Source organism: uncultured Paracoccus sp., assembly GCF_937873615.1.
GTDB lineage: Bacteria > Pseudomonadota > Alphaproteobacteria > Rhodobacterales > Rhodobacteraceae > Paracoccus.
In genome coordinates, this window is record NZ_CALMYP010000008.1 from 1 (window position 1) to 49804 (window position 49804).

Annotated in this window: 48 protein-coding genes; 26 read left to right on the plus strand and 22 right to left on the minus strand. The window is 65.3% G+C overall.

Annotation, left to right across the window (positions count from 1 at the left end):
* The first annotated feature begins 193 nt into the window (after window positions 1–193).
* The 11 genes from Q0330_RS02225 to Q0330_RS02275 all read left to right on the plus strand — a co-directional run bounded on the left by Q0330_RS02225 (window position 194) and on the right by Q0330_RS02275 (window position 9683).
* A complete protein-coding gene (locus tag Q0330_RS02225; protein ID WP_299473768.1) occupies window positions 194–787 on the plus strand; it encodes a hypothetical protein in 594 nt (197 codons plus the stop codon).
* 13 nt (window positions 788–800) lie between these two features.
* Window positions 801–1841 (plus strand): LacI family DNA-binding transcriptional regulator, encoded by a 1041-nt coding sequence (locus tag Q0330_RS02230; protein ID WP_299473771.1) that lies wholly within the window; start codon window positions 801–803, stop codon window positions 1839–1841.
* A gap of 73 nt (window positions 1842–1914) precedes the next feature.
* Window positions 1915–2853, plus strand: a complete 939-nt coding sequence (locus tag Q0330_RS02235) for a sugar-binding domain-containing protein (protein WP_299473774.1) — start codon at window positions 1915–1917, stop codon at window positions 2851–2853.
* A gap of 113 nt (window positions 2854–2966) precedes the next feature.
* The gene (locus tag Q0330_RS02240) at window positions 2967–3872 is read left to right on the plus strand and encodes a tagatose-bisphosphate aldolase (protein ID WP_299473777.1); all 906 of its coding nucleotides are present in this window, start codon (window positions 2967–2969) and stop codon (window positions 3870–3872) included.
* Entirely contained in the window at window positions 3856–4752 is an 897-nt protein-coding gene (locus Q0330_RS02245; RefSeq protein ID WP_299473780.1) for an ROK family protein, read from the plus strand. Before Q0330_RS02240 ends, Q0330_RS02245 begins: the two co-directional genes overlap by 17 nt.
* Window positions 4749–5291: an AAA family ATPase gene (locus Q0330_RS02250; protein WP_299473783.1), complete on the plus strand. Its 543-nt coding sequence runs from the start codon at window positions 4749–4751 to the stop codon at window positions 5289–5291. The genes Q0330_RS02245 and Q0330_RS02250 overlap by 4 nt, the downstream gene beginning before the upstream one ends.
* 27 nt (window positions 5292–5318) lie before the next feature.
* Complete coding sequence (locus Q0330_RS02255) at window positions 5319–6047, plus strand: SDR family oxidoreductase (protein WP_299473786.1); 729 nt, start codon at window positions 5319–5321, stop codon at window positions 6045–6047.
* Window positions 6048–6063: 16 nt separating this feature from the next.
* Entirely contained in the window at window positions 6064–6888 is an 825-nt protein-coding gene (locus tag Q0330_RS02260; RefSeq protein WP_299473789.1) for an aldolase, read from the plus strand.
* Window positions 6857–8038 (plus strand): Gfo/Idh/MocA family oxidoreductase, encoded by a 1182-nt coding sequence (locus Q0330_RS02265; RefSeq protein ID WP_299473792.1) that lies wholly within the window; start codon window positions 6857–6859, stop codon window positions 8036–8038. Before Q0330_RS02260 ends, Q0330_RS02265 begins: the two co-directional genes overlap by 32 nt.
* Complete coding sequence (locus Q0330_RS02270; RefSeq protein ID WP_299473795.1) at window positions 8035–8706, plus strand: D-lyxose/D-mannose family sugar isomerase; 672 nt, start codon at window positions 8035–8037, stop codon at window positions 8704–8706. The genes Q0330_RS02265 and Q0330_RS02270 overlap by 4 nt, the downstream gene beginning before the upstream one ends.
* Complete coding sequence (locus tag Q0330_RS02275) at window positions 8703–9683, plus strand: carbohydrate kinase family protein (RefSeq protein ID WP_299473798.1); 981 nt, start codon at window positions 8703–8705, stop codon at window positions 9681–9683. The genes Q0330_RS02270 and Q0330_RS02275 overlap by 4 nt, the downstream gene beginning before the upstream one ends.
* Here Q0330_RS02275 and Q0330_RS02280 read toward each other — a convergent pair.
* From Q0330_RS02280 to Q0330_RS02310, 7 genes are all read right to left on the minus strand, one after another.
* Complete coding sequence (locus Q0330_RS02280; RefSeq protein WP_299473801.1) at window positions 9670–10401, minus strand: SDR family oxidoreductase; 732 nt, start codon at window positions 10399–10401, stop codon at window positions 9670–9672. The two genes, Q0330_RS02275 and Q0330_RS02280, sit on opposite strands and share 14 nt — an antisense overlap.
* A 10-nt stretch (window positions 10402–10411) precedes the next feature.
* Window positions 10412–11140: an SDR family oxidoreductase gene (locus Q0330_RS02285; RefSeq protein ID WP_299473804.1), complete on the minus strand. Its 729-nt coding sequence runs from the start codon at window positions 11138–11140 to the stop codon at window positions 10412–10414.
* A gap of 9 nt (window positions 11141–11149) precedes the next feature.
* Window positions 11150–11920, minus strand: a complete 771-nt coding sequence (locus Q0330_RS02290; RefSeq protein WP_299473807.1) for a glucose 1-dehydrogenase — start codon at window positions 11918–11920, stop codon at window positions 11150–11152.
* Window positions 11917–13215, minus strand: coding sequence for a D-tagatose-bisphosphate aldolase, class II, non-catalytic subunit (locus Q0330_RS02295; protein ID WP_299473810.1), 1299 nt, complete (start codon window positions 13213–13215; stop codon window positions 11917–11919). The genes Q0330_RS02290 and Q0330_RS02295 overlap by 4 nt, the downstream gene beginning before the upstream one ends.
* Entirely contained in the window at window positions 13212–14207 is a 996-nt protein-coding gene (locus tag Q0330_RS02300; RefSeq protein ID WP_299473813.1) for a sugar kinase, read from the minus strand. The genes Q0330_RS02295 and Q0330_RS02300 overlap by 4 nt, the downstream gene beginning before the upstream one ends.
* Entirely contained in the window at window positions 14194–15078 is an 885-nt protein-coding gene (locus Q0330_RS02305) for a sugar phosphate isomerase/epimerase (protein WP_299473816.1), read from the minus strand. Before Q0330_RS02305 ends, Q0330_RS02300 begins: the two co-directional genes overlap by 14 nt.
* A 102-nt stretch (window positions 15079–15180) precedes the next feature.
* Window positions 15181–16137: a sugar-binding domain-containing protein gene (locus tag Q0330_RS02310; RefSeq protein WP_299473819.1), complete on the minus strand. Its 957-nt coding sequence runs from the start codon at window positions 16135–16137 to the stop codon at window positions 15181–15183.
* 224 nt (window positions 16138–16361) lie between these two features.
* Here Q0330_RS02310 and Q0330_RS02315 point away from each other — a divergent pair, with 224 nt between their 5' ends.
* The 6 genes from Q0330_RS02315 to ugpC all read left to right on the plus strand — a co-directional run bounded on the left by Q0330_RS02315 (window position 16362) and on the right by ugpC (window position 22026).
* Window positions 16362–17801: an extracellular solute-binding protein gene (locus tag Q0330_RS02315; RefSeq protein WP_299473822.1), complete on the plus strand. Its 1440-nt coding sequence runs from the start codon at window positions 16362–16364 to the stop codon at window positions 17799–17801.
* A 100-nt stretch (window positions 17802–17901) separates the two neighbouring features.
* A complete protein-coding gene (locus tag Q0330_RS02320) occupies window positions 17902–18780 on the plus strand; it encodes a sugar ABC transporter permease (protein WP_299473825.1) in 879 nt (292 codons plus the stop codon).
* 3 nt (window positions 18781–18783) lie between these two features.
* Window positions 18784–19620 (plus strand): carbohydrate ABC transporter permease, encoded by an 837-nt coding sequence (locus Q0330_RS02325; protein WP_299473828.1) that lies wholly within the window; start codon window positions 18784–18786, stop codon window positions 19618–19620.
* Between the two features lie 3 nt (window positions 19621–19623).
* Window positions 19624–19896, plus strand: coding sequence for a DUF2160 family membrane protein (locus Q0330_RS02330; protein ID WP_299473831.1), 273 nt, complete (start codon window positions 19624–19626; stop codon window positions 19894–19896).
* Between the two features lie 2 nt (window positions 19897–19898).
* Window positions 19899–20951: an NAD(P)-dependent alcohol dehydrogenase gene (locus tag Q0330_RS02335; RefSeq protein ID WP_299473834.1), complete on the plus strand. Its 1053-nt coding sequence runs from the start codon at window positions 19899–19901 to the stop codon at window positions 20949–20951.
* A 13-nt stretch (window positions 20952–20964) separates the two neighbouring features.
* Entirely contained in the window at window positions 20965–22026 is a 1062-nt protein-coding gene (gene ugpC / locus Q0330_RS02340) for a sn-glycerol-3-phosphate ABC transporter ATP-binding protein UgpC (RefSeq protein ID WP_299473837.1), read from the plus strand.
* Window positions 22027–22145: 119 nt separating this feature from the next.
* Here ugpC and Q0330_RS02345 read toward each other — a convergent pair whose 3' ends face one another.
* Genes Q0330_RS02345 through rph form a run of 5 tightly spaced genes read right to left on the minus strand, consistent with a single transcriptional unit; the run spans window position 22146 to window position 25335 of the window.
* Window positions 22146–22502 carry a YbaN family protein gene (locus Q0330_RS02345; protein ID WP_299473840.1) on the minus strand — a complete coding sequence of 119 codons (357 nt, stop codon included), beginning with the start codon at window positions 22500–22502 and terminating at the stop codon, window positions 22146–22148.
* On the minus strand, window positions 22499–23650 hold the full coding sequence (hemW, locus tag Q0330_RS02350) for a radical SAM family heme chaperone HemW (protein ID WP_299473906.1): 1152 nt from the start codon (window positions 23648–23650) through the stop codon (window positions 22499–22501). The genes Q0330_RS02345 and hemW overlap by 4 nt, the downstream gene beginning before the upstream one ends.
* On the minus strand, window positions 23650–24024 hold the full coding sequence (locus tag Q0330_RS02355; RefSeq protein WP_299473843.1) for a RidA family protein: 375 nt from the start codon (window positions 24022–24024) through the stop codon (window positions 23650–23652). Before Q0330_RS02355 ends, hemW begins: the two co-directional genes overlap by 1 nt.
* A complete protein-coding gene (locus tag Q0330_RS02360; protein WP_299473846.1) occupies window positions 24017–24625 on the minus strand; it encodes a non-canonical purine NTP pyrophosphatase in 609 nt (202 codons plus the stop codon). The genes Q0330_RS02355 and Q0330_RS02360 overlap by 8 nt, the downstream gene beginning before the upstream one ends.
* Window positions 24625–25335, minus strand: a complete 711-nt coding sequence (rph, locus tag Q0330_RS02365; protein WP_299473849.1) for a ribonuclease PH — start codon at window positions 25333–25335, stop codon at window positions 24625–24627. Before rph ends, Q0330_RS02360 begins: the two co-directional genes overlap by 1 nt.
* Window positions 25336–25397: 62 nt before the next feature.
* On the opposite strand from rph, the gene hrcA reads away from it, so the two are divergent.
* The 3 genes from hrcA to Q0330_RS02380 all read left to right on the plus strand — a co-directional run bounded on the left by hrcA (window position 25398) and on the right by Q0330_RS02380 (window position 27669).
* Entirely contained in the window at window positions 25398–26453 is a 1056-nt protein-coding gene (hrcA, locus tag Q0330_RS02370; protein WP_299473852.1) for a heat-inducible transcriptional repressor HrcA, read from the plus strand.
* Between the two features lie 65 nt (window positions 26454–26518).
* A complete protein-coding gene (locus Q0330_RS02375) occupies window positions 26519–27010 on the plus strand; it encodes a nucleotide exchange factor GrpE (RefSeq protein ID WP_299473909.1) in 492 nt (163 codons plus the stop codon).
* A 32-nt stretch (window positions 27011–27042) separates the two neighbouring features.
* On the plus strand, window positions 27043–27669 hold the full coding sequence (locus Q0330_RS02380; RefSeq protein ID WP_299473855.1) for an ATP-dependent Clp protease proteolytic subunit: 627 nt from the start codon (window positions 27043–27045) through the stop codon (window positions 27667–27669).
* A 66-nt stretch (window positions 27670–27735) separates the two neighbouring features.
* Here Q0330_RS02380 and mtgA read toward each other — a convergent pair whose 3' ends face one another.
* Both mtgA and Q0330_RS02390 read right to left on the minus strand, forming a co-directional pair.
* Window positions 27736–28458, minus strand: a complete 723-nt coding sequence (gene mtgA, locus Q0330_RS02385) for a monofunctional biosynthetic peptidoglycan transglycosylase (protein WP_299473858.1) — start codon at window positions 28456–28458, stop codon at window positions 27736–27738.
* A 46-nt stretch (window positions 28459–28504) separates the two neighbouring features.
* Window positions 28505–29044, minus strand: a complete 540-nt coding sequence (locus tag Q0330_RS02390; protein WP_299473861.1) for a DUF1269 domain-containing protein — start codon at window positions 29042–29044, stop codon at window positions 28505–28507.
* 163 nt (window positions 29045–29207) lie between these two features.
* Here Q0330_RS02390 and Q0330_RS02395 point away from each other — a divergent pair, with 163 nt between their 5' ends.
* Window positions 29208–29987, plus strand: coding sequence for an SDR family oxidoreductase (locus Q0330_RS02395; RefSeq protein ID WP_299473864.1), 780 nt, complete (start codon window positions 29208–29210; stop codon window positions 29985–29987).
* A 69-nt stretch (window positions 29988–30056) separates the two neighbouring features.
* Here Q0330_RS02395 and Q0330_RS02400 read toward each other — a convergent pair whose 3' ends face one another.
* Window positions 30057–31649 (minus strand): GMC family oxidoreductase N-terminal domain-containing protein, encoded by a 1593-nt coding sequence (locus Q0330_RS02400; protein WP_299473867.1) that lies wholly within the window; start codon window positions 31647–31649, stop codon window positions 30057–30059.
* Window positions 31650–31796: 147 nt separating this feature from the next.
* On the opposite strand from Q0330_RS02400, the gene Q0330_RS02405 reads away from it, so the two are divergent.
* From Q0330_RS02405 to Q0330_RS02420, 4 genes are read left to right on the plus strand one after another with little or no spacing between them, the layout of a single operon-like run.
* On the plus strand, window positions 31797–32471 hold the full coding sequence (locus Q0330_RS02405) for a paraquat-inducible protein A (RefSeq protein ID WP_299473870.1): 675 nt from the start codon (window positions 31797–31799) through the stop codon (window positions 32469–32471).
* On the plus strand, window positions 32468–33178 hold the full coding sequence (locus tag Q0330_RS02410) for a paraquat-inducible protein A (RefSeq protein ID WP_299473873.1): 711 nt from the start codon (window positions 32468–32470) through the stop codon (window positions 33176–33178). The genes Q0330_RS02405 and Q0330_RS02410 overlap by 4 nt, the downstream gene beginning before the upstream one ends.
* Window positions 33171–35216, plus strand: a complete 2046-nt coding sequence (locus tag Q0330_RS02415; RefSeq protein ID WP_299473876.1) for an MlaD family protein — start codon at window positions 33171–33173, stop codon at window positions 35214–35216. The genes Q0330_RS02410 and Q0330_RS02415 overlap by 8 nt, the downstream gene beginning before the upstream one ends.
* Before the next feature lie 4 nt (window positions 35217–35220).
* Window positions 35221–35865: an ABC-type transport auxiliary lipoprotein family protein gene (locus Q0330_RS02420; protein ID WP_299473879.1), complete on the plus strand. Its 645-nt coding sequence runs from the start codon at window positions 35221–35223 to the stop codon at window positions 35863–35865.
* Between the two features lie 5 nt (window positions 35866–35870).
* On the opposite strand, the gene Q0330_RS02425 is transcribed toward Q0330_RS02420, so the two are convergent.
* From Q0330_RS02425 to Q0330_RS02455, 7 genes are all read right to left on the minus strand, one after another.
* Complete coding sequence (locus Q0330_RS02425; protein ID WP_299473882.1) at window positions 35871–36656, minus strand: 3'(2'),5'-bisphosphate nucleotidase CysQ; 786 nt, start codon at window positions 36654–36656, stop codon at window positions 35871–35873.
* Complete coding sequence (locus Q0330_RS02430; protein WP_299473885.1) at window positions 36643–37980, minus strand: metallopeptidase TldD-related protein; 1338 nt, start codon at window positions 37978–37980, stop codon at window positions 36643–36645. The genes Q0330_RS02425 and Q0330_RS02430 overlap by 14 nt, the downstream gene beginning before the upstream one ends.
* A gap of 133 nt (window positions 37981–38113) precedes the next feature.
* Complete coding sequence (locus Q0330_RS02435) at window positions 38114–39667, minus strand: DUF2125 domain-containing protein (protein ID WP_299473888.1); 1554 nt, start codon at window positions 39665–39667, stop codon at window positions 38114–38116.
* Window positions 39668–39894: 227 nt separating this feature from the next.
* Window positions 39895–40236 (minus strand): DUF2853 family protein, encoded by a 342-nt coding sequence (locus Q0330_RS02440; RefSeq protein ID WP_299473891.1) that lies wholly within the window; start codon window positions 40234–40236, stop codon window positions 39895–39897.
* A 100-nt stretch (window positions 40237–40336) separates the two neighbouring features.
* Complete coding sequence (locus Q0330_RS02445) at window positions 40337–46051, minus strand: translocation/assembly module TamB domain-containing protein (protein WP_299473894.1); 5715 nt, start codon at window positions 46049–46051, stop codon at window positions 40337–40339.
* The gene (locus Q0330_RS02450) at window positions 46051–47970 is read right to left on the minus strand and encodes a BamA/TamA family outer membrane protein (RefSeq protein ID WP_299473897.1); all 1920 of its coding nucleotides are present in this window, start codon (window positions 47968–47970) and stop codon (window positions 46051–46053) included. Before Q0330_RS02450 ends, Q0330_RS02445 begins: the two co-directional genes overlap by 1 nt.
* 82 nt (window positions 47971–48052) lie before the next feature.
* Entirely contained in the window at window positions 48053–48979 is a 927-nt protein-coding gene (locus tag Q0330_RS02455) for a glucokinase (protein WP_299473900.1), read from the minus strand.
* A gap of 125 nt (window positions 48980–49104) precedes the next feature.
* On the opposite strand from Q0330_RS02455, the gene Q0330_RS02460 reads away from it, so the two are divergent.
* Window positions 49105–49804: adenosylhomocysteinase (locus Q0330_RS02460; protein ID WP_299473903.1), on the plus strand; the 700-nt coding region annotated here is incomplete at its 3' end.

Here is a 49804-nt window from a genome sequence, read left to right on the forward strand (position 1 = left end):
GCGGCCCCGCAGCGGTTTTTCCTGCCCCCCCACCCACGCCGTTCGGTGGCGGCGGGCGGGAAGGGCCCGGGGGGGCGGGGGGAGGACCAAAACCCCCGCGGGGCTGTCCCCGCCGCTGGCACCGGCAGGCGCGCTTGCCGGAACGATCCGGCCCGAACTGGCCGCCCGATACGGCCTGCCTGCCGGGCTTCAGGTGCTTGTCGGCGCGCATGACAGCAGTCTCGCGCTTGTGCCCCATGCCGGGCCGGGCGCGCGCGCGCCTTCGGTCGTCATGTCTACGGGCACATGGCTTGCCGCCTTCGCCATCGGGGCCGAGGCCATGCCGCCCGCGCCCGGGCCGGGGATCATGGCCAGTCTCGATATCTTCGGGCGGCTGGTGCCGAATTTCCGCGTCATGGCCGGCAAGGCCCGTGCCGATCTGCTGGCGCAAGGCGACGATACGTTGCCCACACTGCCGGCCAGGGCGCTGCGGCTGCATCAGGATGCCGAAGGCCGCTTCGGCCTGACAGGCCCGGAAGGCCAGTCCGCCCGTCTGGCCGCGGAACCGGGCGAAAGCCTGCCCGATGCCATCGACCGGCTGCTGGCCCGCGACGCGATTGCCGGGCTCAACGCCATCGGGGCAAGCGGGCCGCTGCATGTCACCGGCCCCTTCGCCAAGAATGCCGTGTTCATGGAATCGCTCTATCGGGACTGGCCTTTCCCGGTTCTGCCAAGCAGTTATGAACAGAGCATCGTCGATCAGGTGGCAACCCTGCTCGACCAGCCGGTGACGGGTGTGAATGGGTAAGAGTGGAGCCGGAATGAGCAGGAAGACCATCCGCACGATGGAGGAGCTGGCCTCGGAAATCGAGGTCTCACGCCCGACCCTGTCGCGCTATTTCCACGATCCCGAAAGCGTCCGCCAGGGCACCCGCAGCAAGATCGAGGAACGCTTGCGCAGCGTCGATTACGTGCCGAACTTCTTCGCCCGCAACCTGAACCGAAAGCGCACGCGGCTGATCGGCGTGGTCGTGCCGCATCTGAACGACATCTTCCAGACCAGCCTGATCAACGCCATCGACGCCGCTGCCGCGCAGAACGATTGCAAGATCATCATCCAGAACTCGAAGAACGACCCGAGGCGAGAGGCTGCGGCGATCGAGACGCTGCGCTCGATGAATGCCGACGGCATCCTGATCGCGCCGCTCGGGCTGGCCTCGGACAGCGACATGCTGCGCCGGACCGAGGCGCATCTGCCGTTGGTGCTGATCGATTCGCGCGCCTCGGGCAGCCCGGATGCCTTCGACTTCGTCGGCAATGACAATGCGCAAAGCGTCGGTCTGATGGTCGACTATCTGGTCCGCTCGGGTCATGATCCGGTCTTTCTGTCGATGCCGCAGGTCAATATCAACGCCGTCGAGCGGACCGAGGCCTATCGCGCCGCCATGGCCCGTCATGGCCGCCCCGCCGTGGTGATATCCCCCGACCTCGCCGGCAATAGCTGGGATTTCGAGGCGCATGGCCTGGCCGTGATGCGCGCCGAATTCGCCGCCGGTCGCCTGACCCGCGCCTGTGTGCTGTGTGCCAATGACCGGGTCGCCCTTGGTGCCCTGAAGGCCGCGCATGAATTCGGGCTGTTCCCGCAAGGCAAGGCCGGAGAGTTCCGTCTGGCCGGGCATGACAATGACGCGCTGACGCGCTTCCTGCATCCGGGCCTGACCACCGTGGAACAGGATGTCCCCCGCATCGCCCATGAGGCGGTCGAGATCCTGCTGCGCCGGATCGAGACCCCGCGCCGCCCGGGAGAGCCGCATGATTCCCGCCAGATCCCGGCCCGGTTGGTCCTGCGCGATTCCGCATGAGCCGCCGCCCGCATTGCCCGCCTGCCGCATTTCGGCCAAGAATGATGGGCAGACCTGATTGCGGCGGACAGACATGACCAGGCGACCCCGGGGCAAAAAGCTTCTCACCCGCTCGATGATGCATATGGCCGCGCGCCTGCATTATCTGGACGGGCATTCGCAGATCGAGGTGGCAAAGCGGATGGAGGTCTCGACCGCCACCGTCTCGCGCCTGCTCGGCCTCGCGAGAGAGGAGGGGATCGTTCATATCCATGTGACCGACCCCGGCGAGGCGGACAGCCTGGGCGAGGATCTGGCCGCGACCCTTGGGCTGAAGGCTGTGCGGGTGGTCGAAAGCGACCGCGCGGCGGCGCTTGGCATCCATGTCGCGGCCCTGCTGAAAGAGGCGCGGCTACCACGGCGCCCGGTTATGGCGCTCGGCTGGGGGCGCATGGTGCAGGCGGTGATCGCGGCGGGCCTGCCGCCTTTGCCCGGCGGCACGATCATCCCGGTCATCGGCGGCATGGAGGAGACCGCAACGCATTTCCAGATCAACGAATTCGTGCGCCTCGCCGCCGAACAGAGCGGGGCCGAGGCGCGCTTTCTGCACGCGCCCTCGACCGTTTCGGCGGAACTGCGAGAGGTGCTGGACCGAGATCCCGGCATTGCCGCGCTGACCGGGCTTTGGGACCGCGCCGACGTGGCACTTCTGGGCGTCGGGCAGTTTCAGGCCGGCTCGGGGGCCACCGGTCCGCGCTTCGCCCCGGGCGATGCCGGCCGCGTCATCGGCGATGTCGCCCGCCATTATTTCGATGCCGAGGGTCACGAGATCGCCTGGCAGGGCCAGCAGGGCCAGATGTCGATTTCCAGCGCTCAGCTGCGCCGCATCCCGGTCTCGATCGGTACTGCCACCGGGCGGGAAAAGGCGCTGCCGATCATCGGCGCCGTGCGCGCCGGGCTGATCAACATGCTGGTCACCGATATCCGCGCTGCCGTCGACATGGCCGAGATCATGCGCACGCGATCAATCTGAAATATCTTTCTGTAAAATATTGTTGAAATTGGGCGGGCGCGTGCCCTAACTGGTGCCGGGCTGGCCGCTTGCGGTTCGCCGGGGGAATTCATCACAACGGAAGAAGGTGGCTGATGACTTCAGGCATGACCACGGCAGAGCGGCGCGGCTATCAGCAGATCTGCGGCAAGAACGGGCTGATGATGGTCGTCGCCTGCGATCAGCGCGGCGGGATGCGCAAGGTGCTGGCCGACACGCCCGAGGCGCAGGCGGCCATCGATGAGGCGGCGCTTGGCGTGGTCAAGGCGGGGATCGTGCAGCATCTGGCCAACAAGGCCTCCTGCGTGCTGCTGGATGCGGTCTGCGCGGTGCCGGATGTCGTCGATCAGGGCGTTCTGGGCCGCGATACCGGGCTACTGATTGGGCTCGATGCCTCGGGCTGGGACACGGATGCCAAGGGCTATCGGATCTCGAAGCCGGTGCCTGGCGTGACCGCGCGGCGGGTGCGCGAGTTGGGCGGCACAGGGGCCAAGCTGATGGTCTATCTGCGCCCCGACAGACCCGAGGCCAGTACGGTCAATCTGGATATCATCCGCGACTGCATCGCCGATTTCGCCGCCGAAGACCTGCTGCTGGTGGTCGAGATCCTGACCTATCAGCTCAAAGGGGAAAGCGATGCCGATTATGCGGCGGCCTTTCCGGGGCTGATCGTCGAAAGCGCCCGGATCTCGGTCGATCTGGGCTCGAAGGTGCTGAAGCTGCCCTATCCCGGCACGCCGGAGGCCTGTGCCGAGATCACCGCCCTTTGCGGCGACATTCCCTGGGCGGTGCTGTCGGCGGGGGTCGATCACTCGACCTTCATCGGCCAGGTGGAAACCGCGATGCAGAACGGGGCTTCCGGTGTGATCGCGGGCCGTGCATTGTGGAAGGACTGCATCTCGCTCGACAGCGATACGCGGCGGGAGAAGCTGGAAAATATCGCCAGCGCGCGGCTGAGGGAAATCCAGAAGGTCCTGGACCGATATGCGGGAAGAACCTGAGAACAGGATCGGCATAGATGTCGGGGGAACCCGCATCCGCGCCGCGCGGATCGGCGCGGGCAGCCAGATATTGTCCCGGCTGGTCGAGCCGGTGCAACCCGACCGTGACGGTTTCTGCGCCCAGCTTCTGCGCCTGATCGACACCCTGCGCAACCCGCGCAGCCAAGGCGTCGGCATCGGCATTCCCGGCCGGGTCGAGGGCGGGACGCAGCGCATCCTCTCGGCCGGCTATCTGGACATAGCGGGCCTCGACCTGCCGCGCCTTGTCGCCGAACGCGCGGGCCTGCCGGTGCGGGTGGAAAACGACGCCACCATGGCGCTGATCGCCGAAGCGGCGCTTCTGGGTCAGGATGCGTCAGGGCTGATCCTCATGGTCACCATCGGCACCGGGATCGGCGGTGCTGCGGTGCTGGACGGAAAGCCCTGGCATGGCGGCGGCATTGCCGGGCAGTTCGGCCATATCACCGTCGCGGCGGATGGGCCGATGTGCAAATGCGGGCGGCGGGGCTGCGTGGAAACGCTCAGTTCCGGGACCGCGCTTGGCCGCTTGGTCACGGGCGAGGATCTGCCCGCCGGAACTCTGGCGGCAGAGCTTCTGGCGCGGGCTGAGGCCGGCGATCCGGTCGCCTCGGCCATCCTTGCCGATTGGGCGGAACCGATGCGCCGGGCGCTGGAAACCCTTGTCGCCGTGGCCGATCCGAAGCTGATCGTGATCGGCGGCGGTCTCGGTGCGGAAATGGCGGCGGCGCTGGCACGGCTGCCCGCCGGTCAGGGCTGGTTCGGCCTGCCCATCGCTGCCGCCCGGCTGGGCGACGATGCCGGCGTGATCGGCGCCGGGCTGGCCGCGCCGGCACGGGAAGACCGGGCGAGGACGGCATGAAGCGCGCGATCCTGATCAATGGTGTGCCCGCCAGCGGCAAATCGACCGTCACCCGGGGGCTGGTCAGGGCGCTGGAACTGCGGGGCATCCATGCCATGCCGCTCGGCCTCGATACGGTGAAAGAGGGGCTGTTCGCCCAGATCGGCACCGGCGACCGCGACCATAACCGGATGCTCGGTCGGGCCAGCTATCACGCCATTTTCAATCTGGTGGCCGACATGCCCGACAGCCTGATCCCGGTGATCGATGCCTGGCACGGTTTCCAGCCGGAAAGCGTGCTGCGCGATCATCTGGCGCGGGCCGGGGTGGCGCGGCTGGTCGAGGTCTGGGTGGGCATTGCCCCGGCCGAGGCCGCGCGCCGATACCGCGCCCGTGCCGGCAGGCGTGCCTTCGGGCACCTGCCCGCCAGCTATGCCGATGAGCTGTTCGCGCTTGCCGGCACGGCGCGGCCCGTCCAACTCGGGCCGGTGATCGAAATCGACGGGGCGGCACCCCTGCCAGAGGATCTGGCCGATCGGGTGCTGGCCGGGCTGACATAGACATGACGTGCAGGGAGGGGGCAGACCATGGCGGATTATGACAAGGGCGCGATTCTGGTGACCGGCGCCAGCGGCGGCATCGGCGGGGCGACGGTGCGGCTTCTGGCCGAGAAGGGGGCGGATGTCATCGCGGCGGGCCAGAACGAGGCCAAGCTGGCAGAGCTTTCAGCCGAGACCGGCTGCCGGGCGCTGGCATTCGACCTGACCTCGGAAGACAGCGTCAGGGGCGCGCTCGATGGGCTGGACCTGTGGGGCGTGGTCAATTGCGGCGGCTTCGGCGGCGAGATCGCGACCCCGATGGAGACCGATATTTCCGTCTTCGACAAGGTCATTTCCGTCAATGCGCGCGGCGCGCTGCTGGTGACGAAATACGCCTCTCGCGCCATGGTGCGGCTGGGGCAGGGCGGTGCCATCGTCAATGTCTCCAGCCAGGCCTCTCTGGTCGCTCTGCGCGGCCATATCAGCTATGGTTCGTCCAAGGCGGCGCTGGATAACATCACCCGGGTCTCGGCGCTGGAACTTGGGCAATACAACATCCGCGTGAACGGCGTGCATCCGACCGTGGTGATGACGCCGATGTCGGCCTGGTATTGGGGCCGCCCCGAGATCGAAGGCCCGTTCCTCAGCCAGATGCCGCTTGGCCGATGGGCGACCGAGGCCGAGATCGCCGCCCCCATCGCCTTCCTGCTGTCGGATGGCGCATCCATGATTTCGGGCGTGTCGCTGCCCATCGACGGCGGCTTTACCGCAGTTTGAACTAACGGAGGAACACATGAAACAAGCACGGATCAACCGCCTGTTCGGCATCTCGGGGAACTGCTTCGACGTGGCCATCGACCACGGCATGTTCAACGAAAAGACCTTCCTCGGCGGGATCGAGGACATGCGCCGCGCCATCGACGTAGTGGCAAGCGCGAAGCCCGACGCGATCCAGCTGCCGCCCGGCACCGCGCCGATCCTGCAATCGCGCCCCGGCAAGGATCGCCCGGCACTGGTCCTGCGCACCGACATTGCCAATGTCTACGGCACGCCGCTGCCCCGCACGCTGTTTTCGGAAGTGATCGAGCGCGCCGTCGATCAGGCCGTCCGGCTGGATGCCGCCTGCGCGGTGGTGAACCTGCTGATGCTGCCCGATGAGCCCGAGGTTTACGCCGCCTGCGTGCGCAATGTGAACAAGCTGAAGCTCGCCTGCGACGATGCCGGGATGCCCCTGATGGTCGAGCCGCTGGTGATGCAGGACAATTCCAAGGGCGGTTACATGGTCGATGGCAATATCGACAAGATCATGCCGCTCGTCCGTCAGGCGGTCGAACTCGGCGCCGATATCATCAAGGCCGATCCCTGCGACGACCCGACCCAGTATCACCGCGTGATCGAGATCGCGCAGGGTATCCCGGTGCTGGTGCGCGGCGGCGGCAAGGTCTCGGACCGCGAGATCCTGGAACGCACCAAGGTGCTGATGGATCAGGGCGCGCGCGGTATCGTCTATGGCCGCAACGTGATCCATCACGAGAACCCGGCGGGCATGACGGCGGCGCTGATGGCCATCGTCCATGACGGCGCCAATGCCGATCAGGCCATGGAAAAGCTGGGGTAAGGCGATGAAGGTAATCCGCTTCGGCATCATCGGCTGCGGTCTGATGGGGCGCGAATTCGCCTCGGCCGCGGGCCGCTGGATGCATCTTCAGGACATGCCGGCCCGGCCCGAGATCGTCGCCGTCTGCGACACCAACCCGGCGCTGATGGACTGGTTTTCGGACCATGTGCCCTCGGTCGCGCAGAAGACCGCCGATTATCGCGAGTTGCTGGCCAACCCGGATGTGGACGCGATCTATTGCGCCGTGCCGCATGTGCTGCACGCGCAGATCTATCCCGAAATCATCGCCTCGGGCAAAGCGCTTCTGGGCGAAAAGCCCTTCGGCATGGACCGGGCGCAGAACGCGGCGATCATGGCGGCCTTGAAGGACGGCCCCGGCCAGTTGGTGCGCTGTTCGTCGGAAATGCCCTTCTATCCGGGCGCGCAGAAGGTGATCGACTTCGCGCAGTCCGGCGCGCTCGGCGATATTCTGGAGCTCGAATGCGCCTTCCTGCATTCCTCGGACATCAATCCCGACAAGGTCATCAACTGGAAGCGGATGATCGGGGTGAATGGCGAATATGGCTGCATGGGCGATCTGGGGATGCATGTCTGCCATGTGCCGCTGCGCATGGGCTGGCGGCCCGGAACGGTGAACGCGAACCTCGTCAAACGCGTCACCACGCGCCCCGATGGCAGGGGCGGGCGGGTGCCTTGCGAGACCTGGGACAATGCCACCATCACCGGCATGGTGGGCGAAGGCGCGGACGCCTTCCCGCTGGTCCTGAAGACATGGCGGATCGCGCCGGGCGAATCGAATACCTGGTCGATCCGGGTGCTGGGGATGAAGGGTTCGGCCGAGTTCTCGACCAAGAACCCCCGGCAATGGCGCTTCATGCGCTATGAGCCCGGCGGCGCGCAATGCTGGCAGGTCGAGGATCTGGGCTATCAGTCGCTGTTCCCGGCGATCACCGGCGGCATCTTCGAATTCGGCTTCACCGACGCCATCCAGCAGATGTGGGCGGCCTTCATCGACGAACTGGCCGGGGGCGATGCCAGGGGCTTCACCTGCGCCACGCCGGAAGAGGCCGCTGCCCATCACGCCATCCTGACCGCCGCCCTGACCTCGGGCAAGGAGGGCCGGGTGGTCGAGGTGGAGTATCCGACATGAGACGTTCCGAGATCAACGAGGCCATCCGCCGGGCCGAGGACATGCTGGCGGTGCATAACTGGGCGCTGCCCGATTTCGCCCGCTGGACCGCCGCCGATCACGCCGCCCATCGCGACCGCAGCCGCTGGCTGGCGGATCGCCAGATCGGCTGGGACGTGACCGATTTCGGCTCGGGCGATTTCGACAACCGGGGGCTGGTCCTCTTCTGCGTCCGCAACGGCATTTTCGGACAGGCGGGCGAGCGGCCCTATGCCGAGAAGCTGCTTTTCGTCGAGGTCGGGCAGGAAACCCCCTTCCACGCCCATCGCATGAAGCTGGAAGACATCATCGTGCGCGGCGGCGGCACGCTCTGCATCGAGTTCACGCCCGAAGGCGCCGAGGTGCCCCTGAGCGGCGAGCCGGTCGGCGATACCGTTCGCATCGACGGTGCTGAAATCCCCGCCTATGGCCGCATTCATCGCCTGACGGCGGGGCAGGGCATCACCGTGCCGCGCGGGATGCAGCACCGTTTCTGGGGCGAGGAAGCGCCGGTCTTCGTGGCCGAGGTCAGCCAGTGCAATGACGACCGGGCCGACAATTTCTTCCTCGAACCCATCGGGCGCTTTTCCGAGATCGAGGAGGACGAGGCCCCGCACCGCCTGCTCTGGAACGAGGGGGGCGGGCGGTGACGCGGCGCGGGATCGCCTGCGCCGGGAACTGGATCCTCGATATTGTCCATGACATCCCGGCCTGGCCCGAAAAATCCGACCTTGTGCAGATCTCCAAGCAGGTCAGCGGGTTGGGCGGGGGGCCGGCCAATGTCTCGGCCGGGCTGGCGGCGATGGGGGTCGCATACCCGGTGGTGCCGGTCGGGCTGGTCGGTGCGCGCTCGCTTGGCGATGAAATCATCGGGCTTTGCGCCGAGGCCGGGCTGGACACGGCGCGGATCGGGCGGACGGACAAGGCCACTACCTCGCAGACCCATGTGATGAACGTGCCGGGCGACAGCCGCACCTTCTTCCACCATACCGGCGCCAATGACCTGCTGGACGCCGCCCGCATCGACGTGCCGGGGCTGGCGGATATGGGGCTGAAGATCTTCTATCTCGGCTATCTGAACCTGCTGGCGACTCTGGACGCGCCGGGCGCGGATGGCCGGCCCCGCGCCGCCGCCGTGCTGGCCGATGCACGGGCGCGGGGAATGCTGACCTGCGTCGATCTGGTCTCGTCGCAAAGCGAGCGTTTTCGCGATACCGTCTTCGGCTGCCTGCCTGACATCGACTATCTGTTCCTGAACGAGGTCGAGGCCGCCCGCGCCACCGGCCAGCCCGTCACCGGACCAGAGGATGAACCGGGCATGATCGCCGCCGCCCGCGCGCTGGCGGAAGGTGGCGTGCATCGCGCCGTCATCATGCACTCACCCGCCCGCACGGTCTGGCTTGAGGCGGGCGAGGCGCAGGTCTTCACGCCAAAGCCGCTGCCGCCCGATAGGATCGTGAGTTCCGTGGGCGCCGGGGATGCCTTCGCGGCTGGCGTGATCCACGGGCTGCACGAGGGCTGGACGCGCGCGGCATCCGTCGATCTGGCCTTTCGCGCCGCCGCCGCCTGTCTGGGGACGCAGACGGCAACCGGGGGGCTGGGGCCGGAACTGCTCAGCGGATCGTGAAGCCGCCATCGGCCATCAAGGTCTCGCCATTGATGATCCCGGCATCGGCGCTGGCAAGATATGCTGCCGCCGCCGCGATCTCGGCGGGCAGGGCGAAACGGCCGACGGGGATTTCCTTCCTCGCCTGCACGCCCTTCTCGCCCGCCCAGCCGACAAGCGCCATGGGCGTTTCCACCACGGTCGGCGCAATGGCGTTGACGGTGATCCCGAAGCGCGCCCATTCCAGCGCCAGCACCTTGGTCAGCAGGATCAGCCCGGCCTTGCTGGAGCCGTAAGCGGCGTGGTCGTCGATCGCCACCACCCCGGCCTGCGAGGAGATATTCACCACCCGCCCACGCCCCGAGGCCTTCAGGAAAGGCAGCGCCGCTGCCGACATCAGCCATGGCCCGCGCAGGTTGATGCGCATGGTCCGGTCCCAGGCGTCGATATCGGGCTGATCGGCGGGAAAGACGATGCCGAGGCCGGCATTGTTGATAAGGATGTCGATCCCCATCCCGGCCCCGATCCGGGCCACGGTCTCGGCAATCGCGCCGGGGTCTTCCAGATCCAGCTGATAGGCCCGGTGATCCGGCCCCAGCCGCGCCGCCAGATCGTCGGCGGCGGCGATATCGACAAGCGCCAGCCTTGCGCCGGCAGCGGCGAAGCGTTCCGCCATGGCGGTGCCGATGCCGCCTGCCGCCCCGGTGATCAGGACCGTCAACCCGCTGAAATCTGCCATGTCTTCCCCCTCAGATATCGAAATTCGTCGGCAACACGATCATGTCGCGGATGGTGACATTGCGCGGCCTGCTCAGCATGAACATGATCGCGTCCGCGACCTCATCCGGCTCGATCAGGCTGCCGTTTTCCTTGGCTTTCTTCAGGTTTTCCTCGGGCCAGTCGGCCAGAAGGGCCGAAATCACCGGCCCGGGCGAGACCTGCCCAACGCGGATGCCCTTCTTGTTCAACTGCCGCCGCATGGTCTGCACGAAACAGGTGATCGCCCATTTGGAGCCGGAATAGACTGGCTCCCACGGCACCGGGAAATGGCCGGCGACCGAGGCGGTGACGATGATGTCGCCGGTCCCGCGTTCGGTCATGTGCGGGATCACGGCATGGACGTTCTTCATCACCGCATTCACGTTCAGGTTCAGCATCCGGTCGATGGTGGCGGGATCGGTCTCGTCCAGATCGCCGCCGATATAGGTGCCGGCATTGCAATGCAGGATGTCGATGTGATCGACCTTCTGCAGGATCTCGGGCACCATCGCATTGCAGCTTGCCGCATCGAGCAGGTCGGTCACCTGCGGCACCGCACGCTCGCCCAGTTCCGCGCGCAGTTTTTCCAGCGCCGCCGCGTCGCGGTCGACCATGACCACCGTCGCGCCCGCGTCCAGCAGCGCCTTCGTCGTCGCCAGCCCGATGCCGGATGCCGCCCCGGTGATCGCCGCGATCTTGCCGTTCAGATCAGTCGCCATGATATCCCCCTAATGTGTCGTATAGCCGCCATCGGCCACCAGCAACGCGCCGGTGACATAGCTGGCCGCGTCGGATGCCAGGAACAGCGCGCAACTCGCCATCTCCTCGGGCTGACCGAAGCGGCCCATCGGCGTGTTCGCCGTCCAGACCGGATTCCATTCCTCATTGGCGATGCCGCCCGCCGTCATGTCGGACACGACATAGCCCGGCGCCAGCGCGTTCACCCGGATGCCCCGGCCCGCATATTCGAAGGCCATGGTCAGTGTCATGGTGTGGATCGCCGCCTTGGAGGAGTTATAGGCCACCTGCAATTGCGGCTTGTTGGCGACAAGGCCCGAGATCGAGCCGATATTCACCACCGAACCGCTGCCCTGTTCCAGCATCGGCCGGATCGCCTCGCGCGCGATGCGGAAGGGGGCGATCAGGTTGGTGTCGAAGATGTAATGCATCCGTTCGTCGTCGAAATCGTGGAAATCGCCGTGTTCGGCCACGCCGGCATTGTTGACCAGCACATCCAGCCGCCCGAAGCGCTCCAGCGTCGCCGCGACGATGCGGGCCGGGGCGTCCTCGTCATTCACATCGGCCTGAACCCAGGCGTAGCGATCCGGGTCGGTGGCCAGCAGGTCCTTCAGTGCCGGGGTTTCGCTGCGGCTGGTCAACATGCAGCGCGCGCCGGCCTCTCCGAACAGCTTGGCGATGGCCAGCCCGATGCCGCGATTGCCGCCGGTGATCAGCGCGATCTTTCCGTCCAGCCGGAATTGTTCCAGTCCCATGCTCATGCTCCGCTATAATCGGGGGCGGCGCTGGCTTGGCAGGCCGCGTGATAGGTATCGAGGCCGCGCCGCACATGGGCGATCACGAGCTCCTCGGGGTCAAGGGCGGCTTCGGCAAGACCCGCCGCCGCTGGCAGGTGCTGCCATAACAGCGGCAGCGGGACCGGCTGGCCCTTCAGTGTATCGAACAACCGTGCGACGGCCCCCTCGGCCGCGTCCGTGGGCCAGTAATAGCGAATCCGGTCGGACAGCGAATAATGCCGCAACAGGCGTTGGCGCGCGGCAGCGCCCGGATAGTGGCGCTGCCAGTCGCCGGGGGCAGCCAGCATCGCCGCCTCCATTGCCGCCATCAGTGGGCGGTCGCCGTAACCGGGGTCAAGATCCGTTGCGATCAGGTCGAGCGCGTAAAGCGCCTCTCGCAGCAGGAAGGTCAGTTCCGGCCCGACCTTGAGGATGGCGAACCCGTCCAGCACCAGCTGCGACAGGGGCGCGAGGCCCTGATAATCGGTGGAATGGGCCTCGAAGACCAGACCCGGCTCGGTATCGAGGGCGGCAATCAGCGCCTGCGCCGGCTCGCGGCGATAGGGGATCACGTTCTGGTTGCCGAACTCGACGCCGGGCTGAACGACAAGCGCGATGACCCGGTCAAGCGCCGTGGCCAAGCCTGCCTCGGTGAAGATGCGGCGATGGATTGCGATGGTCTGGCGCGCAGCCTCTGGCGCGGTCGGGGTGATCGTGTCAAGCGCATGATCGGCGCCGCCGGGGGGCGGAACCTCGGTGCCGATGACGTAAAGCGGCATCGCTCCGCCGGATTCCCGCGCTGTCGCCTCGGCGATGCGGGCCAGTTGCGCCGCTCGCCGGGCGGTGGTTTCGTCGTCGAGCGCCACCGGCTCGCCTGCCGTGCCCATCGAACAGTCGAGATGGACCTTGCGGAAACCCGCCGCGACATAGGCGGCCACCATCTGCGCGGCCTCGGCCATGGCCTCATCCGCCGGAAGGTCGCGCCACGGATTGGGGCCAAGGTGATCGCCGCCAAGGATGATCAGCCTGGCCGGGCAACCCTCTCGCCGGGCCAACTGGAAGACCAGAGCGGCAAAATCCTTCGGCGTCATGCCGGTATAGCCGCCCCGGTGATTGACCTGATTGCAGGTCGCTTCGATCAGCACCGGCTGGCCATGTTCGGCCGCCGCGCGCAGCGCCGCGCGCAACACCAGCGGATGCGCCGAACAGACAGAGGTGATCCCCGCAGGCTGTCCTGCCGCGCGCGCGGGGGCGAGTTCGGTCAATGCGCTCAGGCTCATGCCGCGCCCCCGTGTTCAGCAATGAAGGCGTCGAGTTCGGCGCGTGTGCCGGCACCCTCCATCGGGCCAACCACAGTGACATTGCGCGCACCCGCCGCATTGGCATAGCGCAGTGCCTCGGCGATGCTCAGCCCCAGACGGCGGCAGGCGAGATAGGCGCCGCCGAAGCAATCGCCGGCGCCAGTCGGGTCGATTTCACGGACCGAAAAGCCGGGCGCATGGATCGGCGCGGCATCGGGGGTGAAGACGGTGGCCCCGCCCGCGCCCTGTTTCAGTGCGATTTCCCGGACCCCCATCCCGAACAGCCGCGACAGCGCCGCATCCTGACCGCTAACGCCCGCCGCGCGCTCCAATTCCTCGCCCGAGGGCAGCAGCAGGTCGGCCATGCCGATCAGGCGCGCGAACAGTGCTTCGGTGCCCGCATCGCGGACCAGTTCCTTGCGCAGGTTCGGATCGACCGAGATCGAGCCGCCGCGCGCCTTGATGATCGGTGCCGTATATTCGATCACCTCGCAGGCAGCAGGCATGGACAGGGCCGTGCCCATGACGTGCAGATGCCCGGCCCGTCCGATCAGGTCGCGCACGGACTCGCTCAGCCCGAAGCGGGCCGCTGCCGAGGTGGTGATGTTGAAGACGAAATCGCGAGAGCCATCGCGGCGATAGCGGACGAAGGCGCTGCCTGTCGGGTATACGGGGTCGGTGGCAATGCCCGAGACATCGACCCCGTCGCCGGTCAGCCGGTCAAGGTTCACGGCCCCGAAATCATCGGCCCCGACCGCGCCGATCATCGCCGCCGATCCGCCCATGCGGCCGCATTGGTCGATGAAGATCGCCGGCGCCCCGCTGGGATAAGGCCCGCTCAGCGGTTGCGCCGCCCGGAAGCCGTCGCCGATGGTGGTGGCGACGATCTCGACCAGAATCTCACCGGCGCAGATCGTCGGGCCAAGCGCGTCGGGCGCAAGCGTATCGCCGGCCATGTCAGGGCCGCGCATTGGTGGCGCGTCGGCGCTGCGCCTCGTCCATCTTCAGCCGGATATAGTCGCGGCCATGAATGGCCAGCGGGTCGTTCTCGATCCAGGTATCGCGCCAGATCGCGCAGGCCCGGGTCAGCGCTTCATCGACTACGGCGGTCGAGAAGCTTTCGAAGACGATATCGCGCTGATAGCCGATATCCAGAAGCGCATCGAAGATCAGATCGAAGTTAATCACCCCGTCGCCCAGATAGCCGCGATTGCTTTCGCCGATATGGAAATAGCCCAGCCGGTCGCCGGCCAGCCGGATCGCGGCGGCGGGGTTTGCCTCCTCGATATTCATGTGGAAGGTGTCGAGATGCAGCCGCACATCGTCGCGGCCAGTCTCGTCGAGGAATTTCATTCCCTGCGCGGTGGTGTTGAGCAGGTTCGTCTCAAAGCGGTTCACCACTTCAAGCACGATGTCGACGCCGGTTCCCTTGGCCAGTTCGGCGGTCTCGGCAATCGCCTCGACGCTGTTCTTCCAGCCGTCGGGCATGGGCGGGTCGTCGTATTTCATATGCGCGGAATAAAGGATGCCGCCCAGCTTGTTGCCGCCGATATCGCGCACCGCGCGCACCGCATCGGCCAGCATCGCCTTGCCCGCCGCGACCCGGTCCGGCTCGGTCGAGGACACGTCCTTTTCCGGCGGCAGGCCCATGGTCACGCCGATCTCGACATCTAGCGCCTGCGCCTTCTTCGCCAGCCGGTCGAGGTCGAACAGCTCGGGCTTCAGATAGGCAAATTCGATGGTGCGAAAGCCGTGCTCTGCCGTCTTTTCAAGCGCCCGCTCCAGCCCCTCCTGCGTCTTGCCATTGGTCCAGACGAAAGAATGGATGCCCAGTCGTCCCATGATGTTCCCTCTCCCTTGTCCGGGCGCGCCTTGCAGCCGGATAGCGCGACGATACAATTGCATCAATTGCGATACAAATGGAAAATCAATACCGCCCGGCGGTCAGGCCTCTTGCAGGATCAGTTCGGCGGTCACGTCGTCGGTGATCAGCGTATTGGCGATGCCCCGGCGCAGCACGGCGCGGATGATGCCGACCTTGTGGTGCCCGGCGGCGACAAGGATGCGATCGGGCACCGTCAGCAGCGTATCGAGCGAGATACCGATGCAGCGTGTCACAAGCGGGTTGTCCACCTCGTTACCGTCCTGATCGAGGAAGCGGCCCACAACATCGCCGACCGCACCGGCTGCAATCAGGTCCTGCGGGCGGACATCGGGCGGAAAACCTTCGGAAACCAGATAGGACAGGGGCGAGACATCGCTGCAGGTCAGGATCGCGGCGTCGAGCTGTTCGAACTTGGCGAAATGCTGGCGGAACTGATCCTGCGCCAGAAAGCTGTCACGGTCGACGCCTTGCGACAGGAAGTTCGGTGCGATCAGCAGCGAATAGCTGGCCCCCAACCGCTCGGCGAGGCCAGAGGCAATGCCGAAGGCGTTGAAGGTGGCCCCGCGCATGGTGCCGCCGAACATCGAGATGATCTCGATTCCCGGATGGTCCTGACGCGCCATATTGCCGATGGCGCTTTGCAGGGTGATGCCCCAGGACACGCCGATCCGCTGCCAGTCGGGGCTTTCCAGCTTCTGCGACAGGAAGCTTGCCAGCGCCGCGCCGGCGGGGGCGTTGTAATCGTAATGCTCGCGATCCGCCGGGGCGATCAGCGCCTGTTTCAGTCCGTAAGTGCTGACCAGTTTCTGCTGCTGCTCGATCCGGGGCAAGAAGGGCGATTCGATCTGGACCTTGACCATGCCTTGCGACTTGGCGCGCTGGATCGCCTGGTTCACGCGCAACCGGGTGACGTTCATCTGCCGCGCGATCTCGGCCTGGGTCATGCCGTTCACATAATAATGCCAGCAGACCTCGGTGATGAAGGCATCGCTGTCGTCGATCTTGTCCCGGCCCATCTGCGCGGCCTCCTCCCCCTCGTCTGTTCTCACCTTTTACGGTCAAGCGCGGCGGGTGAGCCAGTGCCTTCCACTATATGCAAATGTCATTGCTTAAATACACATGAAAATTTCACTTGTAGGTCAATCCATACATTTGTAACAATTCGCCAGAGGGAGGGCGCCGGCGACCGGGAGGGTTGCCGTGAGGGGCGCACCGGACCCGACAACCAGGGAGGAAGAAGATGAGCTTTGCATACAAGCTCGGGACATCGGCCATTGCCTTCGCCGTGACCGCCGGCATGGCCCATGCGCAGGATGCCGCCGCATTCTGGGCCGAAGCCGCCAAGCCCTATGAGGGCACAGTGCTGCACGGTGTCACCGAATCGACCCCGCCATCGAACTACATCAAGGACGTGCTGGCCCCCCAGTTCGAGGAGCTGACCGGCATCCGCGTCGACATCGAGACCACATCCTGGGACCAGATGTATGACAAGGCGATCAAGGACATGGAGGCCGGGACCGGCATCTATGACATGGTCTATATCGAGCAGGACATCGTCTATGCCTATCTGTCGCGCGACTTCCTGACCGATACCACCCAGCTTCTGGTGGACAATCCGGCACTGAAATCGCCGAATTACGACGAGGGCCATTTCACCAGCTTCGCGGAATCCTTCCGTGGCGATAATGGCAACCTCTTCGGCATCCCGGTCGAGGCCTTCATCAAGACCTATCTCTATCGCACCGACCTGTTCAACGATCCCGCGCATCAGGCCGCCTACAAGGAAAAGACCGGCAAGGATCTGGCCCCGGCGACCACGCATGAGGATTACCTGGCCATTGCCGAGTATTTCACCGAATGGGGTCAGGCCAATGGCGGAGAGCTGTGGGGCACGACCTCGCAGTCCCATACCGGGCATCCGGCCTCGTGGTATGAATATGTCGAGACGGTTCTGCCGACATTCGGCATCTACAACTGGGGCATCGACGCCGGCAACAACTATGCCGCCAAGGTCGAGAATGGCGGCAAGATGGATTCGCCCGAGGCCAAGGCGGCGATGAAATACGCGCTGCAACTGCGCGACCTCGCACCGCCGGAATCGGTGCAATCGACCTGGACCGAGACGGCGACGACCATGGCCGCCGGCCGCGCCGCCCAGGGCATGATCTATGGCGAGAATACCGCCTGGATCGCCTCGGACGAGAACCAGTCGCGGGTCGTCGGCAATATCGGCGTGGCCCTGCCGCCCCTGTCCGAAGGCGTGCTGGCACAGGCCGAGGCCGGCGAAGGCTATGTCGGCTATTACGATGGCGGTGCCTTCGGCATCCCGATCACCTCGAAGAACAAGGAAGCGGCGATGCTGTTCCTTGAATTCATCGCCCAGGACGAGGTGCAGCCCGATTGGGCCGTCGCCGGGTCGCGCATCACCAACACCGCGACCTATGACGATCCCAAGGTGCAGGAACTGGACGGCAAGCTGAACGGCTATTTCACCATGCTGAAGGACGATGGCAGGCTTTATGCCGGTGCGCCCCCCTATCCGTTCCACGCCCAGCTTCGCGAAGCCCTGGCCCCGATCTATTACCAAATCCTGACCGGCCAGATCGACCCCGATACCGGCGTCGACCAGATGGCCCAGAAGGCCGAGGATGAGCTGAGCGCGCTCGGCTATCGCCAATAAGCCTCCCCGCCGAGGACCGGGGCCGTTCGCGGCCCCGGTCGACTGCCCGCCGGCAAGGCCGGATCGTCACCGCCCCGCATCGTGACCGGAGGATCGCCGCATGCACTCCAAAAGACTGGGCTGGCTTCTGCTCGCGCCCACCATGATCATCCTGTTCTTCTTCGGCGTGGTGCCGTTCTTCTATGTGATCTGGGTCTCGTTCCACCAATGGAACCCCTTTGCCGCAAATCCGGGCAAGATCTTCAACTGGGCCGCCAATTACCGCCAGGTGGTGTTCGATGCGCAGCTTCTGGCCTCGCTTGGCGTGACCTTCGCCTTCGTCTTCTTTGCCGTCGTCTCGGAACTGGTGCTGGGTTATCTGCTGGCGCAGGCCTTCATGAAGGATTTCCCCGGCAAGGCCTTCTTCCGCACCATCCACACGCTGCCGCTGATCATGGCGCCGATCATCGTCGGCTCGATCTGGAAGCTGATGACCACGCCTTCGATCGGGATCATCCCGAACCTCTTGCAAAGCTGGTTCGGCTATAACCTGAATATCGGCCAAAGCGCGCTTGCCGCCTTCACCGTGACCGTTGTCATGGATGTCTGGCACTGGACGCCGCTGGTCACGCTGTCGCTGATCGCGGCGCTTGTTTCCCTGCCGCCCGACCCGTTCGAGCAGGCGCAGATCGACGGCGCCGGCAAGCGCCAGATCTTCTGGCACATCACCCTGCCGATGATCGCCCCCGCCGTTGTCGCGACCGTCTTCATCCGCCTGATGGATGCGCTGCGCACCGTGGACGAGGTGCTGATGCTGACAGGCGGCGGCCCCGGTTCGGCCACGCGCTATATCGGCGTGCACATCTTCAAGGAAGTCTTCCCACGCACGAATTACGGCTATGGCTCGGCCATTTCGGTGGTCGTGCTCTATCTGACCATCGTGATCTGCTGGCTGCTTTATGTCGGGCTGATCGCGCCCCGCAACACCAAGAAAGGATAAGCCATGAAGACCTTTCGCCCCTGGCTGATGATCCTGTTCTGGTGCTTCGTCAGCTTCCTGACGCTGTTCCCGATCTATTGGCTGTTCGTCGTCTCGGTGAAACCGGCGGTCGAGCTGTTTTCGACCCCCGACGTGATCCTGACCAAGTTCTACTGGAAGAACTATATCGACGTGCTGAACGACCGCACCCTGCGCGGCTACATGATGAACTCGCTCATCATTTCGTCAGGCAATGCGATCCTGTGCACGCTGCTTGGCTTCCTGACCTGCTATGCGCTGTCGCGCTTCGATCTGCCCGGCAAGGAGAGCATTTTCTTCTGGACCATCACCAACCGCATGGCCCCGCCCGCAGTCTTCCTGCTGCCGATGTTCCTGCTGCTGACGCAGGTCTACAAGATCGGGGATTTCTCGCTGGCCGACAGCCGGATCGGGATGATCCTGGTCTATTGCACCTTCAATTTGCCCTTCGCGATCTGGACCCTCAGACCAACGGTCGATGGCATCCCCAAGGAGTTGGACGAGGCGGCTTACGTCGACGGCGCCAGCCCCTGGAAAGTGATTACCGAGGTCGTCTTCCCGCTGGCGCGTCCCGGCCTTGCGGTGACGCTGATCCTGACCTGGGTCTTTGCCTGGAACGAATATCTGCTGGCCGCGACGCTGACCAATTTCAACGCCCGCACCCTGACCACCGGCCTGTCGGAATATGTCACCACCACCGGCACCGAATGGGGGATCATGGCGGCGATTTCCGTCTTCACCCTGATCCCGGCGCTGATCGTCTTCAGCCTGGTGCAGCGCCATATCGTGACCGGCCTGACCTTCGGCGCGGTGAAAGGATAGGCCATGATCGACGACATCGACAAACTCGCGGCCGAGGAAAACCCGGCCCTCGTCCTTGCCCATATGATCGAGGAAAACGAGAACCGCATCCCGGCAGAACGGACCGGCTTTTTGCCCATCCAGACCAACTGGTTCGACCGTGTCTTCATCAGCGTGGTCCTGTGGGTGGCGCTGTCGCTGTTCTGGTTCCGCTTTCTGGAACCGCTGGGACTGTCTATCTGGATCTGTCTGGCGATCTCGCTTGTCGCCGCGGTCTTCATCATCCGGAAAGGTTAGCCATGGAAGCGCTTGTCCTCGAAAAGAAAGACGAACTCTCGCTGCGGGATTTCCCCGCCATCGACCGCGAGGAGGAGGTGCTGGGTCCGCATGACGTGCGCATCAAGCTGCATACGGTCGGCATCTGCGGTTCGGACGTGCATTACTATACCCATGGCCGGATCGGGCATTTCGTCGTCAACGCGCCGATGATCCTCGGGCACGAGGCCTCCGGCACGGTGATCGAGACCGGATCCGAAGTCACCACGCTTAAAACGGGCGACCGCGTCTGCATGGAGCCGGGGATTCCCGATCCGAACTCCAAGGCGACGCGTCTGGGCCTTTACAATATCGACCCCGCCGTGCGCTTCTGGGCGACGCCGCCCATCCACGGCATCCTGCGCCCGACCTGCGTGCACCCGGAAGCCTTCACCTTCAAGCTGCCTGACAATGTCAGCTTCGCCGAGGCCGCGATGGTCGAACCGCTGGCCGTCGGCGTCCATGCCGCGACCAAGGCGCGGATCCGGCCCGGCGATATCGGCGTCGTGCTCGGCGCAGGGCCGATCGGGCTGGTGACGGCGCTGTCCGCGCTCGCCGCCGGCTGCGCGCGGGTCTATGTCAGCGATCTGGCCGAAAAGAAGCTGGAGATCGCCGCCAGCCTGTCGCCCGCCATCGTCCCGGTGAATGCGACCCGCGAGAACCTTGTGGAGCGGGTGAAAGCGGACACCGAGGGCTGGGGCGCGGATGTGGTTTTCGAAGCCACCGGATCGCCCAGGGCCGCCGCCGGCGTGTTCGAGCCGCTGGCACCGGGCGGCTGCGTGGTGATGATCGGCGGCCAGCCCGACCCGATCAGCTATGATGCCGGGGCGGCAATGGTCCGCGAGGCGCGGGTCGAGAACATCTTCCGCTATGCCCATGTCTTCCCGCGCTGCGTGGCCATGCTGGCCTCGGGCGCCATCGACGTGAAACCGCTCATCACCCGCAGCTTCGATTTCAAGGACAGCGTGCACGCCTTCGAGACCGCCGCCTCCGCCCCGCCGGCGGATGTGAAGATGCAGATCGTCCTGCCCCAATAAGCCGGAGAACCCCATGGCGAATGTAAAGATCGACAATGTGATCAAGCGCTACGGTGCCGTGCAGGTCATGCATGGCGTCGATGTCGATATCGAGCATGGCGAATTCGTCGTGCTGGTCGGCCCCTCGGGCTGCGGCAAGTCCACGCTGCTCAGGATGCTGGCCGGGCTGGAGGAGATTTCCGGCGGCACCATCTCCATCGGCGACAAGGTGGTGAACGGGGTCTCTCCCAAGGATCGCGACATCGCCATGGTCTTCCAGTCCTACGCGCTTTACCCGCACAAGACCGTGGGCGAGAACATGGGCTTCCCGCTGAAAATGGCCAAGCGCCCCAAGGCCGAGATCGACGAGAAGGTCGGCCGCGCCGCCGAGATCCTCGATCTCGCGCATCTGCTGGACCGTTTCCCCAAGCAGCTTTCCGGCGGTCAGCGCCAGCGTGTCGCCATGGGCCGGGCCATTGTCCGCGATCCGCAGGTGTTCCTGTTCGACGAACCGCTGTCGAACCTCGACGCCAAGCTGCGCGTGACCATGCGGGTCGAGATCAAGGAATTGCATCAGCGCCTGCAGACCACCATCGTCTATGTCACCCATGACCAGATCGAGGCGATGACCATGGCCGACAAGATCGTCGTCATGCGCGATGGCCGGGTGGAACAGATCGGCGCGCCGCTGGATCTTTACGACAATCCCGGCAATGTCTTCGTGGCCGGCTTCATCGGCTCTCCCTCGATGAATTTCGTTCATGGCACCATCGTCAGCGAGGGCGGCGTGAAGGGCTTCCGGTCCGATGACGGCTTGATGCTGCCCCTGCCCGAAACCACGGCGACCGAAGGGCAGGCGGTGACCTATGGCATCCGCCCGGAACATATCGGCGTGGGCGAGGGCGGCATCCCCGTCAATGTCGTGGTGGTCGAGCCGACGGGATCGGAAACCCAGATCTTCGCCCGCGCCGGCAAGGACCTGATCGACGCCATCGTCAAGGACCGCATTGCCGCCCGCCCGGGCGCCGAGATCGGCTTCGTCATCGACCCGGCCAATGTGCACCTTTTCGACCGCGCGACGGAGAAACGGATCTGAAAGCCGGGCACCCTGCCGGATGTGAATTGGAAATGCGCCTTTAACGGCCTTCTGCGCGACGACCGCATTTCCTGACGGGCCGCCTGGTTCTTTGCGCCTGACTCCGAAATAACGTAATGTCAGGCGTCTGGCCGGGACAGGATATAGGCGGCAACACCCGTCAGGATAACGGCCTGTATGGACAGGGCATAGGTCGGCAGATCGAGCCAGATGCCAAGGACAAGGCTGCCGGCCATGGTCACGGTCGAAAGCACCTTGGCGCTTCGGCTGATCGCGCCATCCTCCTGCCATTTCCTGATTTCCGGTCCGAAGATCGGATCCGAAAGCAGCCGTTCCCGCAACCGCTCTGACGAGCGACCGAAGGCCCAGACCGCGACCAGCAGGAAGGGGACCGTCGGAACGATTGGCAGGAACAGCCCGATGATGGCACAGCCAACTGCAATCCAGCCGACAACTAGCCAGATGATGCGGGTCAACCGGCAATCTCCCGCAAGATATAGTTGAGAACCGGGCGTCCCGTCACAGTCGCACGGAGACGATCACCCGCCATTTCGACAAGGCCGCCATCCAGCAGGCGCGCCAGCCGCGGCTGATCCAGCTTGCCGCCCTTTGCGGTATAGCGGGGCAGGTCCATCCCCTCGGTCAGGCGCATCGCCATCAGAAGATACTCCGTCGCAATATCGTCCCTGCCCAATAGCTCCGATTCAATGTCACCCGAACCGACCGACTCCACTAGCTCCAGCCAGCGTCCGGGGGTGCGTTCGGCGACCGTCGCCAACCGGCCGCGCTCCAGCCCCAGCCGTCCATGCGCACCCGGCCCGACTGCCGCCCAGTCGCCTTGCCGCCAATATATGAGGTTATGTCGCGACTCCAAACCCGACGCGGCGTGATTTGATATTTCGTAAGCCGGCATACCCCGGGCGTTCAGGAAATCCTGGGTCTCCAGATACATGTCCGCCGACATGTCGTCATCCGGCAGATCCTTCAGCTTGCCGGCGGCGTGTCTTGCACCAAAGACGGTGCCGTCCTCGATGGTCAGCTGGTAAAGCGACAGGTGATCGACCGCCATGGCCACGGCCTCTGCCAGTTCGGCCCGCCAGCTTTCGCGGTCCTGCTTCTGACGCGCATAGATCAGGTCGAAACTGACCCGGGAAAAGGCCCGCTTCGCCAGATCGAAGGCAGCGCGGGCCTCGGCGGCGCTGTGCATCCGGCCGAGACGCCGCAGGTCGTCGTCATTCAGCGCCTGAACCCCCAGCGACAGCCGGTTGACCCCGGCATCGGCATAGCCCCGGAAGCGCCCGGCCTCGACCGAGCCGGGATTGGCCTCCATGGTGATCTCGATATCATTGGCGAAGGTCCAGGCATCGCGGGCGGCCTCGATCACGCCGGCGACGGTCTCGGGTGCCATCAGCGATGGCGTGCCGCCGCCGAAAAAGATGCTGCTCAGCACCCGGTCGGGGACCAGTTCGGAGAGCCGCGCGATCTCGGCGCGATAGGCGCGCAGCCAGCGGGTCTGATCTATCGACGCCGCGACGTGGCTGTTGAAGTCGCAATAGGGGCATTTCGAAGTGCAGAACGGCCAATGGACGTAAAGCCCGAAGCCCCCATATTGCCAATCCGCGATCATTCCCGCAGCGCCGTGACCTCGATCTCGATCTTCATTTCCGGCTTGATCAGCCCGGCGATCACCATGGTGGCCGCGGGCCGGATCTCGCCCAGAAACGCGCCGAGAACGGGCACCACCTCGTCGACAAGGGCCGGGTCGACCACAGTGTATTGAACGCGGACGATGTCGGACATGGCAAAGCCCGCCTGATCCAGCACGCCGGAAATCGTCCCGAAGCAATTGCGCGCCTGATCGGCCACGCCCTCCGGCATGACCATGGTCGTATAGTCGTATCCAGTCACGCCCGAGACGAAGCACCACGGTCCCTTCACCACGGCGCGGCTATAGCCCATGACCTGTTCGAAGGGCGATCCGGTTGAAATCCTACGCAAAGCTGCCCTCCAGCATCCGGGCGACGGCAATCGCGCGATGGCTGACCCTGTTCTTCTCCTCGGAGCTCATGACGCCGAGGGTCATGGAATAGCCGTCGGGCTGGAAGATCGGATCATAGCCATGGCCTTCGCTGCCCTGCGGCGGCCAGACGACCTGGCCGGGCAACACGCCCTCGAACACCTCGTCATGGCCATCCGGCCAGGCCAGCACCAGGGTGCAGCGGAACTGCGCGCTGCGGGGGAAGGGCGCATCGCGGGCCTCAAGCTCGCGCCAGGTGCGTTCCATCGCCATGGCGAAGTCGCGGCCATTTCCGGTCTCGGCCCAATCGGCGGTATAGACGCCCGGCGCCCCGTCGAGCCCGTCGACGCTGATCCCGCTGTCATCGGCCAGAGCCGGCAGGCCGGTGGCGGCAACCGCCGCGCGGGCCTTGATCCGGGCATTGCCGACGAAATTATCCTCGGTCTCGACCGGCTCGGGCAGGCCCAGATCGGCCGCACCGACGACCTCGACCCCGAACGGGGCCAGCAGCGCCTTCATCTCGGCCAGCTTGCCGGCATTATGCGTGGCGACCAGCAGGCGCTTGCCCTCGAAGCGGCGCATCAGATCGCGGCTTTCTGGGCGGCGACCAGTTCGGCGATACCGGCCTCGGCAAGGCCAAGCAACTGCTCCATCTGGGCGCGGCTGAAGGTCGCGCCCTCGGCCGACATCTGCACCTCGATCAGGTTGCCGGCGCCGGTCATGACGAAATTGCCGTCCGTCCCTGCCTCGCTATCCTCGGGATAGTCCAGATCCAGCACCGGCTGCCCGGCATAGATCCCGCAGGACACCGCCGCCACGTGATCCATCAGCGGGTCGGCACTGACCAGCCCGGCGGCCATCAGCTTGTTGACCGCCAGCCGCAGCGCCACCCAGCCCCCGGTAATCGAGGCGCAGCGGGTGCCGCCATCGGCCTGGATCACGTCGCAATCGACCACGATCTGACGCTCGCCAAGTGCCCGCCGATCCACGCCGGCCCGCAGGGCGCGTCCAATAAGCCGCTGAATTTCAACGGTTCTTCCGCCCTGCTTGCCCGACGCTGCCTCGCGCCGGTTGCGGGTATTGGTGGCGCGCGGCAACATGCCGTATTCCGCCGTCACCCAGCCCTGCCCGCTGCCGCGCAGGAAGGGCGGGGCCTTTTCCTCGATCGAGGCCGAGCAGATGACATGGGTTCCCCCGACCTTGATCAGGCAAGAGCCTTCGGCATGGGCCATGATGCCGGTCTCGATTGAAATCGGCCGCATTTCGCTTAAATTCCGACCCGAGGGACGCATGGGATTTCCTTTCCTGGTTCGGCGTCCAGATACAGGTCAGCCAAGGACGGACGCAAGCCCGCATGACAGGTCAACCACTGCTCGACGAACTCAACGACCGCTCGCGCGAGGTCTTCCGGCGGGTGGTCGAAAGCTATCTGATGACCGGGGAACCGGTCGGGTCGCGCACGCTCATGCGCGACATGACCGAAAAGGTCAGCGCCGCGACGATCCGCAATGTCATGCAGGATCTGGAATATCTGGGGTTGCTGGATGCGCCGCATGTCTCGGCCGGGCGGCGTCCGACCCAGCAGGGGCTGCGCCTTTTCGTCGACGGGTTGATGGAGGTCGACCCCGTCGCCCCGACCGACCGCGCCCGGATCGAACAGACGCTGGGCACGGATTCGCCCGATGTCTCGACGCTTCTGGACCGGGTGGGCGGCGCGCTTTCGGCCCTGACCCATGGGGCCAGCCTTGTGCTGACCCCCAAGCACGAAGCGCCGATCCGGCATATCGAATTCGTCAGCCTTGGCCCCGACCGCGCGCTTGTGGTGCTGGTCTTTTCGGACGGGCAGGTCGAGAATCGGCTGTTCACGCCGCCCATCGGGCAAACCCCGTCCTCGATGCGCGAGGCCGGGAACTACCTGAACGCCCTGGCCGAAGGCCGCACGCTCAGCGAATTGCGCGACCAGATCACCCGCGATATCGACCGCCGCCGGCGCGAGTTGGATGGGTTGGCCGCCGAGATGATCGAACAGGGCTTTGCCACCTGGGAGGGCGAGGAAAGCGATGCCCGCCTGATCGTGCGCGGCCGCGCCAATCTTCTGGGGGCGGAATTTGCCGATCTGGACCGCATCCGGGTGCTGTTTGACGACCTCGAACGCAAGCGCGATATCGCCAATTTTCTGGAACTGACCGAAGGCGGCGATGGGGTGCGCATCTTTATCGGTTCCGAGAACAAGCTTTTTTCACTTTCCGGTTCCTCTCTGGTTGTTTCTCCCTATATGAACACCGACCGGAAGATCATTGGCGCCGTGGGCGTGATCGGACCGACGCGGCTGAACTATGGGCGCATCGTGCCGATCGTCGATTACACGGCGCAACTGGTCGGACGCGTATTGTCCGGCGTGAAAGGATGAAAAGGATGAGCGATCAAAACCCCGATGGGCTGCCGCCCGAGGATTCCCCTCTGCCCGAGGATTTCATGGACCCTCTGGCCGATCCCGACGAGGCCCTGGAGCGTCTGACGGTCGAGCGTGACGAATTGCGTGACCGTTTCATGCGCGCGCTCGCCGATGCGGAAAACGCCCGCAAGCGCGCCGACAAGGAACGCCGCGATGCCGAACGCTATGGCGGCACGCGTCTGGCCCGCGACCTGCTGCCGGTCTATGACCACCTGCACCGCGCGCTCGATGCCGTCCCCGAGGAACAGCGCGGCGCCAATTCCGCGCTGCTGGAAGGGGTCGAACTGACCCTGCGAGAGCTTGGCAATGTCTTCGGCAAGCATGGCATCACCGTGCTGCGCCCCGAGATCGGCACGAAATTCGACCCCGAGCTTCACGAGGCCATGTTCGAAGCGCCGCTTCCCAATACCAAGGCCGGCGACATCATCCAGTTGATGGATCCGGGCTTCCTGCTGCATGACCGCCTGTTGCGGCCGGCCAAGGTCGGCGTAAGCTCGAATACCGGCGCCTGACGCCTGCACTTCCCCTGAACCAAGAGGTTAACATGCCCAAGATCTGGCTGGACGACGAAGACGACGACGAACGCGAGGATGACCAGCCGAAGGATGAGGGTTTGGGCCTGCCGGATGCCGGCAATATCGCCAAGCTCTATTTCAAGTCGCGCAATGTGATCGTCGCGGGCGAGATCAACGACAAGCTGGCGCAGCGCACCGTCGCCCATCTGCTGGCCCTGTCCGAGGAAAGCGACGATCCGATCAACATGCTGATCTCCTCTCCCGGCGGGCATGTCGAATCCGGCGACATGATCCATGACATCATAAAGTTCATCCGTCCGACCGTGCGCTGCATCGGCTCGGGCTGGGTGGCTTCGGCCGGGGCGCTGATCTTCGTCGGTGCGGCGAAGGAAAACCGCTATTGTTTGCCCAATACGCGCTTCCTGCTGCACCAGCCCTCGGGCGGGATCCGCGGCACCTCGACCGACATGATGATCCAGGCCGAACAGGTCCGACTGATGCGCGAACGCCTGAACCAGATCTTCGCCGAGGCCACCGGCCAGGATGTCGCGCGGATCGAAAAGGACACCACCCGCGACTTCTGGCTGACCACGCAAGAGGCGCTGGATTACGGGCTTCTGGGCAAGGTCATCACCTCGGTCGACGAGCTGAAGTGATCTGACATCTTCAGGAGAAGGGCCGGATGCGCGGGCGTCCGGCCTTTTTCATGGCTGCGGGCCGGGTCAGTCGAAGCAGGCGTCGCGCCCGTCGGCGGCAATGGTCGCCGCGCCGTCGGCAATGGCGCGCGAACGCCGGCTGGCCGAAAGCGGGCTGCGGCTTTTCGGGGCCGGCAGCACGGCTGCCAGCCGCGCCGATTGCACGCGGTTCAACTGGCCCGGCGTGGTGCCGAAATAGTGCCGCGCGGCGGCGTCGATGCCGAAGATGCCCGGCCCGAACTCGGCCACGTTCAGATAGACCTCAAGGATGCGCCGCTTGCTCCACACCGCTTCGACCAGCGGGGTCATGCCGGCTTCCAGCGCCTTTCGCAGCCAGCTTCTGTCCTGCCAGAGATAGACATTCTTCACCACCTGCTGACTGATCGTCGAGGCCCCGCCGCTGCCGCCCGAGGCGACGACGCGCCGGATCTCGACCATGTCGAAACCCCAATGGTTGCAGAAATTCGCGTCCTCCGCCGCAACGACCGAGCGCAGCATCACCGGCGAAATCTCCTCGATCGGCGCCCAATGCCGTTCGGCGATGGGATATTCGCGCGCGTTCTGGATGATTGTCCAGGTCGTCGGCGGGTTGAACAGGGCGAAGGCCAGCACCAGCAGCAGGCACAGGATGAACAGCCGCCAGGCCAGCCAGGTGAACCAGCCGAACAGCCAGCCCGACAGCGAAAAACGCCGCCGCGGTCGGGCCGCGGCGACATCCTTATATTCCGGCGGTTCGGTCCGACGTCGCATGCCGCGTCGTCTCATGGCGCCATGCGTGCCGTCAAGTCAGTCGGCCTCAGCCGTTGGAATCGGGCGTTGCTGCGGTATTCGGAACGATTGGCGTCGTCTGACCGGCCAGTGCCTCGCGAAGCTTCGCCTCATCCTCATTCGACAGCGAGGACTGGATGACCCGCCCGCGCTTGTGGAAATCGGCAATCCGTTCCAGCACCTTGTCGCCGGTCATTTCGCGGATCAGCAGGAACACAGCCGAGCCGCCCGGCGTCACCTTATGCCCGACTTCGCGCATGAAATCGTCATTGATCCCGTAATCGGTCAGATAGCCGGCAAGGGCGCCCGATCCGGCCCCCACGGCGGCGCCGACAAGCGGATTGAGGAACAAAAGCCCGACCAGCGTGCCCCAGAAGGTGCCACCCACGGCACCGGCAGCGGTCAGGTTCATGGCCTGATGCAGCTGGATGTCTTCGGCACTCGGTCGGGTGACGACAACCGCGTCTTCCAGCTTGATCAGGTATTCGGCCTGCAGCTTCACCAGCTCGGCCCGCAATTCGAAGCCCGAGGCCTCGTCGTCAAAGGCAATCACAAGAAGATCAGACATCATGAATCCTTTCATATGTGGGCAATTGGCGAACCCGTCTTGGTTGAGGGCACATGCTATCGATGAGGCAAGTGCCGATCAACTCGGTTTGAAACATGCAGGTTCCTCTGGACAATCCTGACCGCGCGCGTTTCCAATGCGCCCGAAAAATCAGGAGGTTTCAATGGATCTGGGCATCAAGGGCAAGCGCGCATTGGTTTGCGCTGCATCGAAGGGTCTCGGTCGTGGCTGCGCCGAGGCGCTCGCCGCCGAAGGCGTCGACCTGATCATCAATGCGCGTGGCGAAGCGGCGCTGGCCAGCACGGCCAGCGAAATCGCCGAACGCTATGGTGTCAAGGTCGATCATGTGGCGACCGACATTACCACGGAAGCGGGGCGCGCAGCGGTGCTCGATGTCGCTGGCGAGATCGACATTCTCGTCAACAATGCCGGCGGCCCTCCGCCCGGTCACTGGCAGGACTGGAGCCGGGATGACTTCATCAAGGCCGTCGATGCCAATATGCTGACCGCGATTGCGCTGATGCAGGCAACGGTTCCCGGGATGATGTCCCGGAACTGGGGGCGCGTCGTCAATATCACCTCGGCGGCTGTCCGGTCCCCGATTGGGGTTCTGGGCCTGTCCAATACCGCCAGAACCGGGCTGACCGGCTTTGTCGCTGGCATGTCCCGCGATGTGATCAAGCACGGCGTCAACGTGAACAATCTTCTGCCCGGCCTGCACGCGACCGACCGTGCCGTCAGTCTTGATGGCGGCGCAGCAAAGGCTGAGGGCATCACCATCGACGAGGCCCGGGCACGGCGCCAATCCACCATTCCGGCGGGTCGTTACGGAGAGGCCGAGGATTTCGGGGCGGCCTGCGCATTCCTGTGCAGCGAACAGGCAAAGTTCATCGTTGGCCAGAATATCCTGCTGGATGGCGGTGCGCTGAACGTGACCATGTAGCGGTGCCTGGGTAGCGATGGGGTGCAGCACTTTGCACCTGCATAGCGGCGACTCCATCGCAGCCAATATTCAAATGCCGCGCCTTTCCTGCCGGATCAGATCGGCGGCCTTTTCCGCGATCATGATCGTCGGGGCGTTGGTATTGCCCGAGGGAATGCGCGGCATGATCGACGCATCGACCACCATCAACCCATTGATACCATTGACGTTCAATGCGGGATCGACCACGGCTTCGGGATCGCTGCCCATGCGCACCGTGCCGACCGGGTGAAAGATGGTCGAGCCTATGCGGCCAGCGGCATCGGCCAGGGCGCTATCGCTGTCCTCGCCCGCGCCGGGGCGGAATTCCTCGGGGCGATAGCGGGCCATGGGTGCGGCTGCCATGATCCGCCGGGTCAGGCGAATCGCATTGGCGGCGGTCACCCGGTCGGCCTCGGCCGACAGGTAATTGGGCGAAATCTCGGGTGCCTGCATCGGGTCGGCGGAAGCGATGCGGACATGGCCCCGGCTTTGCGGGCGCAGCGGCACGGCCGAGGCCGTGATTGCGGGAAAATCGTGCAGCGGCTCGCCGAAGGCGTCCAGCGACAGGGGCTGGACATGATATTCCAGATCCGGCGTCTCAACTTCGGGCGAGGAGCGCGCGAAACCGCCAAGCTGGCTCGGCGCCATGCTCATCGGACCGGATCGAAACAGCGCATATTCCGCCGCGATCCTTGCCTTGCCCAGCAGGGTCGAGGCCATCTGGTTCAGGGTTTTCGCCCCCTCGACCTTATAGGCGCAGCGAATCTGCAGGTGGTCCTGCAGGTTCTCGCCAACTGCGGCGTCGCGGATCACCTCGATCCCGTGCTGACGCAAGAGAGCGCCCGGACCGATGCCGGACAGTTGCAGAATCTGCGGCGAGCCGATGGCCCCGGCCGAGAGGATCACCCGGCGGGCGGTGACAGTTTCCGTCTGGCCGTCCTGAAGGATCTCGACCCCCTTTGCCGTGCCGTCCTCGATCACGACGCGTTTCACATGCACACCGACCCGCAGTTGCAGGTTGGGCCGCTTCAGCGCCGGCTTCAGGAAGCCCTTGGCGGTCGAGACGCGCAGCCCCCGCCGCTGGTTGACCTTGAAATAGCCGACGCCTTCGCCCTTGCCATCGTTGAAATCATCGGCCTCGGGAATGCCGAGCGTGGCGGCGGCGCGGGCGAAATCGTCGAGAACGTCCCATTTCAGGCGCTGCTTTTCGACCCGCAATTCCCCGCCCGCGCGGTGATATTCGCTGTCGCCGTCGAAATAATCCTCGGATTTCAGGAAATAGGGCAGCACATCGTCCCAGGCCCAGCCGGCGCAGCCGAGCTGACGCCAGCCGTCGTAATCCTGCGATTGGCCACGCAGATAGAGCATTCCATTGATCGAACTGCAGCCGCCCAGCACCTTGCCGCGCGGGTAAAGCAGCTCGCGCCCATGCAATCCGGGCTGCGGCGCGGTGCGATAGCCCCAATCGGTGCGGGGATTGCCGATGCAGTAAAGATAACCCACCGGGATATGGATCCAGTGATAATTGTCGCGGCCGCCGGCTTCCAGCAGCAGCACCCGGGTTCCGGGATCGGCCGACAGGCGGTTCGCCAGGACGCAGCCGGCGCTGCCGGCACCGACGATGATGAAATCGTAATCCATGAACTCCTCCGCCGTGGCACCGGCTATCACGTCTGCCTGCTTCGCCAAAGAACCGACATGAGGCCAGTTTACCGCTGTCAAACAGAAAAGGGCAAAGTAACGATGTGTTGCCCTTGATGCCGGTGAGCGCGGACGTATTGTCGGCGCATGTCTGAGCAGGTGGAATACGACTTGGCGACGGGCGAGGGGCTGACCGCATGTCCCCGTTGCGACGCGCTTTATGTCGAAGAGGAATTGAGCGATGGCGAAACCGCGCGCTGTCTGCGCTGCGGGACCGTTCTGGCGCGACCGCGTGCGGGCGCCTTCACCCAGATCATCGCACTGGCCGTCACCACCATGGTGCTGATGGTCGGCGCCATCTTCTTCCCCTTCCTGCAGATCTCGCGAATGGGTTTTGAAAACGGAACCTCGCTATTCGGCGTTGCCATGGCCTTCTCGGAGGGCATTCTCGCGCCGCTGGCGGTCTCGATCCTCGGCTCTGTCGTGGCGCTGCCGGCGCTGCGGGCGGCGCTTCTTGTCTATACGCTCTGGCCGATGGCGCGGGGCAGACGGCCTTACCGCCTTGCGGCGCAGGCATTCCGGCTGTCGGAAAAGATGAAGCCCTGGTCAATGGCCGAGATCTTCATCATCGGCACCGCCGTGGCCATGGTGAAAATCGGTGGCCTCGCCACGGTCAGCTTCGGCCCGGCCTTCTGGGCCTTCGGCGCGCTGATCTTCGTCAGTCTGGCGAACAGAAGCTTCATGTCCTCTGCGACGATCTGGGATGCGATCGAGGATGGCGGGCTGCATACCGATGGCCGCGAAATGGCAGAGCAGAAATGAGCGAAATTCCCGATCTTGCGGACGCGACCGGCGATCCTGCGGCGGCAGAACCCGGTGCGCATGGCGGTCCGGTTCTGACGGCACATCGCGCCGGGCTGATCGGCTGCCGAAGCTGTGGCCGGGTCTGGCCGCCCGAGACCCGGGAATGCGCCCGCTGCGGCGAGGGATTGGTGCCGCCGGACCGGCGCGGGCTGCAAGCGGTCTGGGCCTGGCTGTTCGCCGGGATGATCTTCTATATCCCCGCCAATGTCATGCCGATGATGAACACAAGCTCGCTTGGCGGGCTGGGCGGGGGCGGCGATTCCACCATCATCGGCGGCATCCTGCAGCTTGTGCATCACGGCGAGATCTTCATCCCGCTGGTGATCTTCGTCGCCTCGGTCATGGTGCCGATCGGCAAGTTCATCGCCATCATCTGGCTGGCCCTGGTCGCCGGCAAACCCGCCACCCATGAAGAGGCGCATAGCCGGCTGAAGATCTACGAAGTGGTCGAGTTCATCGGTCGCTGGTCGATGATCGATGTCTTCGTGGTCGCCATTCTCTCGGCGCTGGTGCAACTGGGCTTTCTCGTCTCGATCAAGCCCGGCCCCGCCGCTGCCTCATTCGCGCTGTCTGTTGCATTCACGATGCTGGCAGCGCAAAGCTTCGATCCGCGCCTGATCTGGCGTGGATTGCCACTTCGTCGCCGGAAGGACGTTAATGAGTGAGACCTCGCCCCTTCGCCCGGGAAGCCCGTCCCGGAATACGGTCGCCCGTGCCGCGCAGGCCGGCTTTTCGCTGGTCTGGCTGGTGCCGATCCTGGCGCTCGTCGTCACGCTCGGCCTGGCCTGGAATGCCTTTTCCGGCCGAGGAGAGCTGATCACGGTCGAGTTCAGCGATGCCACCGGCATTACCCCCGGCGTCACCGCCCTGCGTTTCCGCGAGGTGACCGTGGGCAAGGTCGAAGGCGTGGCCTTCACCGAGGATCTGCGCAATGTTCTGGTCAGCATCCGGGTTCAGCCGGACGTGGCCCCCTATATCGACGACAAGGCGGAATTCTGGATCGTCCGGCCTGTGGTCTCGGCGCAGGGGATCTCGCGTCTTGATACGGTGCTGTCGGGTGTTTTCATCGAAGGGTTCTGGGACGCGACGACCGAACAGAAGCAGACGCATTTCGTCGGTCAGGACCAGCCGACGCTGGCCCGGATGGCCGGCGAGGGGACCTGGTTCGTGCTGTCCTCGCCCGGTGCCAAGGGTCTGGCAGAGGGCGCGCCGATCACCTTCCGCGGTCTGGAAGTCGGGCGGATGCAGAACCTGCGCCTGTCCGAAAGCGACGAAACCGTGCTGGCCGATGTCTTCATCGAGGCGCCGCACGATCAGCGCCTGACGTCGGCCACGGTGTTCTGGGACACCTCGGGCTTTTCGGTTTCTCTGGGCGCACAGGGGCTGAGCCTCAATGTCGCCTCGCTGTCGCAGCTGGTGCAGGGTGGCGTTGCCTTCTCGACCATGGCTGCCGGCGGTGCGCCGGTTGAAAGCGGTCACCTGTTCCGCCTGCAACCGGACGAGGAAACCGCCCGCGCCAGCCTGTTCGGCTCGGCCGAGGATGACATCCGGCTGAGCATTCTGGTCGATAACGACCTGAGCGGGCTGACCACCGATTCAGACGTTGTCTATGAGGGCCTGACCGTCGGACGCGTCACCGATCTCGGCGTCGATATCGACGAGAGCCGTCCTGACGGTGAGGAAGTCCGGCAGCGGATCACCTTCGTCATTGCCCCCAGCCGGCTTGGGCTGGAGCCGGGCGCAACTCAGGACGAGGCGTTGAGCTTCCTGCAGGATCGTGTCGCCAAGGGGTTGCGCGCCCGTGTCAGTTCCTCAGGGTTCCTGGGGATTTCCAAGGTGGTGGCACTGGTCGAACAGCCGCTTGCGCCGCCCGACAGGATCGACACGGATACGAAACCCTATCCGACGATTCCGTCGATCCCGCCCGAGGTCTCCGATCTCAGCGCTTCGGCCGAGGGGCTGTTTACCCGTCTCGGCAGCCTCAATCTGGAGGGGTTGCTGCAATCGGCGACGAATATGATGGATGCGGTGACCCAGGTTGCGGCTTCGCCGGATACGCAGGCGATCCCGTCCTCGCTGCGCGCGACGCTGGACGAAACCCAGGCTGCGGTTGCCGATCTGAAGGCGATGACGCAGGAATTGCGCGATGCGAATGCCGCCGCCAATCTGGCCCGCGCGCTGGATGAGGCCGCGCAGGCGGCGGAGGCCGTGCGCCTTGCCGCCGCCGATGTGCCCGAGATGGTCGTGCAGATGGACGAGGCGGCGCAGGCCATCGAGGAGTTCGGCTTTGCCGAGATTTCCGCCGAGGCCGAGGGTATCCTGTCCGACCTGCGCGCCATGCTTGGCTCGAAGGATGCCGAAGAACTGCCGCGCAACCTCTCCGATACGCTGCAAGCGGCGTCGGGTTTGCTGAACGACCTGCGTGACGGCAATGCGGCCGGCAGTCTGAATCAGACGCTGGATTCGACGCGGGTGGCAGCGGATGAGATCGCCAAGGCCGCCGAAAGTCTGCCGGAACTGGCCGAGCGCTTCCAGCGCCTGGCCACCCGGGCCGAAGTCGTGATCGCCGCCTATGGCGGTGACGGCGCCTTCAACCAGCAGGCCAGATCTATGATGAATGAACTCAGCCGCGCGGCGAGCGCTTTCGGATCGCTCGCCCGCACGATAGAACGCAACCCACGCGCCTTCATTCTGGGACGATAGTGATATGAAAAAAGTGACCCTTTTCATCGCCCTTGCGGTTGCAGGCCTTGGTCTTTCGGGCTGCGGCGACGGGACCGGGACGGCGCGCTATATCATCGACCCGCCGGATTCGGCGCAACGCACCGGCGATCAGCTTGGCGCGACCGAGCTGAAAGAGGTCTCGCTGCCCGATTACGCCGCCGCCGACGAGATTTCCTGGCAGGATGCCGATGGCGCGGTCCGGGCCAGCAACAAGGTGCTTTGGGCCGACAAGCCCGAACGTGCCTTCACCATCACGCTGGCCCGCGCGATTTCCGAGATTTCGGGCGCTTCGGTGGTGCCCGAGCCCTGGCCCTTCCCCTCGCCGCCCAAGCACCGGCTGGATGTGCGGGTTGAGCAGGCCCTGGCCGCGAATGACGGCTATTTCCACCTGAAAGGCCGCTATTTCGTCGCTGCCGAGGGGTCGGGCGCGGGCTCGCACCATGCCCGGGTCTTCGACATTGCCGTGCCGGTCGATCAGAATCAGCCGGATTCGGTGGCCGATGCGGCCTCGGTTGCGATCACCATGCTGGCCGAACAGATCGCGGGCCTTGGCGGTCCGGGCACCACCATCGTGGCGACGGTGCCGGGTGGCGGCGATCCCTATGCGAACCTGCCGCCGCTGTTTTAAGGCGCTCAGCCCCTGACCAGCCGGGCCATGATCTCGGCGTGAAGGTCGGGGCCGGCGATGACCAGCCCGTCCAGACGCGGTTCGGGATTGTTGAAGCGCATGGGACGGTCCTTCTGGGTTGTCACCTGCGCCCCGGCGCGTTCGGCGATCAGGCTGCCGGCGGCGATATCCCATTCCCAGGCGGCGCGCATCGACATGGTGGCGTCGAAGCGTCCCTCGGCCACCAGGCAAAGCCGCCAGGCCAGCGAGGGCCGGAAATGCCGGCGGAAGCCGGGCGCGATCCCATCCGTCCAGTAACCGGGATCGAGCGTCGCCTTCGTGGTCAGCACATTGGCGCTGTCGATCCCGGCTTGGGAAACCTGGATCGGCTCGCCATTCAGGGTCGCCGGGCCGGTCTCGGTCGCGGCATAGGTCAGGCCCATGACCGGCAGATGCACCACCGCTGCGACGATGCGATCGTCGCGGGTCACGGCCAGCGAATGCGAGAACCCTTCCTGTCCGTCGATGAAGGCGCGGGTGCCGTCGATCGGGTCGATGATGAAGCAATGCGCCGCATCCAGTCGCGAGGCGTCGTCGGGGCTTTCCTCGGACAGCCAGCCGTAATCCGGGCGCGCGCCCAGAAGCGTGGCGCTGAGGTAATCGTTGACCGCCAGATCGGCCTCGGTCACCGGGCCGGCGCCCTGTTCCTTTTCCCAGGTCGCAGGCTCCTGCCGCCAGAAGCGGCGGGCGATCTTTCCGGCTTCCAGCGCGGCATTCACAATCAGGTCGAGGTCTTGGTCAGGCGCCGGCAACGGTCATTCCTTTGACAAGCAGGCTGGGAACGCGGGTGGCGCGCCAGTCGCGCGCGTCATTGGCCGGGGTCAGACGCATCAGCATCTCGCGCAGGTTTCCGGCAATCGTGCATTCGTTGACCGGGTGGCTGATCTGGCCGTTCTCGACCCAGAAGCCGGCGGCCCCGCGCGAATAATCGCCGGTGGTCGGGTTGATCGACGCCCCCAGAAGCGAGGTCACCAGCAATCCGCGCCCCATATCGGCGATCAGCGCCTCGCGGCTGGCGGCGCCCTCGGTCATGGCGATGTTCGACAAGCCCGGTGCCGGTGGCCCGCCCAGCCCGCGCACGGCGCTGGCGGTGCTCGTCAGCCCCAGCTTGCGCGCCGTCGCCAGGTCCAGCGTCCAGGATGTCAGCACCCCGTCGCGCACGATGTCGCGCGGGCCGGTCGCCAGCCCCTCGGCATCGAACATGCGCGACGAGGACATGCGCGGCAGATGCGGGTTCTCGCGCAGCGAAATGCCCTCGGGCAGGACCTGCATCTCCATCGCGTCGCGCAGCCAGCTGGCGCCGCGCACGATGGCGGTGCCATTCACCGCGGCCAGAAGATGCCCGATCAACCCCGAGGAGATGCGTTCGTCATAAAGAATGGGAAAGGCGCCGGTCGGCGGCTTCCGGGCACCGGAACGGGCGACGGCACGTTCGCCGGCAAGCTGGCCGATTTCCTCGGGCGAGGGCATGTTCTCGGCCCAGATCCGGCCTTCGCCGGCATGGTCACGCTCCATCCCGGCGCCGGTGCCGCTGATCGCGGTGCAACTGGTCGTGTGCTGGCTGCGGCGCTGACCGCCTTCGAACCCGTTGCTGAGCGCCATCCAGCTTTCGCGTTCGGAATGGCTGGCGCTGGCGGATTCGACCGTGCGCACGCCTTCGACCGCAAGGGCTGCGGCCTCGGCGCGCAGGGCGCGTTCCTCAAGCGCTGCGGGGTCGGGGGCTGCACCGGGGTCGAAAAGCTGCAGCGCCGAGGCATCGAGATCGTGCGCCAACTGGTCGGGATCGGCCAGGCCGAGGCTGTCATCGACCGGGGCGGAACGTGCCATGGCGACGGCGCGCCGGGCCATGGTGCGAATGGTTTCGGCGCGGTGATCGGCGCCCGAGACGCTGGCCTGACGCCCGGCGATCAGCACCCGCAGCCCGATTTCCACGCCTTCGGCGCGTTCGGCATGTTCCAGCCGCCCCTCTCGCACGTCGATGCCGGTGGCGCTGGCGCGGATCGCCATCGCTTCGGCTTCCTCGGCGCCTTCCTCGCGGGCGGCCCGAAGCAGGGCATGGGTCAGGTCCTGGAGCATGTCTTTCCCCTGCGGATCGGTGGTTGTGCTCGCCCTCGTAATGGCGGGCAAGCCAAGGCGCGCGCAACCCCCAAAATGAGAAGGGCCGCCGCGATTCCGCGCGGCGGCCCGTGATGTTTCCGGCGCGGCAGGTTTACTTCACCTGCTGGCCATTGGCGAAGATCGAGCCGCCCTCCTTGAACTCGATTTCCGAGGTCAGTGCGTCGGCATTGTCCGGGTCGGGCTTGGCGAACATGGCCAGCATCATGCGCATGCCCATGGCCTGATCCTGTGGCATCAGACCGGCGGCCGACAGCTTGTCGAACAGCGCATTGATGCCGGTCAAACGACCGCTGATCATGCCGACCGGCGTGGTCAGGTCGCCGCCATCGGGGCTGTTCAACTCACCCGTCGCAGAGACGGTTGCGCCCAGAGCGGACAGGTCGATCTTGTTGATCTTGACCGAGCTGACCTCACCCGGCGCGACCGTCGGATCGGCCATGGCCTCCGGATCGAAGATGTCGACATCGAGGCGCGCCATGCCCGACAGGTCGACGGTCAGGTTCGCAGGGTCGCGCGGCAGCGCAGATTGCGGGTCGAACATGCCCCAGATACCTTCCGACAGCGTCAGGCCGGCGAAACCATAGGCGAAGGCGAAAGGCTGTGGATCCTCAGACGGGCTGACCGGCATTTCAAGATTGAACTGCGCGCTGTCGATACCGTAGCTGATCGGGAATGGCAGATCGGGGACCGTCATATCGGTGCTGGAAGCGCCTGAGGTGCCCGAATAGCCGATGCGCCCTTCGGAGATCAGAAAGTCCAGTGCGAAGGACTCGACGGTCGAGGCGATGGCCACGGCTTCCGGACCGCCGGGGCCGCCGCTATTGGTCACGTCGATCTTGATGTCGGTCGCGCCGCCCTTGAAGCCGCCCTTGACATCCAGCCCGGCTTTCAGCGCCTGGGCCATATTCGCGCCAAGATCGGCGCCAGCCGGCACGATTGAATCGGCATTATAGACGAGATCGGCCATCGTCGCGACAATCACGGCCGCGCCCTGCTCATCGGCATAGTCGACATTCATCGTGAGTTGATCTGCCGCGCCGGTCTGGCTGAGCTTGAAACTGTCGCCGGACTCGATGTGCTCGGTTCCGGTGAAGTTGGTCAGGGACATCTTTCCGGGGTTTTCAATGACCTTGCCATCGGCGGCGACGATGCGGTTTACCGCCACTTCGAGGGTTGGGAAGTCGTATTCATAAAGGTTACCGGTGCCATCCTCGCGCACGGTGATGCTCTCACCGGGGTTGGTCATGGCCAGTTCCACGGTCACGCTGACCATCTTTTCGGCATCGGCTGGCGTGTCCAGTGCGCTTGCCGGCTTCGGGATTTCCGTGGTGATGACCATTGCGGACTGGTCGGGCAGGTCCATGCTGACACCGCCATCCCCGGTTGCGTTCAGGACTACGTCGCCAAACTGCACTTCGACATGCGCGTCCGACGGCGCGTCAGCAGGGGTCTTCTGCGACAGAACCAGTCCACGAACGGTGACGGTATCGCCAGCTTCTTCGACCGCCTCGGTCTGAACGGTCAGACCGAAGGCCTCATAATACTCGCCGAGCTGTTCCCAGACTGAACTGGGCGTGATTTCGGCAAGTGCCGGCGAGGAGGCGAGAATGACGGCAAGGGCAGTCGCGGTCGAATATCTGGTCATAGAGGGCTACCTTTTGAAGAAATGAAGGGTCAGCGAACCTTAACTTGTAACGCGCGAGACACTAGACGACTGTCCGGGTATCGTCCAGAAACCCGATGATAATATCGTGAAATTGGTTAGCGGATCGGCTGGAATAAGCCGATCCGCTAACCGGAATTTTGCCAAAGGCTGCATTGGGAGGCTGCACAGATGCGCCCCCAAAGCGATCGACTGACCGGCAGAATGGCTCAGCCGTAGACGGCTTCCTTGCCGAAATGCTTGGTGAGCAGATAGTAAACCACCGGGCGATACTTGTTGCGGTTGGCGGTTCCGTAATCGGCGATGACCTTGTTGATCGCCTCCATCAGGTTCGGCCCGTCGGCCAGGCCGAGCTTCTTGATCAGGAAGTTCGTCTTCACCCGCTCCAGCTCTTCCTTGTCGCTGGCGGCGACGGTTTCGCTGTCGGCGTTGTAGATGGATGGGCCGCAGCCGATAGTGACCTTGGTCAGCAGATCCATATCGGGCGTCTGGCCCAGCTTTTCCTTGATATCGGCGGCGTATTTCGCGATCAGGTCGTCCCGTTTGCTCATCCGGCTTCCTCCTTGTTGCAATTGTTAAGTCTTCACGCGGGGAAGCCTAGTGCGGCATCCGCCACGGGTAAAGCCTTTGCTTCGGCAGGGGCAGGGCCGCTCAATAGTCCTTTTCGTAATAGAGACCCAGCGTGCTGTCGCCCTCGCTGTCGACCGAGCCGCGCGCGGTCAGCGCATCGGTCACGTCGAGGTTGATATTGATCTGGGTCTGGCCGGCATCGTCCAGTTCGACATCGGTATAGACATTGCGGGTCAGGTATTTCCCGGCGCGCACGGCCACGCTGCCATCGTCGTCGACGGTCATGTCGAGATCGTCGAGGCCGGTCGCCTCGCGGATATTGGCGACGATGCCCAGCCCGCCCGATCCGGCAAGAACTGCCAGCGCATTGGCCAGTTGCGCCGCCTGAAGCGGGCTGATCTGGTCCAGCCCCTGCCCGAACAGCAGATAGGACAGGACCTCTTCCTCGGGCAGCGAGGGGTCGGATTCGAAGGTGATGTCGGGGTCGCGGACCTCGCCGTCGATGATGATGCGGATGGTGATGTCATCCTCGACATGGCGGGCGACGAGGCGGATGACCGGGATCAGGCTGCCCTGCAATTCGACCAGCCCCTCGGCCAGATCGAAGCGCTTGCCCAGAAGGTCGACCCGGCCCCGGATCAGCGACAGATGCCCGATCGGCACCGGCACGCGGGCATTGCCGGTGATCTTCAGATCGCCGCCAAGCTCGGCATCGACGCCGCGACCGCGGATGAAGACCTGGTTCGGGGCGTTGATGGTCAGATCGAAGCGCGCCGGATTGGCAGGCGGGGTCGCCGCCGGCCCGCTGAGATCGGCGGCCTGCGCGGCGGCGCTGCCATAGGCTTCCAGCCCGGCCTTGGCGCGGGTGGCGGCGGCGCGCCAGTCGTCGTTGACATGAACGATATCGGGAATCGCCTGCGCCCCTCCCATCCCGGTCGAGGGGATGCGGAACTCGGCCTGGGCGATATTGATGGTGCCGCTGACCAGCGGCCCTTCCGAGGCGACGCCGGTGATCGAGACGGTGCCATTCGCGGTCAGCTCATAGAGGTTCGGGTCGCGCAGGGTGGCTTGATTGAGCTGCGCCGTAAGGTCCAGAACCGGCGCGCCGCCCCGCAGATCGACGGCGCCATCGACGGCGATATTGCCCCCGCCGCTCAGCCCGCCGGCGATATCGATATTGATGAGCCCGCGTTCCAGCCCGGCATCCAGCCGCAGATGGTCGATGGTCAGGCCCAGTTTCGGCTCTGCCAGCCGGCCATCCGGCATGGTGACATTGCCGCTGATCGCCTCAAGCCCCGGTGCGCCCTGCATCCGCAGATCGAAGCTGAGCGGTCCCTGCACGCTGCGGGTGCGCAGGAAGGGATTGGCGAGGGCGGCATCGCCGACGCCGGTCATGCGCAGGTCGGTCTCGGCGCCGGCCACCTGTCCCACGACCTGCGCCCGGGTGCCGCCGGGGGCGGTGATGGCCAGATCGAGCCTTGCGCCGCCGTCGATCTGCTGCACGGTGCCAAGCGCCTGCGCCGGGCCGGTGATCCCCGGCAGCAGCGGCGCGAGGTCGCCCAGACGCGCATCGACATTCAGACCCTGTGCCGGGTCGCCATTGGCGCTGACCTGAAGCTGCGGGTTGCGGGCGTCGAGGCGCTGCACGATCAGCCCGTTCGGGCCTTGCAGCAGGGCGATATCGGCGGTGGTCTGGCCGCGCAGCAGGCCGTCGACGCGGTCATTGCCGATGCCAAGCCCGTTTGCCGTGGCCTCGGCGGTGATCCGGCGGCCCCCGGTCACGTCCTGGACCTGTGCGGTGGCGTTCAGGCTGCCGCCAAAGCCGGCGAAGCCCAGCCCCGGAATGTTCAGCCGGGCGTTGAGGTCGGTCTGACCGGGGCCATAGACCCCCTGACCGTCAAGGCTGAGCTGCGGGTTCCGGGCCTCGAATTGCTGGATATCGAAGCGACCGCCCTTCTGCACGGCGCGCGCCGTCAGCCGGGTCTCGCCCGCCAGAGCGCCATCGGCCCGGGCATTGCCGACGCGCAGGTTGCGCGCGGTGCCGGTCAGATCGAAGACCCGGCCCTCGGCGCTGTCGGCGATCCCGGCGGTTGCATCCAGCGCGCCGCCCACACCGCCGCCGACGAAGGACAGATCCGCCGCATTGATCTGCGCCGTCAGGTCGGCCTTGTCGGCGCCATAGGTGCCGCTGGCATCGGCGCGAAGCTGCGGGTGGTCGATCCGGGCGGTCTCAAGCGTGACGGTGCCATCCTTGAGCGCGCCTGCCGCGTTGAAGCGGGTCTCGCCCCGCAGGGCGCGCTCGGCCCCGGCCTGACGCAGCGCCAGATCGGTGGCGGTGCCGGTCAGGGTGAAGGCCTGCGCGCCGGTCCGGTCGTCCCGCAGCGTGGCCTCGGCCACCACGGCGCCGGCCATGCCGAGGCCGATGGCGGACAGATCGCTGATCGCCAGATCGGCGCGGGCATCGGTGCCGGCGGGCCCGATCGAGCCTTCGGCATTGATCCGGGTCTGGTCATTGGTCAGGCTGGCGCGTTCGATGGTATAGGTGCCGTCGCGTTCCAGCGCGGCAATGTCGATATCGGTGGTGCCCGACAGGGTGCCGGCATTGCCGCTCTGGCCAAGGGCCAGATCCTCGCCCGTGCCGGCGACGGTCAACCGCCGGGTGCCGTCGCCGGCATCGGCGAAGGCGGCATCCACATCCAGCGCCCCCTGCAACCCCAGGCCCAGCGAGGCGAGGTCGCGCACGGTCAGCTTGCCGGTGGCATCGGTGCGCCCCTCGCCGATTTCGCCCTGTGCGGTTGCGGTCAGTTGTTCATTGGCGACATTGGCGCGGTCGATGCGGATGGTGCCGTCCCGATGCTGCTCGGCGGCGATGTCGATGGTGGTGGTGCCGGTCAGCGCCGCATCGGCCTGCGCCTGCCCGAGGCGGATATTCTCGCCGTCACCCGTCAGCGTGATCCGCCGTGTCCCGGCGGTGTCGGTGGCCAGTTCGGCCTTGGCGTCCAGCGTCCCGGACCAGCCCTGCCCAAGGGCCGCGAGGCTGGCGATCTGCGCCGCCGCCTGCCCGCTGGCGCGGCCATCGACCAACTCGCCCGAGGCCTGTGCGCTCAGCTGCGGGTTCGACAGATCGAGGCTTTTCAGCCGCAGCGCGCCATCGGAAGACTGCTCGGCCAGCAGGGTCAGGTCGGTCTGCCCGCCAAGCGCGCCATCGACATTCTGCTGACCGAGCGCGAGGTCCCGGCCGGTCGCATCGACGCGGATCTGCCGGTTACCGCCGCCGGTCTGGCTGATCGCCGCATCGGCGGTCACGGCACCTTTCCAGCCCGCCCCCATCGGCGCGAGCGTGGGGATGTCCAGCCGCGCATTGGCCTGCGTCCCCGCCGCGCCGAGCGTGCCGGTCGCGGTGACCGAAAGCTGGTCATTGCCGATGCGCGTCTCGCCCAGTGTGATCACGTCGCCGCGCTGAGTGGCCTGCAGGTTGATCCTGGTCTCGCCACCCAGAAGCCCGTCGATATTTGCCTGACCGATGGACAGGTCGCTGCCGGTTCCGGTGATCCGGATATTGCGTGCGGCGGCATTGCCGGTGATCTCGGCCCGGGCGTTCAGAAGCCCCGCGAAACGCTCGCCCAGCGCGCCAAGATCGGTGACATCCAGATCGAAGGCGGCATCGACCGCGCCGCCGGTCATCTTGCCCGCGCCGTCCAGATTCAGCTGCGGGTTCCGCAATTGCAGCGAGGTCAGGCTGAACCCGTCCGCGCCTTCCTGCAACGAGGCATCAAGCTGGGTCGCACCGGCGAAAGCGCCGTCGATGGCGGCAATGCCGGTCTGCAGGTCCGAAGCCGCGCCGGTGACGGTCAGTTGCCGCGCGCCCGGCCCGCCAACCAGCCGGGCATTGGCATTCAGCGTGCCGGCGAAGTTCGGGTCGATATCGGCCAGCGTCGGGACCTTGAAATCCGCCGTGAGGTCCAGATTGGCGCTGTTCGCGCTGCCGCTCGCGCTCAGGCTGATGCGCTGCGCGTTGATGGCCAGATCGCGCAGTTCGGTCCCGTCCTGGGTCCGGCCGGCGGACAGCGTGATGGTGGAATTGCCCTGCAGCAGGTGGTCGAGCTGCGCATTATCCAGTTTCAGATCGGTGCCGGTCACCCGGCCCTCGGCATCGAAAGCGCCGGTCAGGACCTGATAATAGCCGGTCAGTTCTGCCCGCGCCCGGCCCGACAGGTTGCGCCCGGCCAGTTCCGAAAGGTTGGACAGGTTGTCATGGCTGGCGACGATCTCGGTCGTGGACAGCACGATCCCGCTGGTCAAGCCGTCGAGGGTCAACTGCCCGTCAAGCGCGTAATCCTTGCCCGCGATCTTCATCCCGGTCAGCTCCAGCACCTCGCCGGGGGTGAAGTCGAAGCCGGTCTGCCCGGAAATGCTGTCGCCGACGACACGCTGGATCTTCTCATCGGCCAGTTGCAGCCCCGAGGCGTCGAAGCCGAGGGTGCCGTTGATCTGTTGCAGGTGCTGGCCCTCGGCCAGAATGACCTGTCCCTGCCCGTCGAGGTCCAGCCGTTCCAGCGCGACGCCCTGCCGGTCGATCTCGGTCAGCCAGCCCTTCAGCGACCAGCCGGTGCCCTGCGCTGCGTCGAAGCCGATGGCCAGATTGCCCGATTGCACGGTCATCGGCGGGCTGACGAAGGGGATCGCGACCGGCAGGGTCGTGGCCCCGGCCTGTTGACCGAAATCGACGGTCAGATCCAGCATCTGCGGCGCGTTCTGGTCATTCGTCGCCAGCCGGCCATTGATCTTCAGCGCTTCGGTATCGAGGCTGAGCGAATCCAGTTCCAGCCGACCGGTGGCGGCGCGCCAGCCCTTGGCGACAAGCCGGGTATCGCTGCCAAAGAAGGCCCGGTTCTTCGGCGGCAGCAGCGAGGCCAGATCGCCGCCGATCTGCACGTCGAAGCCGCTGCCGGCGGTGCCGTCCGGCCCCTCGGCGCTGGCGAAGGCGATCTGGCCGGTGATGCGCGGCTGCCCGTCGGTGGCGATCTGGATATTGGCGGCATAATCGCTGAGCGGGCCTTCGCCATGAATGTCGGCGGTCACGGCGGGGCGGCCCTCGATCCCGGCCATGCGGCTGAACAGGCCCTCGGGGTCCTCGTCCAGCGACAGGTCGATATTCAGCACCCGGCTGTCATTGTCGAAACTGCCGTTGAAGGTGAAATCGCCCTTCTTGCCATCGGTGCGGTTGATGACGACATCGGCCTTGCCCTCGCCGCCCTCCAGCGACATCGAGCCGGTAACGGTGACGGTTGCATCCTCGCCCAGCAGTTCCTTGCCCAGAACCACGCTTTCGGCATCTATCTTCTCGATCCTGATGCCGACCGGAAGTTCGGGAAGGTTGAAGCTGCGGGCCTCGGTGCTGTTCGGGGTTTCCGTGGCCTGGGAATGCGGGCTGCGGGGGATCTCGATCCGCCTGGCGCTGAGTTCGCCGATCTCGACCCGGCCGCGCAGCAGGGCAGAGCGCGTCCACTGGATCGCGCCATCTTCCAGCCGCAGCCAGGTGCCATCGGCATCGGCGATGGTGATGCTCTGGAAGGTCGCACGAGAGGACAGCGCGCCCTCGAACCCCTGAATATCGACGGTCCGGCCGGCGCTGGACAGCCGGTTCTGCAGCATCCGGGTCAGGAAACCCTTGTCGTCGCTCTCATCGGCGGCAATCCGGGCGAGTTCGTCATCGGTCGCGGCCGTGTCCTGCGCCGGGGCCGCAAGCGGCAGCATCAGGACCAATGCCAGAAATATCAGGATGCGTCGCAACATCAGAAGGCCTGTCCCAGGCCCAGATATAGCTGGACCTTGCTTTCGTTTTCGCGTGGCTCGACAGGGGTGGCGATATCGAAGCGAAGCGGGCCGATCGGGGTGTCATAGCGCATGCCGATGCCAGCGCCCGACTGCCATTCCGAATGTCCTTTCCAGCCGCCCTCGGTCCAGATCTGGCCGGCATCGAGGAAGGCCACGGCCCCGATCTTCTCGCGGACCTGATAGCGCGCTTCGAGGCTGAGATTGACGATGCTCTGGCCGCCGACATAGGCATCCTCGTCGGAGTCATCGACCGGGATATAGAAGCCGAGCGATTCGTAGGGCTGGCCGCGCACGCTGCCGCCGCCGCCCGAGAAGAACAGGTAATCCGGCGGCACTTCGAGGATATCGGGCCCCAGCACCGTGCCGGCCTTGAGCCGTCCCGCGAAGGTCAACCGGTCGTCTTCCATCATGCTGCGATAGACCCGTCCTTCGCCCGTCAGCCGCAGGCCCGAGCCGGTCTCGTTCAGGCCCAGAAACGGCATGACGCCGCCCGACAGCCAGTAGCCGCGCTTGGCGTTCTTCATGTCGTCGCGGCGGTCCCAGGTGATGCTCGCCGGCAGGGCGATGGTCTCGTAATCGTAATAGCCCCAGCCGTAATCGACCCGCGACTTGCTGAACTGCAGGGCAATATCGGCGGTCAGCCGTTCGCTGCGGACATAGCTGAAGCCGAAGCCGACATCCGCGGATTTCTTGTAATATTCCGGCTCGTTCTCTTCCTTGAGCCGCAACTCCACATAGCCGGTCGTATCGGCGCTGAGCGTTGCCGGCCGGTCAAGCCGGACACCGAAAGAGTAATCCAGCCCATCGCCATTGCTGGTGGTGCTGATATCGCCGATCTCGAAATCGACACGGAAGCGCTCGCCCTCGCCCAGCAGGTTGCGATGCAGCCAATAGGCCGAGACCATGGCCCCGTCGACGGTCGAGATCTCGAAGGCGGCACCGATCCGGCGCAGCTTCTGTTCGACCACCGTCAGGCCGACATCCAGGGAGTTGTCGGGATTGAGGGTTTCCGCCTCGACCAGGGTAATGGCCGAGAAGATGCCCGAGCGGCGCAGCCGCTTGCGCACATCGTCCAGCTTCTCGGGATCGAAGGCCTCGCCCTCGGGGAAGCCCGCGATCTTTTCCAGCCGCCGGGTGCTGAGGCGTTCGTTGCCGGTGGTCTGCAGCCGTCCGAAGGTCACCGCCGGGCCGGGATTCAGCTCGACCGAGGATTCCAGCCGCGCGACATTGTGGTCGGCGATGATCTGCTGGTCGGCGACGGCGGCCTTGGCGTGGCTGGCATCGCGCCAGTCGCTGACCGCGCCCGAGGTCGCCCGCTTGATGATCCCGGTGCCGGCGGTTTCGCCGACCGCATATTCCTCGGGTGCGGTCGTGCCGGGCGCCAGCGGGCCCAGATCGGCACGGGCGAACTTGAAGCGCGGGCCGGGATCGACCGCGATCACCACCTTGCCGACATAGGCCGGCGCATCCAGCGGCGCGATTTCCGCCGCCTCGACCCCGTCCAGCGTGATATTGATGATGGCCGAGAAATAGCCCTCGTCATACATGACGCCCAGCGCGCGGGCATAATCGCCGCGCGCCGCCGCCAGCACGTCCTGGCCGGTATTGCGATCCTCATCGAGGGCGCCGGCGATCAGCGAAGCCCGGCGGACCTGCTTTTGCAGATCCTCGTCGCCATCGACGATGACGACGCTGAAATCGACCGGCGGGCCAAGAACGCGGCCGTCTTCGTCGGTGACGGCGGCCTCATCCTTGCTGAACAGGCCCGAGAAGCCAGAGAAGGGATTGGACGACGACGAAGACTGCGCCGGTGCCTCCGCCGCAACCATCCCTGCTGCGATTGCCGCTGTCAGGACAACTTTCGCTGTCTTGCGCATCCCTGCCCCTCATTACCCCTGCTGCTTTTGTTGCAGCCTTGACGGTGAAAATCCAGATTTCACAGCAAAGAACAAGTAAATATCAGGAGATCGCCGCCAGACAGCCGTGCAGGGCCGCCATATCGTCGCGGATCAGCAACAGCGGCGTGTTTTCGGGGATCTCGCGCATATAGGGCTCGGCCAGGAAGGCGGTTTCCAGCGACTGGGTGCGATGGGCAAAGCTGCGCGCGACCGAACCGGCCAGGAACATCCCGTCAAGCGGCATGAAGCGCAGCGCCAGCTCGCGCAGCAGCAGGCCGAAAAGCTCGGTAAACAGCTGATAGGTTTCTTCGGCCTTGCCGTCGCCTTCCATGGCTGCGGTCGAGATCGCCTCGGCGCGTTCGACCTTTTCGCCATGCAGGGCGTGATGCATGGCGGCAAGGCCGCGTCCGGCGAAGGTTTCCTCGGTCGAGAAGAAGGCGCTCATGCGCTCGGCGCCGATGCGGTCTGCAAGTTTTCTGGCGATGTTCGAGGGCAGGTTGGTATGGCCTTCCTCGGCCTCCATGGCGGCGATGCCGCCGCCGGGCAGGCTGCGCACGGCGCAGACATTGAAGCCGGTGCCGGCACCGACGACCAGCGACTGGCCGTTGCGGGCGCGATGCGCCGGGGCGTTGCGCAGGATCGAGACCCCCTCGGCCTCCAGATGCGGTGTCGCATAGCCCAGTGCGGTCAGGTCGTTGATCAGGCGGACATGATCGGCATCGGTCAGCCGCGCCAGCCGGTCCTCCGAGAAATCCCAGTCGCGATTGGTCAGTTCCGCCTTGCCGCCCGAGACCGGGCCGGCCACGGCCACGCAGACCGCCGACAGGCGGGGATTGTCCTGCTCGGTCATGTAGGTCTTCACCACGCGGTCGAAGCTTTCGTAATCCTCGCCGCGATAGCGGGTGATGCTGGATGCGTCGATGACCCCGTTCCGGGCAATCGCCAAACGCGCATTGGTTCCGCCGACATCGGCCAAAAGCATCGCCATCTTTTTCCCCCTCAACTGCCTGATCTTCGCGATACGCGACCCGTTCGGAACGCGCAAGCGTGCGGCTTTCATTGTATCTTAACCGCCCCGGTGCTATCCGCACGCAAACCTTTGAGAGGCGTCAAATGACGGATTACATCATCAAGGACATCTCGCTGTCCGAATATGGCCGCAAAGAGCTGGATATCGCCGAGACCGAGATGCCCGGCCTGATGGCCCTGCGCGCGGAATACGGTGCGGCCAAACCGCTGAAAGGCGCGCGTATCGCCGGCTCGCTGCACATGACCGTGCAGACCGCCGTGCTGATCGAGACACTGGTGGCGCTGGGCGCCGATGTCCGCTGGGCCTCGTGCAATATCTATTCGACGCAGGACCATGCCGCCGCCGCGATTGCCGCAAGCGGCGTTCCGGTCTTCGCCATCAAGGGCGAAACCCTGCCCGAATACTGGGCCTATACCGACAGGATCTTCCAGTTCACGGACGGCACGGCAAACATGATCCTCGACGATGGCGGGGATGCGACGCTGTATATCCTGCTCGGCGCGCGGGTCGAAGCCGGCGAGACCGGCCTGATCGAGACGCCCACCAGCGAAGAGGAAGAGGCGCTTTTTGCCCAGATCAGGAAGCGGCTGGCGGAAAGCCCCGGCTGGTTCACCCGGCAGCGCGATGCTCTGCAGGGCGTCTCCGAGGAAACCACGACCGGCGTCCATCGTCTTTACGATCTGCACAAGAAGGGCCTGCTGCCCTTCCCGGCGATCAACGTCAACGATTCGGTCACCAAGTCGAAATTCGACAACAAATACGGCTGCAAGGAATCGCTGGTCG

Coding starts and splice junctions, on each gene's coding strand:
- Q0330_RS02230 (WP_299473771.1), top strand. CDS start 801: ATGAGCAGGAAGACCATCCGCACGATGGAGGAGCTGGCCTCGGAAATC.
- Q0330_RS02235 (WP_299473774.1), top strand. CDS start 1,915: ATGACCAGGCGACCCCGGGGCAAAAAGCTTCTCACCCGCTCGATGATG.
- Q0330_RS02240 (WP_299473777.1), top strand. CDS start 2,967: ATGACTTCAGGCATGACCACGGCAGAGCGGCGCGGCTATCAGCAGATC.
- Q0330_RS02245 (WP_299473780.1), top strand. CDS start 3,856: ATGCGGGAAGAACCTGAGAACAGGATCGGCATAGATGTCGGGGGAACC.
- Q0330_RS02250 (WP_299473783.1), top strand. CDS start 4,749: ATGAAGCGCGCGATCCTGATCAATGGTGTGCCCGCCAGCGGCAAATCG.
- Q0330_RS02255 (WP_299473786.1), top strand. CDS start 5,319: ATGGCGGATTATGACAAGGGCGCGATTCTGGTGACCGGCGCCAGCGGC.
- Q0330_RS02260 (WP_299473789.1), top strand. CDS start 6,064: ATGAAACAAGCACGGATCAACCGCCTGTTCGGCATCTCGGGGAACTGC.
- Q0330_RS02265 (WP_299473792.1), top strand. CDS start 6,857: ATGCCGATCAGGCCATGGAAAAGCTGGGGTAAGGCGATGAAGGTAATC.
- Q0330_RS02270 (WP_299473795.1), top strand. CDS start 8,035: ATGAGACGTTCCGAGATCAACGAGGCCATCCGCCGGGCCGAGGACATG.
- Q0330_RS02280 (WP_299473801.1), bottom strand. CDS start 10,401: ATGGCAGATTTCAGCGGGTTGACGGTCCTGATCACCGGGGCGGCAGGC.
- Q0330_RS02285 (WP_299473804.1), bottom strand. CDS start 11,140: ATGGCGACTGATCTGAACGGCAAGATCGCGGCGATCACCGGGGCGGCA.
- Q0330_RS02290 (WP_299473807.1), bottom strand. CDS start 11,920: ATGAGCATGGGACTGGAACAATTCCGGCTGGACGGAAAGATCGCGCTG.
- Q0330_RS02295 (WP_299473810.1), bottom strand. CDS start 13,215: ATGAGCCTGAGCGCATTGACCGAACTCGCCCCCGCGCGCGCGGCAGGA.
- Q0330_RS02300 (WP_299473813.1), bottom strand. CDS start 14,207: ATGCGCGGCCCTGACATGGCCGGCGATACGCTTGCGCCCGACGCGCTT.
- Q0330_RS02305 (WP_299473816.1), bottom strand. CDS start 15,078: ATGGGACGACTGGGCATCCATTCTTTCGTCTGGACCAATGGCAAGACG.
- Q0330_RS02310 (WP_299473819.1), bottom strand. CDS start 16,137: ATGGGCCGGGACAAGATCGACGACAGCGATGCCTTCATCACCGAGGTC.
- Q0330_RS02315 (WP_299473822.1), top strand. CDS start 16,362: ATGAGCTTTGCATACAAGCTCGGGACATCGGCCATTGCCTTCGCCGTG.
- Q0330_RS02320 (WP_299473825.1), top strand. CDS start 17,902: ATGCACTCCAAAAGACTGGGCTGGCTTCTGCTCGCGCCCACCATGATC.
- Q0330_RS02325 (WP_299473828.1), top strand. CDS start 18,784: ATGAAGACCTTTCGCCCCTGGCTGATGATCCTGTTCTGGTGCTTCGTC.
- Q0330_RS02330 (WP_299473831.1), top strand. CDS start 19,624: ATGATCGACGACATCGACAAACTCGCGGCCGAGGAAAACCCGGCCCTC.
- Q0330_RS02335 (WP_299473834.1), top strand. CDS start 19,899: ATGGAAGCGCTTGTCCTCGAAAAGAAAGACGAACTCTCGCTGCGGGAT.
- ugpC (WP_299473837.1), top strand. CDS start 20,965: ATGGCGAATGTAAAGATCGACAATGTGATCAAGCGCTACGGTGCCGTG.
- Q0330_RS02360 (WP_299473846.1), bottom strand. CDS start 24,625: ATGCGCCGCTTCGAGGGCAAGCGCCTGCTGGTCGCCACGCATAATGCC.
- rph (WP_299473849.1), bottom strand. CDS start 25,335: ATGCGTCCCTCGGGTCGGAATTTAAGCGAAATGCGGCCGATTTCAATC.
- hrcA (WP_299473852.1), top strand. CDS start 25,398: ATGACAGGTCAACCACTGCTCGACGAACTCAACGACCGCTCGCGCGAG.
- Q0330_RS02375 (WP_299473909.1), top strand. CDS start 26,519: ATGGACCCTCTGGCCGATCCCGACGAGGCCCTGGAGCGTCTGACGGTC.
- Q0330_RS02380 (WP_299473855.1), top strand. CDS start 27,043: ATGCCCAAGATCTGGCTGGACGACGAAGACGACGACGAACGCGAGGAT.
- mtgA (WP_299473858.1), bottom strand. CDS start 28,458: ATGCGACGTCGGACCGAACCGCCGGAATATAAGGATGTCGCCGCGGCC.
- Q0330_RS02390 (WP_299473861.1), bottom strand. CDS start 29,044: ATGTCTGATCTTCTTGTGATTGCCTTTGACGACGAGGCCTCGGGCTTC.
- Q0330_RS02395 (WP_299473864.1), top strand. CDS start 29,208: ATGGATCTGGGCATCAAGGGCAAGCGCGCATTGGTTTGCGCTGCATCG.
- Q0330_RS02400 (WP_299473867.1), bottom strand. CDS start 31,649: ATGGATTACGATTTCATCATCGTCGGTGCCGGCAGCGCCGGCTGCGTC.
- Q0330_RS02405 (WP_299473870.1), top strand. CDS start 31,797: ATGTCTGAGCAGGTGGAATACGACTTGGCGACGGGCGAGGGGCTGACC.
- Q0330_RS02410 (WP_299473873.1), top strand. CDS start 32,468: ATGAGCGAAATTCCCGATCTTGCGGACGCGACCGGCGATCCTGCGGCG.
- Q0330_RS02415 (WP_299473876.1), top strand. CDS start 33,171: ATGAGTGAGACCTCGCCCCTTCGCCCGGGAAGCCCGTCCCGGAATACG.
- Q0330_RS02420 (WP_299473879.1), top strand. CDS start 35,221: ATGAAAAAAGTGACCCTTTTCATCGCCCTTGCGGTTGCAGGCCTTGGT.
- Q0330_RS02430 (WP_299473885.1), bottom strand. CDS start 37,980: ATGCTCCAGGACCTGACCCATGCCCTGCTTCGGGCCGCCCGCGAGGAA.
- Q0330_RS02435 (WP_299473888.1), bottom strand. CDS start 39,667: ATGACCAGATATTCGACCGCGACTGCCCTTGCCGTCATTCTCGCCTCC.
- Q0330_RS02440 (WP_299473891.1), bottom strand. CDS start 40,236: ATGAGCAAACGGGACGACCTGATCGCGAAATACGCCGCCGATATCAAG.
- Q0330_RS02445 (WP_299473894.1), bottom strand. CDS start 46,051: ATGTTGCGACGCATCCTGATATTTCTGGCATTGGTCCTGATGCTGCCG.
- Q0330_RS02450 (WP_299473897.1), bottom strand. CDS start 47,970: ATGCGCAAGACAGCGAAAGTTGTCCTGACAGCGGCAATCGCAGCAGGG.
- Q0330_RS02455 (WP_299473900.1), bottom strand. CDS start 48,979: ATGGCGATGCTTTTGGCCGATGTCGGCGGAACCAATGCGCGTTTGGCG.